Source organism: Streptomyces sp. NPDC058691 (assembly GCF_042714775.1).
Lineage (GTDB): Bacteria > Actinomycetota > Actinomycetes > Streptomycetales > Streptomycetaceae > Actinacidiphila.
Genome location: NZ_JBHXSO010000035.1, coordinates 1 through 56,203 on the forward strand (window position 1 = coordinate 1; position 56,203 = coordinate 56,203).

At 73.3% G+C, this 56,203-nt stretch carries 51 protein-coding genes and 4 tRNA genes (1 of these 55 cut by a window edge); 29 read left to right on the forward strand and 26 right to left on the reverse strand.

The features are described from left to right. Positions 1–50: 50 nt before the first annotated feature. Positions 51–1,517: an MFS transporter gene (locus ACFWVC_RS23925; RefSeq protein ID WP_384289596.1), complete on the reverse strand. Its 1,467-nt coding sequence runs from the start codon at positions 1,515–1,517 to the stop codon at positions 51–53. A 307-nt stretch (positions 1,518–1,824) separates the two neighbouring features. On the opposite strand from ACFWVC_RS23925, the gene ACFWVC_RS23930 reads away from it, so the two are divergent. After that, positions 1,825–2,403 carry a TetR/AcrR family transcriptional regulator gene (locus tag ACFWVC_RS23930; protein WP_384289599.1) on the forward strand — a complete coding sequence of 193 codons (579 nt, stop codon included), beginning with the start codon at positions 1,825–1,827 and terminating at the stop codon, positions 2,401–2,403. On the opposite strand, the gene ACFWVC_RS23935 is transcribed toward ACFWVC_RS23930, so the two are convergent. Next, complete coding sequence (locus ACFWVC_RS23935) at positions 2,331–2,630, reverse strand: hypothetical protein (RefSeq protein WP_384289601.1); 300 nt, start codon at positions 2,628–2,630, stop codon at positions 2,331–2,333. The two genes, ACFWVC_RS23930 and ACFWVC_RS23935, sit on opposite strands and share 73 nt — an antisense overlap. Before the next feature lie 995 nt (positions 2,631–3,625). On the opposite strand from ACFWVC_RS23935, the gene ACFWVC_RS23940 reads away from it, so the two are divergent. From ACFWVC_RS23940 to ACFWVC_RS23950, 3 genes are all read left to right on the forward strand, one after another. Next, the gene (locus tag ACFWVC_RS23940; protein ID WP_384289603.1) at positions 3,626–7,336 is read left to right on the forward strand and encodes a helix-turn-helix domain-containing protein; all 3,711 of its coding nucleotides are present in this window, start codon (positions 3,626–3,628) and stop codon (positions 7,334–7,336) included. Positions 7,337–7,783: 447 nt separating this feature from the next. Beyond that, positions 7,784–9,799, forward strand: coding sequence for an elongation factor G (gene fusA / locus ACFWVC_RS23945; RefSeq protein WP_384289607.1), 2,016 nt, complete (start codon positions 7,784–7,786; stop codon positions 9,797–9,799). A gap of 284 nt (positions 9,800–10,083) precedes the next feature. Next, positions 10,084–11,187, forward strand: a complete 1,104-nt coding sequence (locus tag ACFWVC_RS23950) for a mechanosensitive ion channel family protein (RefSeq protein WP_384289610.1) — start codon at positions 10,084–10,086, stop codon at positions 11,185–11,187. Here ACFWVC_RS23950 and ACFWVC_RS23955 read toward each other — a convergent pair. From ACFWVC_RS23955 to ACFWVC_RS23995, 9 genes are all read right to left on the reverse strand, one after another. Next, entirely contained in the window at positions 11,175–11,903 is a 729-nt protein-coding gene (locus ACFWVC_RS23955) for a TetR/AcrR family transcriptional regulator (RefSeq protein ID WP_384289616.1), read from the reverse strand. The two genes, ACFWVC_RS23950 and ACFWVC_RS23955, sit on opposite strands and share 13 nt — an antisense overlap. 69 nt (positions 11,904–11,972) lie before the next feature. Further along, entirely contained in the window at positions 11,973–13,295 is a 1,323-nt protein-coding gene (locus ACFWVC_RS23960; RefSeq protein WP_384289621.1) for an ABC transporter substrate-binding protein, read from the reverse strand. Positions 13,296–13,371: 76 nt separating this feature from the next. Beyond that, on the reverse strand, positions 13,372–14,460 hold the full coding sequence (locus ACFWVC_RS23965) for a branched-chain amino acid ABC transporter permease (protein ID WP_384289624.1): 1,089 nt from the start codon (positions 14,458–14,460) through the stop codon (positions 13,372–13,374). 5 nt (positions 14,461–14,465) lie between these two features. Continuing rightward, entirely contained in the window at positions 14,466–15,311 is an 846-nt protein-coding gene (locus ACFWVC_RS23970; protein WP_360899168.1) for a branched-chain amino acid ABC transporter permease, read from the reverse strand. 30 nt (positions 15,312–15,341) lie between these two features. Next, positions 15,342–16,058, reverse strand: coding sequence for an ABC transporter ATP-binding protein (locus ACFWVC_RS23975; RefSeq protein ID WP_384289632.1), 717 nt, complete (start codon positions 16,056–16,058; stop codon positions 15,342–15,344). Continuing rightward, complete coding sequence (locus tag ACFWVC_RS23980; protein ID WP_384289636.1) at positions 16,051–16,857, reverse strand: ABC transporter ATP-binding protein; 807 nt, start codon at positions 16,855–16,857, stop codon at positions 16,051–16,053. The genes ACFWVC_RS23975 and ACFWVC_RS23980 overlap by 8 nt, the downstream gene beginning before the upstream one ends. Positions 16,858–17,336: 479 nt before the next feature. Next, positions 17,337–19,847 carry a SpoIIE family protein phosphatase gene (locus ACFWVC_RS23985; RefSeq protein ID WP_384289641.1) on the reverse strand — a complete coding sequence of 837 codons (2,511 nt, stop codon included), beginning with the start codon at positions 19,845–19,847 and terminating at the stop codon, positions 17,337–17,339. Between the two features lie 53 nt (positions 19,848–19,900). Next, on the reverse strand, positions 19,901–20,716 hold the full coding sequence (locus tag ACFWVC_RS23990) for a tyrosine-protein phosphatase (RefSeq protein ID WP_384289645.1): 816 nt from the start codon (positions 20,714–20,716) through the stop codon (positions 19,901–19,903). Positions 20,717–20,752: 36 nt separating this feature from the next. Next, positions 20,753–21,781 (reverse strand): polysaccharide deacetylase family protein, encoded by a 1,029-nt coding sequence (locus ACFWVC_RS23995; protein WP_384289649.1) that lies wholly within the window; start codon positions 21,779–21,781, stop codon positions 20,753–20,755. Between the two features lie 315 nt (positions 21,782–22,096). On the opposite strand from ACFWVC_RS23995, the gene lpdA reads away from it, so the two are divergent. After that, entirely contained in the window at positions 22,097–23,500 is a 1,404-nt protein-coding gene (gene lpdA, locus ACFWVC_RS24000; RefSeq protein ID WP_384289653.1) for a dihydrolipoyl dehydrogenase, read from the forward strand. A gap of 15 nt (positions 23,501–23,515) precedes the next feature. Here the strand turns inward: lpdA and ACFWVC_RS24005 are convergent, their stop codons facing one another. Next, the gene (locus ACFWVC_RS24005) at positions 23,516–24,628 is read right to left on the reverse strand and encodes an XdhC family protein (protein ID WP_384289659.1); all 1,113 of its coding nucleotides are present in this window, start codon (positions 24,626–24,628) and stop codon (positions 23,516–23,518) included. A 173-nt stretch (positions 24,629–24,801) separates the two neighbouring features. Between ACFWVC_RS24005 and ACFWVC_RS24010 the strand changes: the two genes are divergently transcribed. The 4 genes from ACFWVC_RS24010 to ACFWVC_RS24025 all read left to right on the forward strand — a co-directional run bounded on the left by ACFWVC_RS24010 (position 24,802) and on the right by ACFWVC_RS24025 (position 27,989). Next, positions 24,802–25,326 (forward strand): hypothetical protein, encoded by a 525-nt coding sequence (locus ACFWVC_RS24010; protein WP_384289663.1) that lies wholly within the window; start codon positions 24,802–24,804, stop codon positions 25,324–25,326. A 423-nt stretch (positions 25,327–25,749) separates the two neighbouring features. Beyond that, positions 25,750–26,250 carry a hypothetical protein gene (locus tag ACFWVC_RS24015; RefSeq protein WP_384289668.1) on the forward strand — a complete coding sequence of 167 codons (501 nt, stop codon included), beginning with the start codon at positions 25,750–25,752 and terminating at the stop codon, positions 26,248–26,250. A gap of 498 nt (positions 26,251–26,748) precedes the next feature. Continuing rightward, entirely contained in the window at positions 26,749–27,480 is a 732-nt protein-coding gene (locus ACFWVC_RS24020) for a hypothetical protein (protein ID WP_384289671.1), read from the forward strand. Next, a complete protein-coding gene (locus ACFWVC_RS24025; RefSeq protein WP_384289673.1) occupies positions 27,477–27,989 on the forward strand; it encodes a SixA phosphatase family protein in 513 nt (170 codons plus the stop codon). Before ACFWVC_RS24020 ends, ACFWVC_RS24025 begins: the two co-directional genes overlap by 4 nt. 94 nt (positions 27,990–28,083) lie before the next feature. Here ACFWVC_RS24025 and ACFWVC_RS24030 read toward each other — a convergent pair whose 3' ends face one another. Next, on the reverse strand, positions 28,084–28,698 hold the full coding sequence (locus ACFWVC_RS24030) for a TetR/AcrR family transcriptional regulator (RefSeq protein ID WP_384289676.1): 615 nt from the start codon (positions 28,696–28,698) through the stop codon (positions 28,084–28,086). 158 nt (positions 28,699–28,856) lie between these two features. Between ACFWVC_RS24030 and ACFWVC_RS24035 the strand changes: the two genes are divergently transcribed. The 4 genes from ACFWVC_RS24035 to ACFWVC_RS24050 all read left to right on the forward strand — a co-directional run bounded on the left by ACFWVC_RS24035 (position 28,857) and on the right by ACFWVC_RS24050 (position 32,331). After that, complete coding sequence (locus tag ACFWVC_RS24035) at positions 28,857–29,774, forward strand: ABC transporter permease (RefSeq protein ID WP_384289678.1); 918 nt, start codon at positions 28,857–28,859, stop codon at positions 29,772–29,774. Beyond that, on the forward strand, positions 29,767–30,537 hold the full coding sequence (locus tag ACFWVC_RS24040; RefSeq protein ID WP_384289681.1) for an ABC transporter ATP-binding protein: 771 nt from the start codon (positions 29,767–29,769) through the stop codon (positions 30,535–30,537). Before ACFWVC_RS24035 ends, ACFWVC_RS24040 begins: the two co-directional genes overlap by 8 nt. A 93-nt stretch (positions 30,538–30,630) precedes the next feature. Further along, on the forward strand, positions 30,631–31,416 hold the full coding sequence (locus ACFWVC_RS24045; protein WP_384289683.1) for a VOC family protein: 786 nt from the start codon (positions 30,631–30,633) through the stop codon (positions 31,414–31,416). A gap of 120 nt (positions 31,417–31,536) precedes the next feature. Further along, positions 31,537–32,331 carry a VOC family protein gene (locus tag ACFWVC_RS24050; RefSeq protein WP_384289686.1) on the forward strand — a complete coding sequence of 265 codons (795 nt, stop codon included), beginning with the start codon at positions 31,537–31,539 and terminating at the stop codon, positions 32,329–32,331. Positions 32,332–32,344: 13 nt separating this feature from the next. On the opposite strand, the gene ACFWVC_RS24055 is transcribed toward ACFWVC_RS24050, so the two are convergent. Both ACFWVC_RS24055 and ACFWVC_RS24060 read right to left on the reverse strand, forming a co-directional pair. Beyond that, positions 32,345–33,259, reverse strand: coding sequence for a YceI family protein (locus ACFWVC_RS24055; protein ID WP_384289693.1), 915 nt, complete (start codon positions 33,257–33,259; stop codon positions 32,345–32,347). Positions 33,260–33,324: 65 nt separating this feature from the next. Next, positions 33,325–33,981 (reverse strand): TetR family transcriptional regulator, encoded by a 657-nt coding sequence (locus ACFWVC_RS24060; RefSeq protein WP_384289698.1) that lies wholly within the window; start codon positions 33,979–33,981, stop codon positions 33,325–33,327. 172 nt (positions 33,982–34,153) lie between these two features. Here ACFWVC_RS24060 and ACFWVC_RS24065 point away from each other — a divergent pair, with 172 nt between their 5' ends. Together ACFWVC_RS24065 and ACFWVC_RS24070 are read left to right on the forward strand one after the other, a co-directional pair. After that, positions 34,154–34,309: a hypothetical protein gene (locus tag ACFWVC_RS24065; RefSeq protein ID WP_384289706.1), complete on the forward strand. Its 156-nt coding sequence runs from the start codon at positions 34,154–34,156 to the stop codon at positions 34,307–34,309. Positions 34,310–34,338: 29 nt separating this feature from the next. Continuing rightward, positions 34,339–34,626: a DUF4190 domain-containing protein gene (locus ACFWVC_RS24070; RefSeq protein ID WP_384289711.1), complete on the forward strand. Its 288-nt coding sequence runs from the start codon at positions 34,339–34,341 to the stop codon at positions 34,624–34,626. Positions 34,627–34,690: 64 nt separating this feature from the next. Here the strand turns inward: ACFWVC_RS24070 and ACFWVC_RS24075 are convergent, their stop codons facing one another. Beyond that, on the reverse strand, positions 34,691–36,031 hold the full coding sequence (locus tag ACFWVC_RS24075) for a helix-turn-helix domain-containing protein (protein WP_384289716.1): 1,341 nt from the start codon (positions 36,029–36,031) through the stop codon (positions 34,691–34,693). Positions 36,032–36,251: 220 nt separating this feature from the next. Here ACFWVC_RS24075 and ACFWVC_RS24080 point away from each other — a divergent pair, with 220 nt between their 5' ends. The 3 genes from ACFWVC_RS24080 (at position 36,252) to ACFWVC_RS24090 (ending at position 38,773) form a co-directional block, all read left to right on the forward strand. Next, positions 36,252–36,872, forward strand: a complete 621-nt coding sequence (locus ACFWVC_RS24080; RefSeq protein ID WP_384289722.1) for a hypothetical protein — start codon at positions 36,252–36,254, stop codon at positions 36,870–36,872. Positions 36,873–37,217: 345 nt separating this feature from the next. Beyond that, positions 37,218–38,609 carry an FtsK/SpoIIIE domain-containing protein gene (locus tag ACFWVC_RS24085; protein WP_384289727.1) on the forward strand — a complete coding sequence of 464 codons (1,392 nt, stop codon included), beginning with the start codon at positions 37,218–37,220 and terminating at the stop codon, positions 38,607–38,609. A 90-nt stretch (positions 38,610–38,699) separates the two neighbouring features. Then, positions 38,700–38,773 (forward strand) — tRNA-Met (locus tag ACFWVC_RS24090). Positions 38,774–38,860: 87 nt separating this feature from the next. Here the strand turns inward: ACFWVC_RS24090 and ACFWVC_RS24095 are convergent. Next, on the reverse strand, positions 38,861–39,130 hold the full coding sequence (locus ACFWVC_RS24095) for a DUF6343 family protein (RefSeq protein WP_384289730.1): 270 nt from the start codon (positions 39,128–39,130) through the stop codon (positions 38,861–38,863). Positions 39,131–39,276: 146 nt separating this feature from the next. Here ACFWVC_RS24095 and ACFWVC_RS24100 point away from each other — a divergent pair, with 146 nt between their 5' ends. The 5 genes from ACFWVC_RS24100 (at position 39,277) to ACFWVC_RS24120 (ending at position 43,618) form a co-directional block, all read left to right on the forward strand. After that, the gene (locus tag ACFWVC_RS24100) at positions 39,277–40,377 is read left to right on the forward strand and encodes an MFS transporter (protein WP_384289735.1); all 1,101 of its coding nucleotides are present in this window, start codon (positions 39,277–39,279) and stop codon (positions 40,375–40,377) included. A gap of 201 nt (positions 40,378–40,578) precedes the next feature. Next, positions 40,579–42,048 carry an FAD-binding protein gene (locus ACFWVC_RS24105; RefSeq protein ID WP_384289740.1) on the forward strand — a complete coding sequence of 490 codons (1,470 nt, stop codon included), beginning with the start codon at positions 40,579–40,581 and terminating at the stop codon, positions 42,046–42,048. Between the two features lie 172 nt (positions 42,049–42,220). Further along, the gene (locus ACFWVC_RS24110; RefSeq protein WP_384289744.1) at positions 42,221–42,697 is read left to right on the forward strand and encodes an SRPBCC family protein; all 477 of its coding nucleotides are present in this window, start codon (positions 42,221–42,223) and stop codon (positions 42,695–42,697) included. Further along, positions 42,694–43,041, forward strand: coding sequence for an ArsR/SmtB family transcription factor (locus ACFWVC_RS24115; RefSeq protein WP_384289749.1), 348 nt, complete (start codon positions 42,694–42,696; stop codon positions 43,039–43,041). Before ACFWVC_RS24110 ends, ACFWVC_RS24115 begins: the two co-directional genes overlap by 4 nt. Before the next feature lie 10 nt (positions 43,042–43,051). Next, entirely contained in the window at positions 43,052–43,618 is a 567-nt protein-coding gene (locus ACFWVC_RS24120; protein ID WP_384289752.1) for a hypothetical protein, read from the forward strand. Between the two features lie 88 nt (positions 43,619–43,706). Here ACFWVC_RS24120 and ACFWVC_RS24125 read toward each other — a convergent pair whose 3' ends face one another. Together ACFWVC_RS24125 and ACFWVC_RS24130 are read right to left on the reverse strand one after the other, a co-directional pair. Further along, positions 43,707–43,955, reverse strand: a complete 249-nt coding sequence (locus ACFWVC_RS24125) for a hypothetical protein (protein WP_384289757.1) — start codon at positions 43,953–43,955, stop codon at positions 43,707–43,709. 17 nt (positions 43,956–43,972) lie between these two features. Beyond that, positions 43,973–45,112 (reverse strand): anion permease, encoded by a 1,140-nt coding sequence (locus ACFWVC_RS24130; protein WP_384289761.1) that lies wholly within the window; start codon positions 45,110–45,112, stop codon positions 43,973–43,975. 440 nt (positions 45,113–45,552) lie between these two features. Between ACFWVC_RS24130 and ACFWVC_RS24135 the strand changes: the two genes are divergently transcribed. Beyond that, entirely contained in the window at positions 45,553–45,837 is a 285-nt protein-coding gene (locus ACFWVC_RS24135) for a hypothetical protein (RefSeq protein WP_384289765.1), read from the forward strand. A gap of 19 nt (positions 45,838–45,856) precedes the next feature. Here ACFWVC_RS24135 and ACFWVC_RS24140 read toward each other — a convergent pair whose 3' ends face one another. Beyond that, positions 45,857–46,234: an MmcQ/YjbR family DNA-binding protein gene (locus tag ACFWVC_RS24140; protein WP_384289770.1), complete on the reverse strand. Its 378-nt coding sequence runs from the start codon at positions 46,232–46,234 to the stop codon at positions 45,857–45,859. Between the two features lie 92 nt (positions 46,235–46,326). On the opposite strand from ACFWVC_RS24140, the gene ACFWVC_RS24145 reads away from it, so the two are divergent. From ACFWVC_RS24145 to ACFWVC_RS24165, 5 genes are all read left to right on the forward strand, one after another. Next, a tRNA-Ala gene (locus ACFWVC_RS24145) sits at positions 46,327–46,396 on the forward strand. Positions 46,397–46,417: 21 nt separating this feature from the next. Next, positions 46,418–46,489 (forward strand) — tRNA-Gly (locus ACFWVC_RS24150). Between the two features lie 15 nt (positions 46,490–46,504). After that, positions 46,505–46,576: transfer RNA gene (locus ACFWVC_RS24155), tRNA-Glu, on the forward strand. A 29-nt stretch (positions 46,577–46,605) separates the two neighbouring features. Then, positions 46,606–47,982: an SDR family NAD(P)-dependent oxidoreductase gene (locus ACFWVC_RS24160; protein WP_384289773.1), complete on the forward strand. Its 1,377-nt coding sequence runs from the start codon at positions 46,606–46,608 to the stop codon at positions 47,980–47,982. 24 nt (positions 47,983–48,006) lie between these two features. Continuing rightward, positions 48,007–49,194 (forward strand): ribonuclease inhibitor, encoded by a 1,188-nt coding sequence (locus tag ACFWVC_RS24165; RefSeq protein ID WP_384289779.1) that lies wholly within the window; start codon positions 48,007–48,009, stop codon positions 49,192–49,194. A 15-nt stretch (positions 49,195–49,209) separates the two neighbouring features. On the opposite strand, the gene ACFWVC_RS24170 is transcribed toward ACFWVC_RS24165, so the two are convergent. The 6 genes from ACFWVC_RS24170 to ACFWVC_RS24195 form a co-directional block, all read right to left on the reverse strand. Further along, positions 49,210–51,066 (reverse strand): AAA family ATPase, encoded by a 1,857-nt coding sequence (locus tag ACFWVC_RS24170; RefSeq protein WP_384289783.1) that lies wholly within the window; start codon positions 51,064–51,066, stop codon positions 49,210–49,212. Beyond that, positions 51,063–52,472: a hypothetical protein gene (locus ACFWVC_RS24175; RefSeq protein ID WP_384289787.1), complete on the reverse strand. Its 1,410-nt coding sequence runs from the start codon at positions 52,470–52,472 to the stop codon at positions 51,063–51,065. The genes ACFWVC_RS24170 and ACFWVC_RS24175 overlap by 4 nt, the downstream gene beginning before the upstream one ends. Continuing rightward, positions 52,355–53,476, reverse strand: a complete 1,122-nt coding sequence (locus ACFWVC_RS24180; RefSeq protein WP_384289792.1) for a hypothetical protein — start codon at positions 53,474–53,476, stop codon at positions 52,355–52,357. The genes ACFWVC_RS24175 and ACFWVC_RS24180 overlap by 118 nt, the downstream gene beginning before the upstream one ends. A 63-nt stretch (positions 53,477–53,539) precedes the next feature. Next, positions 53,540–54,154, reverse strand: coding sequence for a TetR/AcrR family transcriptional regulator (locus ACFWVC_RS24185; RefSeq protein WP_384289797.1), 615 nt, complete (start codon positions 54,152–54,154; stop codon positions 53,540–53,542). Next, a complete protein-coding gene (locus ACFWVC_RS24190) occupies positions 54,142–54,888 on the reverse strand; it encodes an enoyl-CoA hydratase family protein (protein ID WP_384289800.1) in 747 nt (248 codons plus the stop codon). The genes ACFWVC_RS24185 and ACFWVC_RS24190 overlap by 13 nt, the downstream gene beginning before the upstream one ends. After that, positions 54,888–56,203, reverse strand: the 3' portion of a protein-coding gene (locus ACFWVC_RS24195) for a 4-coumarate--CoA ligase family protein (RefSeq protein WP_384289803.1). Its footprint extends 271 nt past the window's final position; 1,316 of the gene's 1,587 nt are visible here — the last part of the coding sequence; the start codon falls outside the window, past its right edge; the stop codon is at positions 54,888–54,890. The genes ACFWVC_RS24190 and ACFWVC_RS24195 overlap by 1 nt, the downstream gene beginning before the upstream one ends.

Here is a 56,203-nt window from a genome sequence, read left to right on the forward strand (position 1 = left end):
CCCGTGGCCGGCGGCCGCTTGCCGTGCGCGGCGGCGCGTGGTGCTTGGGGTCAGCCGCCCGCCACCGGGGCCGCCTCGGCCTCGGCCCTCGCCGCAGCCGGGGCCGGGGTGTCGGCGGCGCGGACGACGTTGCCCGTGGTGTGCCGGGCGCGGCGGTGGGCCGGAACCATGAGGGCGGCGAGGGACGCGCCGAGGAGCAGGACGGCGAGCAGCGCGAAGCCGTGCGTGTAGCCGGAGGCGTAGGGGAGGCCGGAGGGCTGCAGACGACTGGTGACGAGGACGCTGGTGACGGCGGCGCCGATGGAGCCGCCGATGGTGCGGATGTTGGCGTTCATGCCGCTGGCGGCACCGGTCTGCTCCGGCGGGACGCTGCGCACGATGAGGTTGGCCATCGAGGCGAACGCGAGGCCGATGCCCAGGCCGAAGATGCCGGCCGAGGTGGCGACCTGCCACTGCTGGTCGTGCCAGGCGGCGAGGAAACCGCAGGCCACCGCGCCGAGTGCGGCGCCGGCGACGAGGAGGCGCTTGGCGCCGACGACCGGTTCGAGGCGGCCGCTGAGCACGCCGGAGAAGAACATCGCGATCAGCATCGGCAGCATCAGCAGGCCGGCCGAGGTGACGCTCGCCCCGAAGCCGTAGCCCGCGGAGCGCGGGGTCTGGGCGAAGCCGGGGAGGAAGGACCAGATCGCGTACATGCCGGCGCCGAAGAGGAGGCCGGCGGCGTTGGTCGTCCACACCGCGCGCAGGCGCATGATGCGCAGGTCGATCAGCGGGTGGCGGGAGCGCGCCTCGGCGAGCAGCCAGAGGGCGAAGAGCACCACCGCGGCGACGAACAGGCCGATCACGCGGGCCGAGGTCCAGCCCCAGTTGCCGGCCTGGCTGAGCGGCAGGAGCAGCGCCACGAGCCAGGCGGAGAGGAGACCGGCGCCGAGCCAGTTCACGCGGCCTTCGGCGCGGCTGGGGGACTCGGGGACGTAGCGGAAGGCTATGAGCGCGGTGACGGCGACGATGCCGACCGGGATCCAGAACAGCCAGCGGTAGTCGAGCGCGGAGACGATGGGACCCGCCGCCACGATGCCGACGCCGCCGCCGGCGGCGATCACCGCGGACAGGTTGCTGATGCTGGGGCTGACCCGGCTCGGCGCGAACTCGTCCCGGATGATCCCGAAGGACAGCGGGAAGAGGGCGCCGCCGATGCCCTGGACGACGCGGGCGATGATCAGCACGCCGATGGTCGGGGCGAGCGCGGCGAGCAGGCAGCCGAGCGTCAGGACGACGAGGACGGCGACGAGCGTGCGCTTCTTGCCGACGAGGTCGCCGAGGCGGCCCAGGATCGGCGTGAAGATCGAGGCGGACAGCAGGTACGCCGTCATCACCCAGGTCGCGGTGGACTGGGACGTGTGCAGCGCGTGCTGGACCGTCGGCAGAGCCGGTGCGATCAGCGACTGCAGCATGGAGAAAACGCCCGCACCGGTCGCGAGGACCGCGAAGGTGAGGCGGGTGGAGCGTCGGGGCATGAAGGAGCCTCTCCGAATCCGGACAGGCCGCGGCCGGGTGCGCCGGCTGCGGTGTGATGAGCGGGCTGGTGGTTACGGGGTGGGCCGGCGGGGCGTGGGCCGCGTCGGGCGCGACGGCGTCCGCCGGAAGTCAGTTGAGGGCCGTTGCGCCGATGCAAGGGCCTGAAAGGGGCGAATCGGGGCGCGGCCGGCGCGTGCGGTGACACGTGTCGACGGAAGTGCGCCCCCGGCTGTTAAAGTGGAGGTACGCCTCCACTGTAGCGGAGGCTCACCTCCACTTCAAACTGTTCCGGCCGGGGAGGCAGAAGTGACGGCCCAGCCGTATCCCGTGGACGAGATCGTCGCGGCCCAACGTCCGCAACGCAGGGACGCCGCCCGCAACTACGACGCCCTGCTCACCGCCGCGCGTGAGGCCTTCGCGGAGAACGGCGCCGAGACCTCCCTGGAGGACATCGCCCGCCGCGCGGGTGTGGGCATCGCCACCCTCTACCGGAACTTCCCGACCCGCCGGCACCTCTTCGAGTCCGTCTACGCCGAGGAGGTCAACGAGCTGTGCCGGTACGCCCTGGACGTCGCCTCCCTTGAGCCCTGGGACGCGCTGGCCTCCTGGCTGCGTCGCTTCGTCGACTACACCGTGACCAAGCGGGCCGTCCGCGAGGCGCTCAGCCACGACTCCGACGTCTTCCTGGCGTGCCGCGACTCCATGTACCAGGCCGGCGGCCCGCTCTACGAACACGCCCAGAAGGCCGGCGAGGCCCGCACCGACTTCTCCTTCGACGACCTGCTCCGCATGGTCGCCGGCATCAGCTCCACCTACTTCTCCGACGAGATCCAGCGCGACCGGGTGCTGGGCGTCGCGCTGGACGGGGTCCGCATCGCCCGCTGACGCGGCACCGCCCGCACGCCGGTGCTGCCGGTCTGGCCGTTCTCCAGGTCGCCCTTGTCCGCGCCCATCGTCGCCGGGACCCTCGCGTGGGCGGTCGGGTCGCCGGACGCCTTCCGCTCGTTGCGGCCCCGGCCGATGGCCGTGCCGTCCGGGGACGGCATCACCGCGCCCACCGGCACGTCGCCGGTGCGCGGGGCGAGGGTCGCTTCGTGGAGGGTGAGCCGCATGGGCTGTGTCCAGGGGTCGCGGGGCGGGTCGGCCGGCAGACCGCCTCCAGGACGTTCGCGCAGCCCAGGGAGTCGGCGATCTCGCCGAGGGCCTCGCCCGTCAGCGCGCCGTCGCCGCTGAGTGCGAGCACCTCCTTGTCGTCCATCCCCCGAGCCGCCCCGCCCGGCGCGCAGGGGGCGGCCACGACCGTGTCGTGCACGCCGGCTCCACGGGACGTGGGTCCGCCGGTGCCGGTGTGCGCTGCCCGATCCGGGCCCCGCGGCCGAGGGGCGTCGGAGGCGGCGGGCCGCATTCACGGCGCCGCCCCGGAGCGGCGAGATCAAGACAAGTGCCGCCCGGAGCGCCGCGGGTGGCCGGTTCCGGCCGTCGTTCGTCGCACCCCGTGGCACGGCAGGCCGCGCTCACCAGGGATTTTCGGGCCGTGAGGGCAAGAGGAAACGGGAAACCCCTGTCCGTGGCGGGCGGTCGGAGGTCACCGTGAGGGTGGACGGGGGCGAGGCGGCGCGAGCCGTCTTCCGAGGGGGAAGACCGCAGGGGAGCACGACGCCGGGGAGGGGGGCCGGTCGCCGGGGGGCCGGCCGTCATGGTCCTCGCGCTCGTCCCCGCGGCCGCCGCCCACGCGGAGGGGACCGGGGGAGGGATCGTTCAACGGCGCGGCTGGATCACGTAGTTCCACTCGCGTGGTGTCGGCAGGGCAGGTGTCGGATACACGGACGCCGTCGAGCTTCCGTACACCCCCGCCCACCGGCCGCGATCCCGCACGGTCATCGCCGTGCGGCCGTCCGGACCGCCACGGGCGGCGTCGTCCCACCGCTCACGGGGGTGGTGGGGCGGCGCCGGCCCGTGGCCTGTTCTCGCCCGTGCGCCCCCGCGCCGCCACGACCCTGGGAACCGCGCCCCGCCCGCCGTACTCCTGATCTTGCGACGGGGCAGGCGGCGGAGGGGCCGGGAGACAGGGAACGGCGCTCACCGCGCCGTACGCGGCGGGGAGCGGATGGACCGGACACCAGGTGAGCCGACCAGGCCCGCCGAACCGACCCCGGCGACCGGGGCGGCCGGGGCGTTCGGTCCGGCGCTGCGCGAACTGCGCTTGGAGCGCGGCCTGTCGCTCGCCGCGCTGGCGCGCCGTACGCACTACAGCAAGGGATATCTGAGCAAGATCGAGACGGGCGGCAAGCCGGTCAACGCCGATCTCGCCCGGCTCTGCGACGAGGCACTGGAGGCCGGGGGCGCCCTGCTCGCCCTCCTGCCCCCCACGCCGCCGGACGTGGCCGCCGCCCCCTGCCCCTATCCCGGGCTGTCCGCCTACGGCACCGAGGACGCGACGCGGTTCTTCGGTCGCGAGCGGGCGGTCGAGGAACTTCTGCACCGCCTCGAACTGCGCGTCGGCAAGGGATCGCTGGCCGTCGTCGCGCCATCCGGGGCCGGGAAGTCCTCGCTGCTGCGGGCCGGGCTGGTCCCCGCCCTGGCGGGGACCGCGTACCGGGACTGGCGCGTCGAAGTGTGCACGCCGACCGCCCGGCCGTCTGCCGCCCTCGCCGCGGCCCTCGAACAGCGGACGGACGGAAGTGACACAACGTCAGGTACGCGGGATGCGGGCCTTGTCGTCGTGGTGGACCAGTTCGAGGAAACTTTCACCCTCTGCGACGACGAGGCCGAGCGGCGTGCCTTCATCGCCGCCCTCACCGGTCTCGCGGCGTCCGCCGACACCGCCGTCGTCCTCGGGATCCGCGCCGACGTGACGGGGCGCTGCCTGGAGCACCCCTCCCTTGTGCCGGTGTTCAGCGACGGCCTGTTCGCCCTGGGTGCCATGAGCCCCGCGGAACTGCGCGCGTGCATCGTGCGGCCCGCCGAGGAGGAGGGGACCGAGCTCGAACCCGGCCTGGTCGAAGTGCTGTTGCGGGACCTCGGGGCGGAGACGCCGGGCGGCGCCGGGGACGAGGGCGGCGGCTCCCCGGGCACCCTGCCGCTGCTGGCCCACGCCCTGATGGCCACCTGGCGGCAGCGTTCTGGCCGCACCATGACCGTCGCGGGATACCTTGCCGCGGGCGGCATCCACGGCTCCGTCGCGACCGCCGCCGAGGCCCTGTACACGGCGCTGTCGCCCGCCGAGCAGGAGGCCGCCCGGCGGCTGCTGCTGCGGCTGGTGCGGGTCGGCGAGGACAATGAGCACTCCCGGCGCCCCCGCGGCCCCGTGGACCTCCTGGACGGACTGCCGGACGTCGCGGCGGCGCGCGCCGCGCTGGACGCCTTCGTCGCCGCGCGGCTGCTGACCGTCGGCGCCGCCCATGTGGAGATCGTCCACGAGGCGCTGCTGCGCGCCTGGCCGCGGCTGCGCACCTGGGTGCACGCCGCCCGCGCCGACCTGCTGCTGCACCAGCAGCTCACCGGGGTCGCCCGCGAATGGGAACGCGAGGGCCGCGACCCCGGACTCCTCTACCGCGGCACCCGGCTGGCCGCCACCCGGGAGTGGGCGGCCGGTCCCGGCCGCCGCGCCGGGGAACTGAGCCCCGTGGAGGCCGACTTCCTCACCGCGTCCACCCGCGAGGAGGACCTGCGCCGACTGCTGGTGCGCCGCCGGGCCCGCCAGCAGCGGACCGGCGTGGTCGTGCTCGCCGTCATGCTGGTCCTCGCGGTGCTGGCCGGCGGTGTGGCCGTGGAGCAGCGGCTCGGCGCCGACCGGCAGCGCGCCACCGCGCTGTCGCAGGCCATGGCCGCGCGCTCGGCCCAACTGGCCGTGGGCCGCCCGGAGGCGGCGATGCTGCTGGCCGAGGCCGCCTACCGCACGGCGCCCACCACCGAGGCCCGCAGCGCGCTGCTCAGCACGCAGGCCGACGCCTTCGCCGGGCGGCTCACCGGGCACACGGGCGCCGTCAACGCGGTCGTGTTCTCACCCGACCAGAAGCTGCTGGCCTCGGCGGGCTCCGATCGCACGGTGCGGCTGTGGGACGTCGCCTCCCGTTCCGGCTCCGCGGTGCTGACCGGGCACCGGGGCCCCGTCCGGTCGGTGGTCTTCTCGCCCGACGGGCGGCTGCTGGCCTCCGGGAGCACCGACGGCACCGTCCGGCTGTGGTCCGTGCGGGACGGCCGCGCCGTCGCCGTTCTGACGCCTCATCAGGGAGCGGTGCGCGCCGTGGCGTTCGCGCCCGACGGACGCACGCTGGCATCGGCCGGCGGTGACGGCACGGTCTGGCTGTGGGACGTCGTCACCCGCCGCAGGACCGCCGTGCTCACCGGCCACACCGACGAGGTCCTCGCGCTGGCCTTCCACCCCCGGGGCCAGCTGCTCGCCTCGGCGGGGGCGGACCGCACCGTGCGGCTGTGGGACACCCGGACGGGGCGGCGCGTGGCCGTGGTGCGCGGCCACAGAGGCGACGTGCTCGCCCTCGCGTTCAGCCCCGACGGGCGCGCCCTCGCCAGCGGCGGCGCCGACCGCACCGTGCAGATACGGGACGTCGCCACCCTGCGCCGCACGGCGACGCTCACCGGGCACGACGACGACGTCAACGGCCTCGCTTTCGGGCCCGGCGGCCACACCGTCGTCTCGGCGGGCGGCGACGGCACCGTCATCCGCTGGGACGTCCGCACCCATCTGCCGGTCGGCACCCTCGCCGGCCACACCGACTACGTGCTCGCCGTCGCCGTGGCCGCCCGCGGCGATCTGGTCGCCAGCGCGGGCTTCGACAGGACCGTCGTCCTGTGGGACCTGCACCGCAGCACCCTGGCCGCCACCCCCGCCACCGAGGTGTGGAAGGCCGCCTTCAGCCCCGACGGGCGGTCCCTGGCCTCGGCCGGCGGCGACGGCACCGTACGGGTGTGGGACATGGCCCGCCACGCCCCCGCGTACACCCTCACCGGCCACAGCGGCCCGGTCTACGACGTCGCGTTCAGCCCGGACGGCCGGTGGCTCGCGTCGGCGGGCGCGGACCGCACCGTGCGCCTGTGGGACATCCGGACGCGCCGGAGCGCGACCGCCGGCGCGGCCGTCCTGCGCGGTCACAAGGGCGTGGTCTTCGCCCTCGCGTTCAGCCCCGACGGGCGGACCCTGGCGACCGGCTCCGCCGACCGCACGGTCCGCCTCTGGGACACCGCCACCCGACGCCAAGTCGCCGTCCTCGCCGGGCACACCGACTTCGTCAACTGCCTCGCCTACAGCCCGGACGGCCGCCGGCTGGCCAGCGGCAGCGACGACCTGACGCTGCGTCTGTGGGACACCCGCACCCGGCACACCACCGCCGTCCTGACGGGGCACACCGGCTCGGTGCGGGCTGTCGCCTTCGCGCCGGGCGGGCGGACGCTCGCCAGCAGCGGCAACGACGGCACCGTGCGGCTGTGGGACGTGCCGCACGCCCGGGCGGCGGGCGTCCTCACCAGCCACACCGGCTCCGTGCGCGGAGTCGCCTTCGCGCCGGACGGGCGGACCCTCGCCAGCAGCGGCAACGACCGCACCGTACGCCTGTGGGACCCCGCGACGCGGCGGCTCACCGCGACCCTCACCGGCCACACCCGGGCCGTGTGGAGCGTCGCCTTCGGCCCGGACGGGGCGACCGTGGCCAGTGCGGGCAACGACGGCACGATCCGGCTCTGGGACCCCGACGTCCGCCACCGCACCGCCCAGGTGTGCCGTCTGGCGGGCCCTTCCGACCGTCGGCGCTGGCAGCGCCTGCTGCCCGGCTACGCCTGGCCGGGAGCCTGCGGGAGCTGACGGTACGACGGCCGCGAAGGCGCCGCAAAGCCGCTACGACGGCCGCGCGGAAAACCCGGTGACCGGGACGGCCCCCGCTCGCTACGCTCGCAGTCGATCACGCGCCGCCGCACCGACACCGCGGCGCGTTCCGTGCCGAACGAGGGGGGCAGGGCCGTGCGTCACCGCACCGCAGCCGTCGTCCCCCCGTCACGCCACGAGGTGATCCTGGTGTCTTCCGCGGCCCGGTGCCGGCTGCGCGGCCCGCACCGGACGCCCGCGACGACTTTCTGATCCCCCGTACGACCGCAGGACCGCAGCCAGGGCTGCCGGCCGGGTACGCCCTGCCGCACCCCGTCTGACCCGGGTCAACGGGGAGGTCCCGACGCCCCCTTGCCGGGGCGTCCCGTCCGGGAATCGCGCCGCCCTCCTCCCGATCGCACCTGATCACCCGAAAGGCAACGGGCCATGCGCACCGTCCGACCCCTGACCGCCGTCCGCGCCGTCCGCAATCTGGGCATCCTCGCCCACGTCGACGCGGGCAAGACCACCGTCACCGAGCGGATCCTGTACCTCACCGGCGCCACCTACAAGCGCGGCGAGGTCCACGACGGCACCACCGTCACCGACTTCGACCCGCAGGAGCGCGACCGCGGCATCACCATCTTCGCCGCGGCGGTCAGCTGCGACTGGGACGGCCACCGGCTCAACCTCATCGACACCCCGGGCCACGTGGACTTCTCCGACGAGGTGGAACGCTCGCTGCGCGTGCTCGACGGCGCGATCGCGGTCTTCGACGCCGTCGCGGGCGTCGAGCCGCAGAGCGAGTCGGTGTGGCGGCAGGCCGACCGGCACGGCGTCCCGCGGATCGCGTTCGTCAACAAGCTGGACCGCGCCGGGGCCGACCTGGACACGGCCGTCGCGTCGATCAGGGAACGGCTGCACGTCCAACCGCTGGTCGTGCAGCTGCCGATCGGGCGCGAGGACGGCTTCACCGGCGTGGTGGACCTGCTGCGGATGCGCGCGCTGACCTGGCGGGCCGGTGGCGAGACGTACGAGGACGGCGAGGTGCCCGACCGTCTGCGCGAGGAGGCACGGCGCCGGCGCCGGCTGCTGGAGGAGGCGGTGGCCGAGCTGCACCCGGCCGCGCTGGAGGAGTTCTGCGCGGACGGGGAGGTGGCGGAGGCGACGCTGCGCGCGGCGCTGCGCGACCTGACCCGCACCGGGGAGGGCGTGGTCGTGCTGTGCGGATCGGCCTACCGCGACCGCGGTATCGAGCCGCTGCTGGACGCCGTGGTGGCGTACCTGCCGTCGCCGCTGGACGTACCGCCGGTGCGTACGGCGGCCGACCCGCGGCAGCCGTTCGCCGGGCTGGTGTTCAAGGTCGCGGCGACCGCGACGGGACGGCTGACCTATCTGCGGGTGTACGAGGGAACGATCCGGAAGGGGGACACGGTGCTGGACGCACGGGCCGGGCGCACCGAGCGCGTCGGCCGCATCCTGCGGGTCCAAGCGGACCGGCACGTTGACGTCGACCGCGCCGTGGCCGGGGACATCGTCGCGGTCGTCGGCGTGAAGGCGGCCGGCGCGGGCGCGACGCTGTGCGATCCGGCGGCGCCCCTGGTTCTCGAACCGCCCGGGACGGCCGAGCCGGTCGTCACCGTCGCGGTCGAGGCACGCCGCGGCGGCGACACCGACCGGCTGGCGGCGGCGCTGGCCCGGCTGACGGAGGAGGACCCGTCGCTGACGGTCCGCACCGACCCGGAGACCGGCCAGACCGTGCTGTCCGGCATGGGCGAACTGCACCTGGAGGTCGCGGTGGAGAAGGTCCGCCGTGCCCACGGGCTGGAGGTCGCCGTCGGCCGCCCGCAGGTCGCGCACCGGGAGACCGTCGTGCGCGGCGTGGCCGGGTGGGTGCACCGGCACGTCAAGCAGGACGGCGGCGCGGGCCAGTTCGCCCATGTGGTGATCGACGTGGAGCCCCACGAGGACGAGTTCGTGTTCGCCTCGGCGGTCACCGGCGGCCGGGTGCCCAAGGAGTACGTCCGGGCGGTCGAGGCCGGCTGCCGGGACGCCCTGGCCGAAGGGCCGCTCGGCGGCCACCGGGTCACGGGCCTGCGGGTCACGCTCACCGACGGGGCCACGCACGTGAAGGACTCCTCGGAGACGGCCTTCCGCGCTGCGGGCCGGTTCGCGCTCCGCGAGGCCCTGCGGGCGAGCGCCATGGCCCTGCTCGAGCCGGTGGCCGAGGTCACCGTCACCGTGCCGGGCGACGCCGTCGGCGGGGTGCTCGGGGACCTGGCCGCCCGGCGCGGCCGCGTCACGGGCCAGTCGGCCCGGGCGGGTACGGCCGTGCTGACCGCGACCGTCCCGCTGGCCGAGCTGTTCGGCTACGCGACCCGGCTGCGCACCGCACCCCCGCCCCGCGGCTTCTTCCCCGCGCGGGGCTCCGGCTCCGCGCGGGCTGCGGTGGGCGTCCGGTAGCCGGGGGTGGCCGGCCCCGCCCCCCGGTCCCGGGGCGGGACCGGCCGTCCCGCGCGCCGTCCCGGTGCGCGGGGCGCCGCCCAACCCGGTGGGCGATGCTTCCCGTTGTCCGGTCCGCGACATGCGCGCACGGTGACGACTGCGGCAGGATGGTGAAGATCGCGCCCGGACGAGGGATGTCCGGCGCGGTCCTTCGACGTCCCCGGAACGATAAGGCGACAAGTGACGACACAGCACGTCCCCCGTCCCCTGGCTGGATCCGTACACACGACGGGAGCGGGCCGGTGATCCGTGCGCTGACGATGCACGACCTGATAGTCGCCGGCGCCTGGGTGGCCGCGGGCGTGGTGGCGGCCCTGACGCTGCGACTGGGGCTGCGCTGGCTCGGGGAACGGGCCACGCGGACGAGGTGGGGCGGGGACGACATCGTCGTCACGGCCCTGCACACCGCGGTGCCCTGGGCGGTCCTGGCGGCCGGGGCGTGGGCGGGCGCCGCCGCGCTCCCGCTGCGGCACGCGGTGGACCACACGGTCAACCAGGTCCTGGTCGCCCTGCTGATCCTCGCCGCCTCGGTCGCCGCGGCGCGCATGGTGGCCGAGACGGTGCGGTCGGTCGCGCTGTCGCGGTCCGGTGTGGCGGCCTCGGCGACCATCTTCGTCAACATCACCCGCGTCGCGGTGCTGGCCATGGGCGGCCTGGTACTGCTCCAGACGCTCGGCATCTCCGTGGCGCCGCTGATAACGGCCCTGGGCGTCGGCGGTCTCGCCGTCGCCCTCGCGCTCCAGGACACCCTCGCCAACCTCTTCGCCGGCGTGCACATCCTCGCCTCCAAGACCGTGCAGCCCGGTGACTACATCCGGCTGAGCAGCGGCGAGGAGGGCTATGTCGTCGACATCAACTGGCGCAACACCGTGGTGCGGCAGCTCTCCGACAACCTGGTGATCATCCCCAACGCCAAGCTGGCCGGGGCGATCGCCACCAACTACCACCAGCCCGAGCAGCAGATGTCGCTCATCGTGCAGGCGGGCGTCGGCTACGGCAACGACCTGGAGCACGTGGAGCGGGTGACGATCGAGGTCGCCGGCGAGGTGATGGCCGGGGTCGAGGGCGGTATGCCGGATCACGAGCCGGCGGTGCGCTTCCACACCTTCGGCGAGTCCCGTATCGACTTCTCGGTGATCCTGCGGACCTCCGAGTACGGCGAGCAGTACCGGATCAAGCACGAGTTCCTCAAGCGCCTGCACCGCCGCTACCAGGATGAGGGCATCGAGATCTCCTACCCCACCCGCACGGTGATGCTCCGTCAGGAGGACGGCAAGGAAGGGGCGGCAGGGGTCGCCCTGCCGCGCCAGCGCGACACGACGCAGGCGCCGGGTCAGCGCATCTGAGGCTGCCGGACCGGGTAGCGCGCCCCTCCGGGGGCGAAGTCGCACAGCCCGTCGATGAGTCCGATGGCGCTGTCGGTGAGGGCGGCCGCCTCGCATGCGTTGTCGCAGGTCACCAGTTCGCGGCCGATCTCCGCGATGGTCGTGGTCAGGGCGATGAGCAGCGCGCGGTCGCCCGGCTCCTCCCGGCTCGCGCCGAGCAGGGTCGCGTTGTGGTGGATCCAGGTGCGCAGATTCCGGCGGCCCATCACGTCGAAGCCCGGCGGAGTGTCGCCGGTGTAGAAGAGCTTGGCCATCTCGCGCCGTGCCCAGGTGTGTTCGAGGTAGGCGCGGGTGCCGGTGAGGAAGAGTACGCGGGGGTCGGTCTCGCCGGCCGCGCGGCGCCGGGCGACGGCCTGCGCGGCGGCGTGGGCCTGCGCGGCCCGGAAGTCCTCCCAGAGCGCCAGGAAGAGGTCGGCCTTGCCGTCGAAGTGGTGGTAGAGACCGCCCACGCTGGCGTCGGCGCGGCGGACCACCTCGGCTATGCCGGCGGCGGTGTAGCCGGCCTCGCCGAAGACCTCCCGCGCGGCCTTGAGCAGGGCCTGGCGGGTGGTCTCGGCGCGGCTGGGTGTCCGGGCCGGCGCGGTCGCGGGTGCGGCCGCGGGCCCGGACCCCGGGTCCGCGGCCGGGGCGTCAGGGGAGTCGCCGACGAGCGGCTCGTCGCCCTGTGTGTCGCCCATCCCGGGACCTTTCGTCCGTCACTGCCTGGTGGGGCAGAACACTACCTTCGGTCTCCCGGGCCCCTTCGGTCAGGACGCCGGAATCCCGTCCGCGGGCGCCTCGGGCTGCGCGGTGGTGTACGCCGTGATCGGGCCGGTCCCGCTGTCGGTGACCAGCGGGGTGCCCTCCAGGCTGACCTCCGATCCCTTCAGCCTGCCGATCTGCACCCCGGTGTACCCGGCGTGGGAGTCGGCGCTGTAGCGGAACGGCACCAGGCCGGGACCGGTGAAGCCGCCCTTCTCCACGGCCTTGACCAGCGACTCGCGCGTGGGGTCCTTCCCCGCGGCCTTCAGAGCCTGCACAAAGGTGTAGGCCATGGACATCCCGAACTCCACGTTGCCCTCGAAGGGCGTCTTGGGGATGTACTTGTCGTGGATCGAACGGAAGAGCTTGATCCAGCTGTTGGAGGCGTCCGTGGTCGGCGGCATGTAGGTGTCGGTGATGATGCCGTCCATCAGCGCGGCGACGTCGGCGGTGCCGCCTGCCTTCTTCACGTACGCGTCCAGCAGCCCGCCCAGCGTGGTCGGGTCGGAGCCGACGTTGGTCACCACCAGCTGCGGGTTGTAGCGGAGTTTGACCGAGGTGAGCTTGAACAGCGCGGTGTAGCTGGGGATGGTGAACAGCACGACGACGTCGGCCTTCTTGGCGGCGATGGCCGCTACCTGCGGGCTGATGTCGGTGCCGCCGGGCTGGTAGCTCTGCCGGCTGACGACCTGGTCGGCCGGGATGAACTGGTCGAGCCCGGCCACGCCGTCCTTGCCGAAGTCGTCGCCCTGGTAGAAGTACGCGACCTTCTTGCCCGCGAAGTGCTCCTTGATGTACTGGCCGAGGATCTTGCCCTCGACGACGTAGTCGGGCTGCCAGCCGAAGGTCTGCGGGTGCTTCTTCGGCTCGTCCCAGCAGCGGCAGCCGGAGGAGACGAACAGGTCCGGCACGCGCTGGGCGTTGAGGAAGTCCACCACCTTGGTGTGCGTCGGGGTGCCGAGGCCGCCGAGCATCGCGAAGACCCGGTCCTGGAGGACGAGTTCCTTGGTGATCTTCACCGTCTCGGTCGGGTTGTACGCGTCGTCACGGTAACGGAAGTCGATTTTCCGGCCGTTGACGCCGCCGTGGGCGTTGACGTAGTCGAAGTACGCCTTCGCCCCCTGCGAGACGTTGCTGTAGCCCGGGGCCGCCGGGCCGGTGAGCGGCTGGTGGCTGCCGATGACGATGCTGTCCTTGGTGACGCCGGGTGCCGAGCCGCCGCCCGACCCGCCACCGCACGCGGTGAGGGCGAGCGCCAGGACGGCGAACGCGGCCGTGGCGCGCAGATGCAGGCGTGCGCGGAGTGTGGTGCGGAGACTTCTTCTCATGGCCCCTCCAGGAACCGAATCGGATTCGGTGGGTGATGGACGGATGTGCGGGGGTCGTGCCGTAAGGGGGGAGCGGTCAGGACGGCGTGCGGCGCGCCGCCCTCAGCCGCCGGGCGAGCCGGACCAGGGCGCCCTGGATGCCCTGCGGGAAGACGAGCATCGACAGGACGAGGACGAGGCCGAACAGGGCGAGCGGCAGGTTCGCGTAGAAGCCCCGCGACAGGTGGAGCGCGTCCGCGACGTCCCCGGTCCAGGTGGGGAGCAACACGAGCACGATCGACCCGTAGACGGCGCCCGCGAGGCTGCCCAGGCCGCCGAGCACCGCGCCCGTCAGCAGCGACAGCGACAGGGCCAGTGGGAACGCCCCCGGCGCGGCGAGCGAGCTGACCACCGCGAGCAGCCCGCCGCCCAGCCCCGCGCAGGCCGCGCTGACCACGAAGGCGAGCACCCGCAGCCGGGCCACGGGGATGCCGGCGAGCGCCGCCGCATCCTCGTCGTCCCGGATCGCCCGCCATGACCGGCCCACCCGGCTGCGGCCCAGGTCCGCGAGGAGGACGAGCACGAGCACCGCGCACAGCAGGCAGACCCACGCCTGCCAGCGCTCCAGGGGGAAGTACGGGCCGAGCGCGGCGGGCGGCGGGGGAGTGGCCACCACCAGGCCGTTCTCGCCGCCGAGCAGGTCCGACAGATGCCGGTAGTTGGCCAGCGCGGGCAGGCCGACCGCCAGCGTGAGCGTCGCGCCCGCCAGGTACGGGCCCTGCAGCCGGGCCGCCGCGGTGCCGACGAGGGCGCCGACCGCGGCGGTGACCGCCGTCCCGGCCGCCAGGGCCAGGGGCAGCGGCCAGCCGAGGTTGGTGAGGAACAGCCCGGTGCCGTAGGCGCCGACCGCCATCAGGGCGCCGTGCCCCAGGGAGATCTGGCCGTTGAGTCCGGTCAGCACCGTCAGCCCGGCGACCGCGCACACATAGGTCGCGATGTTGGCGATCTGGAGGTCCTGGAACGGCGGCAGGGCGGCGGTGACGGCGCAGAGCACGAGCAGGGCCAATGCGCCGGGCAGCAGGTGCCGGAGCAGGGTGCGGTCCATCGCCGGGCGCAGCCACGCCGGCGGGCCCGGGGCGGTGGACTTGTCGGCAGGAGGTGTCGTCGTGTCGGTCGTCTCGGTCATGGCGCTCACACCCGTCGCACGGAGGTACGGGAGAACAGCCCGTTGGGCCGCACCATGAGCACCGCCATCAGCACCACCAGCGCCCCCAGCAGGGCCACTTCGGAGCCCAGGTAGCCCGAGACGTAGCTCAGTGTCAGCCCGACCACGAGTCCGCCGACCACCGCGCCCGGCGGACTGTCCAGCCCGCCGACGACGGCCGCGGCGAAGCCGAAGACCAGCACCGCGTCGAACTGGTTGGGCCCGACGAAGGTCGTCGGCGCGATCAGTACGCCGGCGAGCGCGCCCACCGCGCCGGCCAATGCCCAGCCCAGCGTGAGCACCCGCCCGACGCGCACACCGAACATCCGCGCCACCTCCGGGGCGAAGGCCGCGGCGCGCATCCGCAGCCCCACCGGCGTGGCACGGAAGAGGACGACCAGCAGCCCCATGACGACCAGCACGGCGCCGATGGTGAACAGGTCCGACGGCGACAGCAGCAGTCGCGCGCCGCCGATGCCGAACCCCTGGATGCCCAGCAGCGGCGGGAAGGAGCGCGGCGACCCGCCCCACACCATCCCGGCGACCGCCTGGAGGAACAGCAGCAGGCCGAGGGTGACGATGACCGCGTTCATCGGCGGGGCGTTCTCCACCGGCCGCACCAGCAGCCGTTCCACCACCGCGCCCAGCAGGAAGCCCGCGGCCAGGGCCGCCAGCAGCCCGGCCCAGTAGGAACCCGTCGCGTGGATGACGCCGAGCGCCACGAAGGTCGTGATCATCAGCATGCCGCCCTGGGCGAAGTTGACGATCCGTGTCGCCCGCCAGATCAGCACCAGGGAGAGCGCGACCGCGGCGTAGACGATGCCGCTGCTCACCCCGCCGAGTGTCAGATTGATGAAATACATTCAGAACCCCAGGTAGGCGTGGCGGAGGTCGTCCGCGGTGGCGAGACGGGCGGCCGCGTCGGCGGCGACGACCCGTCCCAGGTTCAGCACGACGCCGTGGTCCGCGACGGACAGCGCGCTGCGCGCGTTCTGCTCCACGAGCAGCACGGTCAGTCCCTGTCGGTCCCGCAGGTCCCGCAGGACGGCGAGGATCTGGGCGGTGACGCGGGGCGCGAGCCCGAGCGACGGCTCGTCGAGCAGCAGCAGCCGCGGCCGGGTCATCAGGGCGCGCCCGATGGCGAGCATCTGCCGTTCGCCGCCGGAGAGCGTCTCGGCGGGCCGGGCCCGGCGTTCGGCCAGCGCGGGGAAGAGCCCGTACACCTCGTCGAGCCCCTCGGCGAGCCGGGCCCGGCGCTCGGCGCGGCCGCGCCAGAGGCCGCCCAGGCGCAGGTTGTCGTGGACGCTCAGCTCGGTGATCACCCCGCGTCCCTCGGGCACATGGGCCAGTCCGCGGCGTACGGCGTCCTCCACCGGGAGGCGGGTGATGTCGTCGCCGTCCAGCACGATCCGCCCGGCGCGCGGGCGGACCAGCCCGTGGACGGCGCGCAGCAAGGTGGTCTTCCCGGCGCCGTTGGCCCCGAGGACGGCGGTGATGGAACCCCGGTCCACCGTCAGGGAGACCTCGTCCAGCGCCCGGACCATGCCGTAGCGGACGGCGAGGCCGTCGATCTCAAGCACGGGAGGACTCCTCTCGCGTCGTGTCCGCCGTCGCCTCGGTGACCTCGTCGCCGAGGTAGGCCTCGGTGACGAGCGGGTCGTCGCGTACCTCGTCGGGTGTGCCCTGGGCGATGGCCCGGCCGAAGTCCAGGACCAGGACCCGGTCGCAGACGCTCATCACGAGGTCCATGTGGTGCTCGACGATGACCACCGCCATCCGCTCGCGCAGTCCGCCGATCACCTCGCCGAGCCGGCGCATCTCGGCCTCGGACAGCCCGGAGGCCGGTTCGTCGAGCAGCAGCAGGCGCGGCTCCCCGGCCAGCGCGCGGGCCAGCGTCACCTGTTTCTGCACGCCGTAGGGGAGTTCACCGGGCAGCCGGCCGGCGACGTCCTCCGCCCCGAGTTCGCGCAGCACCGCCAGGGAGCGGTGCCGCAGCAGGCGCTCGTCACGGTCGGAGCGGGGCAGCCCGAGCAGCGCCGAGGCGAAGCCCGCCCGGGCGTGCCGGGTGGCGCCCACCATCACGTTCTCCAGCACGGTCAGCCGGGGGAACAGCCCCAGCCCCTGGAGCGTGCGGGCGATGCCGAGCCGGGCCAGCTGATGCGGGCGGGGCCAGGACACCGGGCGGTCCTGCCAGTACAGCGTTCCGGCGGCGGGCCGCACGAAGCCGCAGACCGCGTTGAACAGGGTCGTCTTTCCGGCGCCGTTGGGCCCGATCACACCGAGCACTTCGCCGGGCCGGACGGACAGGGACACCGCGTCGAGTGCGGACAGACCACCGAAGGAGACTCCGAGGCCGTCGATCCGCAGGAGGCTTTCCACCAGTCACCCTTCCTAGGGGAGTTCGGCGGGGCGGGGGAAGAGGGGCAGGGGCCGGAGGGGCGGGGCCGGTGCTTCCGAATCCGGACCCGGAACCAGACTTCGCATCAGAATCAGAATCAGAATCGGATTCGGTCCGGCCCAGGCTCCGCCCCGGACCGCGGACCGCAACGGCCCGCGGCGTGACCCCTGTTCAGTCGGGCCGGGACGCGGTCGCACCCGGCGGCCGGCCGGGCAGGGCGCGGCAGCGTGCGGACAAGTGGTGCCGGGTGTCGCCGAAGTACGTCATCACGCGGTCTCCAAGCGGGCAGGGCCGGTACGCCCCCGGATGCCGGGGCGCTCCGGGGTGGCCGCACGATACCGACTGGTCGGCATGTCGGGAAGAGGTGCTGCAGGTCACGGTTTTGAAGCGGTCCCGGCTCAACTGCCGCAGGAGTGGGCGCGGTCGGGGCTCACGGCTGATCAGGCGGGGTCAGACGCCGTCAGACGGGCCGCGCCTGCACCGTCAGCTCGCTCCACACCTGCTTGCCGCCGCTGAGCGGCAGCGTGCCCCAGGCCGTGGACACCGCCTCGACGAGGAGGATGCCGCGGCCGCCGGTGTCCTGCCAGCTCACGAGGGCGGGCTTGACGGGAGTGCGCGGAGAGCCGTCGCTGACCGCGATGCGCAGGCGGTCGCCGATGAGGGTGAGGTCGAGCCGGACCTGCCCTTGGGTGTGGACCAGGGCGTTGGTGACGAGTTCGGAGACCACCAGGAGCGCGGTGTCCACCTCGTCGCGGGGCAGCCCCCACGACCGCAGCGTGCGGCCGGTGAAACGGCGGGCGTGCGAGGTGGCGTCGGGCAGCCGCCACACCGCCCAGCTCTCACGGAGGGGCTTGACCGCCATGCCGTCGTAGCGCATGAGCAGCAGGGCGATGTCGTCGCCGCGGGTGGCGCCGTCCAGCAGCGCGTCGGCCATGAGCCCCAGGTGGCCGGGGTCGGTGCCGGAGAGCGCCTCGGCCAGCCGCCGCATGCCGTCGTCGTAGTGGAGCTCGGCGGACTCCACCAGCCCGTCGGTGGTCAGCGCCAGGACGGTGCCCGGGCGCAGGCGCAGCGGGATCAGCGGGAAGTCGGCGTGCGCGATGACGCCGAGCGGCGGCCCGCCGTCGCCCTCCACCGTCTCCGTCCCGCCGTCGGGCAGCCGCAGCACCGGGGGCAGGTGCCCGGCGCGGACGCACCAGCCGCTGCCCTCCTCCATGTCGATGGACACGTAGCAGCACGTGGCGAACAGATCGGTCTCCATGCCCATGAGCAGCCGGTTGGCGTGCGAGACCACGACGTCGGGAGGATGCCCCTCCACCGCGTACGCGCGGATCGCCGTGCGCATCTGGCCCATGAGCGTGGCCGCGCCCGCGTTGTGCCCCTGCACGTCGCCGATGACCAGCGCGACGTGGTGGTCCTGCAGATGGATGACGTCGTACCAGTCGCCCCCGACCTCCAGGCCGCCGGTGGTCGGCAGATAGCGGGCGACGGCGATGCCGCCGGGCAGTTCGGGCAGGCGGCGGGGGAGCAGGGTGCGCTGAAGGGTGGCGACGAGTTCGTGCTCGGCGTCGAAGGCCCGCACCCGGACCAGCGCCTGGCCGGCCAGACCGGCGGCGGCGGTCAGCACGGCCCGTTCGTCGGGGGCGAATTCGTGCGGGGAGTCCCAGCCGATCAGGCAGCACCCGACCACCCGTCCCGCGGCGGGCAGCGGGAGCACGGCCAGCCCCCCGGGGCCAACCCCTGCCAGCGCGGGCTCCACCGGCGTTCCCGGCGGGCAGAAGGCGATCCTGCCCTCGCGCAGCGCGGTCGCCAGCGTCGGCATCGAGCGGGTGGGGGCGTCCGGCCACTCCGTGCGCCACTCGCTGCGCCACACCTCGGGCCAGGCGCCCTGGTCCGCGGGGTCGAGCACGGTCACGACCAGCCGGTCGGTCTCCACCTCTGCCAGCGCGATCCGGTCGGCGTTGAGCGGCCCGCGCAGGGCCACGGCCACGACTTCGCTGACCTCCTGGACCGTCGAGGCGTTGGACAGGTCCGTCGCCAACTGCTGGATCCGGCCCACGTCGTTGACGCCCGCGCGCAGCCGGGAGGTGTCGCCGACGGTGCCCACCAGCCGCGCCGGGCGGCCGTTCGCGGCGAACACCACGTGCCCGCGCAGCCGCAGCCAGCGCAGTTCACCCGAGGGCCGGCGGATGCGGAACTCCAACTCGCGTTCACCGGTGGCCATGTGGCCCGGTTCGACCACGGACATGACGGTCGGCAGGTCCTCCGGCACGGTCAGCGCCAGCAGCGTGTCCACCCGACCGTCGAAGTCCCCCGGGGCCAGGCCGAAGAGCGCCAGGACCTCGTCGCCCACCTCGATCCGCCCGGAGTCCATGGCGAGGCTGAAACCGCGGGCCCGGCGGTCGTGCTGTGCCTCGGCCGGTTCGGCCGGCGGCGGCTCCTGCCGGGGGCGGGTGACGGCCCCGGCGTACAGCTCCAGGCACTGCCGGTCCTCGGCGTCGAACCCCGCCGGGTCGTCCGTGACGGCGACCAGGCAGCCCACGCCGTCCTCGTCGGCCCGCACCGGCAGCGCCAGCAGCGGCGCGTCGAACGGGGCCGCCCCGTCCGGCGGTTCGCCCGCCGCCGAAGTGCCGGAGATATCCGAGGTGTCCGAGGTGTCAGAGGCGCCCGACGTGGCGCTGACCGGCCCGCCCCGCCGGGCCGCGGTGGCCACGGGCGAGTTCCCGTTCGCCGGATAACCGTCCCGCAGGCCGTACAGCGTGCGGGGAACACCGGCCGCCGCGGCCAGGCGCAGCTCCCCGCCGTCCTCGGTGGGGAGGTAGACGGCGACCAGCGTCGCGCCGGTGAAGACCAGCGCCTGTTCGATGACGGATCTCAGGCGTCCGGACTGCTCCTGGTCGGCTCGGAGCGTCTTGAGCGCGAGCTCGGCCGACAGCGCCCGAACTCTGCGTCCCTTCGCGCCCTCGCTGACCACGTCGTCATTACACCGTCTCCGGGGCGCCCGCGCAGCCCGTGTGCGCGGAATCGTCACGCTCGGGAGCCGGAATCGACCAGTCCTTCCCGGAGCCGTTGCACCGCGGCATCGGGCAGTCGCAGGCCGTGGCGCACATAGCCGGTCACGTCGCCCCAGTCCTCGGTCACCGTGCGCAGCGCCGCCTCCAGATAGCGCGGGCGCGCCTCGACGACGGCCTCCGCGATCTCCGGGTCGCCGCCGGCCGCCGCGAAGCGCCGAAGTTCCGGGCGGAAGGCCTCGCGCACCGCGGGATTGACGGACAGGAACTCCCGCTCCACGACCGCGGGGTCCGCGCCCAGCAGCGTCAGCAGGACCGTGCTCGCCCACCCGGTGCGGTCCTTGCCCGCCGTGCAGTGGAAGAGCACCGGCCGCGCCGCTGGGTCCGCCGCGGTCTCCAGCAGGACGCAGTACGCGGAGCATGCCCGCGGCGACCGCACCATCCGCTCGTACGCCCGCGTCATCAGCTCCTCGGCCCTGCCCCCGCCGAGCTCTCGGTGCGCCCCCGCGGGGTCGTCGAGGAGGGCCGGCAGCCGGGCGGCCGGCAGGTCGGGGCTGTCGCCCAGGACATCGGCGACGAACAGCCGGGCGCCCTCGGGGAGGACGTCGGGGGCGGTGGTCCGCTCCTCGTGGGTGCGCAGGTCGACCACCGTACGGATGCCGAGGCCCGCGACATCCGGGTCGGCGCCAGCGTCGTAGCGGTCGAGCGGGCCGGAGCGCAGCACCACACCGGGCCGCACCTTGCGGTCCGGGCCCGCGCCCGCCAGCGGGATCCCGCCGAGATCCCGCAGGTTGACCACGGTTCCGGCGTCGATGGAGCTCCCGGTAGCCATGTGCTCATGGTGCGACGGGCGGGCCGCCCGCGCGATTCAGCGCCCGGGGAAGGTGTAGGTGTAACCGGCCGCGTCGAGCCGGTCGAGCAGCGTCCCGAGGGCCTGGACGGTCTGCGACCGGTCGCCGCCGCCGTCGTGCATCAGGATGATCCCGCCGGGCTTGAGCTCGGTGTTCACGTTCTCGAGGATCGAGTCGACGCCGGGCCGGCGCCAGTCCTCGGAGTCGACGGTCCAGCCGAGCGGGCGCAGGCCGTGGCCGGCGGCTATCGCGCGGATGGCGGGCGAGAAGTCGCCGCCCGGGGCGCGGTAGTACCAGAGCCGGTCGCCGGGACCGGCGGCGCGCGCGATGTCCTCCTGCGCGTCGACGATCTCGTGGCGGTTGTACGTGGCGGACTTGCCGCTCTGCGCCTCGTCGTGGTGGACGGAGTGGTCGCAGAGCCGGTGGCCGGCCGCGGTGATCTGCTTGACGAGGTCCGGGTGGGCCGCCGCGTTGGGGCCTATCTCGCAGAAGGTGGCCTTGGCGTGGTGCGCCGCGAGCACCTGGAGGACCTTCGGGGTCCACGTCGGGTCCGGGCCGTCGTCGAAGGTCAGCGCGACCGACTTCCCGCCGGTGTCCGTGCCGTGCTGGATGGACTGGTCGACGCCGCCGGCGGCGGGCGCGTGGGCCGGGGTGCCCGAGGCGGTGCGGTGCGGTGCCGGCGGGGTGGCCGGCCGTGCCGGGGCGGCGGCGCGGTGGTGCGTGGGCCGGGCGGGGGCCGCGGCGGTGGGCGCGGTGGCGGTCCTGCCGGAGGACGCCGCCGGGGGCGCGGGCGCCGGGGTGGCCGCGGTGTGCGCGGGGGAAGGCGTGGCGGGAGAGGCAGTCGAGCCCGACGAGGCAGACGGGGACGAGGCAGGCGAGGTCGGGACCGACGGGGAGGCGGAGGCGGTGGCCACGGTGGGCGCGGTCGCCGGCGCGGCGGCCGCCGTATCGGCCATGTGCCGGCTGCCGCAGGCCACCACCGAGGCTCCGGCGATCGTCACCGCGAGAACGCCGAGCGTCCGGTTCGCGCGAGTCGTCAGTGCCACGGGGGTACCTCCTGGTGCCGTTCGGACGCATGCGCCGCATGCGTGGATCAGCCCTCCACCGTAGGGGCCGCTTCCACCGCCGACCGCGGGCTTTGGTCCGTCCCAAGGTCCTTCTCCGACGGGACGTAAGTCCCTTCAGCAGCTTTGGCCAGAGGTGCGGGCGGGCGTACCGGCGCACCCGCCATGGCGCGCGGCCGATGTGACGGGTCGGACACCGCGCACGTGTTGCGCGGCCCGACCGGGCGGGTGATCGTTGCAGACGGGGAAGTCCGGCCTGCACGAGCATCCGTCAGTGGTCCAGACAGGGGTCGCCGCATGACCAGCACACACTTCGACGTCGTCGTCCTGGGCGCGGGCCCCGGTGGGTACGTCGCGGCCATCAGGGCAGCCCAGCTGGGCCTGCGGACCGCGGTCGTCGAGGAGCGCTACTGGGGCGGCGTGTGCCTCAACGTCGGCTGCATCCCGTCCAAGGCGCTGCTGCGCAACGCGGAACTGGCCCACATCTTCACCAAGGAGGCCAAGACCTTCGGCATCCGGGTGAACGGCGAGGTCACCTTCGACTACGGCGAGGCCTTCGCGCGCAGCCGCAAGGTGGCGGACGGCCGGGTCAAGGGCGTCCACTACCTGATGAAGAAGAACGACATCACCAAGGTCGACGGGCACGGCACCTTCACCGACGACCACACCCTCCAAGTGGCCCTCAACGACGGAGGATCACAGACCGTCACCTTCGACCACTGCATCATCGCCACCGGGGCCACCACCCGGCTGCTGCCCGGCACGTCGCTCAGCGAGCGGGTCGTGACGTACGAGGAGCAGATCATGTCGGACACGCTCCCGCGGAGCATCCTGATCGCGGGGGCGGGGGCCATCGGCGTCGAATTCGCGTACGTCTTGCACAACTTCGGGGTCAAGGTGACCCTCGTGGAGTTCCTGGACCGCGTCGTCCCGCTGGAGGACGAGGAGGTCTCGGCCGAACTGGCCCGCCGCTACAAGCGGCTGGGCATCGACGTGCTGACCTCCACGCGGGTGGAGGCGATCAACGACTCCGGCGACCAGGTCAAGGTCATGGTCACCACGGGCGGCCAGCGGCAGACCCTCCAGGCCGACAAGGTCCTCCAGGCCATCGGCTTCCAGCCGCGCGTCTCGGGCTACGGCCTGGAGCAGACCGGCGTCCGGCTGACCGAGCGCGGCGCCATCGACATCGACGACCACTGCCGCACGAACGTGCCGCACATCTTCGCCATCGGCGACGTCACCGCCAAGCTGATGCTCGCGCACGCCGCCGAGGCGATGGGCATCGTCGCGGCCGAGACCATCGGCGACGCGGAGACCATGCCGCTGGACTACGTGATGATCCCGCGGGTGACCTTCTGCCAGCCGCAGATCGCCAGTTTCGGATGGACCGAGGCCCAGGCCCGCGAACGCGGCTTCGACGTCCGCGTCGCCAAGTTCCCCTTCTCCGCCAACGCCAAGGCCCATGGCGTCGGCGACTCCGGCGGCTTCGTCAAGCTCATCGCCGACGCCACCCACGGCGAACTCCTGGGCGGCCACCTCGTCGGGCCCGAAGTCACCGAGCTCCTCCCGGAACTGACGCTCGCTCAGAAATGGGACCTGACGGCCACCGAACTCGCCCGCAACGTCCACGGCCACCCCACCCTCGGCGAGGCGGTCCAGGAGGCGCTGCACGGCCTCGCGGGCCACATGATCAACATGTGAGCCCGGCCGCCGGGCTCACGCGGGGCGGAGCGCCGGCGGGTGGATGGCCCCCGCGGTGGCCGAGAGCGGCATGCCGGTGCCGCCCCAGCGCAGCGCGACGATCTCGGCGCCGACGGACACCGCGACCTCCTCGGGCGTGCGCGCGCCGAGGTCCAGGCCGATCGGGGAGCGCAGGCGGGCGAGCGCCGCGGGGGGGACCGAGGTGTCGCGCAGGCGCTTGAGACGGTCCTCGTGCGTGCGGCGGCTGCCCATGACGCCGATGTACGCGGCGGGGCGCGTCAGCGCCTCCTCCAGCAGCGGCACGTCGAACTTGGGGTCGTGGGTGAGGACGCAGATGACCGTGCGGTCGTCGGTCTCGGTGCCGCCGAGATAGCGGTGCGGCCAGTCGACCACGACCTCCACCCCCTCCGGGAACCGCCGGGGCGTCGCGAAGACCTCTCGCGCGTCGCACACCGTCACGCGGTAGCCGAGGAAGAGCCCCATCCGCGCCACCGCGGCGGCGAAGTCGATCGCGCCGAAGACCAGCATGCGCGGCGGCGGGGCGAAGGACTGCAGGAAGACGGTCACGGCATCCTCGCGCCGCTCGCCGTGCGGGCCGTAGTGCCGCAGCCCGGTGACGCCCTGGGCCAGTCCGCCGCGGGCGTCGTCGGCGACCGCCGCGTCCAGACCCTCGCTGCCGAGGCTGCCGGCGACCGCGTCGGGCCACACGGCGAGCGCGGCGCCGCGCGGGGCGGGGCCGTCGAGCACGGTCGCGGTCACCACGGACCGGTGGGCCGCCACGGACGCGGCGACCTCGCCGAAGGCCGGATCGGTGGCGGGGGACACCGGCCGGACGAGAAGAGTGAGCTCGCCGCCGCAGGTCAGCCCGACCTCGAAGGCGTCCGCGTCGCTGTAGCCGAAGGTCTGCAGCCGGGCCTCGCCGGACTCCACGACCTCCTTGGCGAGTTCGAAGACCGCGCCCTCCACGCATCCGCCGGACACGCTGCCCACGACCTCGTCCCCCGGACCGACCGCCATCGCGGCGCCCGGGCCGCGCGGCGCGCTGCGGCTGACGTCGACGACCGTCGCCAGGCCGAAGGGGGTTCCCGTGGAGTACCAGCGGCCCAGCGCCGGGAGGATCTCACGCACCGACGGCTCCTCTCACACCCCCGCGCCGCAGGTCCTGCGGGACCGCGGCGCGACATGTGGTCCGTTACATCCGATACGCGCAACTGTAGGTCGCGCCCCGGACGGGTGCACGGCGTCGGAACCGCCGCTCCGGGCCCCTTGTGCCCTGCCATAGTCGGCGTAATGTTGATTACATGATTACGACTGAGCAGATGGAGGCGCTGCGCGGCTGGCTCGCCGGGCGGCTGCCGGAGGGACTGTTCGCCGAGCTCCTGGACGTGACCGTGGACCGCGAGGAGATCACGGTCGTCGGCCGCATCCCGGAGCCCGAGCTCGACGCGAAGGCGTCACAGGTGGAGCGCGAGGCCGCCCTGGACGGGCGCATCGCGGAGTTCAGGGAGCGCACGCGCGACGACCGCGTCGGCGTCGCCCGCGAGGCCGAGCAGCGTTTCGGCCGCAAGGTCTCCTGGGGCGTGGAGTGCGGCGGCCGCCGGGCGATGTACACCACGGTCTCCGCCCCCGTCATGACCCGGCTGCGCCAGCCGGAGCGGCAGGTGCTCGACACGCTCGTCGCGGCCGGCGTCGCCCGCAGCCGCAGCGACGCACTGGCGTGGTGCGTGCGCCTGGTCCAGCGCAACGCCGACACGTGGCTCGGTGACCTGCGTGACTCCCTGGAGCACGTTCAGCGCGTCCGTGCGCAGGGCCCTGACCAGGCCTGACACCCGGGCAGGTTTTGTTCCCCGCCCGCCCGCCCGTGTGCTCTGTGAAGTCACGCACCCCGGCGCGCGTTTCGGTGGGGTGCCGGGGTCGGGGCCTCCGGGGCTGGCCATTCTGGACAGCACATTTTGGTGCCTCGGGCACTCTGCGTTGGTTACTCCGGGTTGTGCACCCAAATATGCTCCACAGTCCAGAACGCCCACCCCTCCACCCCCGCCCCCTCCGTTTCGTCATGCGCCTGATCCCCAGTGGGGGTATGGAGGCGGCCGTGGCGCGGGCCCCCATTGGCGCAGCGCGGGCCGGGCAGACCCCGGAACTCAGATTTAGCTCAGAGGAATGGCGAACCTTGGGCAACCGCTCCGAGGGGTACGTAGGTTCCACCTGACAGCGCCTGAACGGGCGTTGGAAGACGGGGGGACCTTCACGTGGTGATGACATCGGTGCTGCGCGGGCTCGGACTCGGCGCTTTTGTGCTGTCCGTGGGGCTGCTTGCCGGATGTACCAGTGATTCCGGAGTGGCGGGCGAACCGCCTGCGAGCAAGCCGAAGCAGAAGAGCTCGGCGGCCGGATCGACTCTTGATGAAGAGCGATACAGCAAGCAACTGGCAGAGGTCCTCGGGACAGGGATCGCTCAACTCGACGATTCTTTCGTCGAATCCGGTAGTGAGCGTGTCAGCGACGGAATCCACACCTATTCGACACTGTCGCCCGGTAAGTCGTATTCCTTGGTGGTCGTCTGCGCCGGGAAGGGGAAGGTCGACCTCTCTGCGGGTGTGAAACCCCCGATCCGTCAGACCCTGCCTTGTGACGGCGTTCCTTTCACCCGACGCATCAAGAACGCGCCGGGGACCGTTGAGATCGACGCCACTGGAATGGCCGGCTCCGCTGGGATGGTGGCCTGGCGCGTCAGCACGCTCGACGGCTGATCTTTTCCCCTACCCGGCCCGCGCTGCGCCAACGGGGGCCCGCGCCACGGCCGCCTCCCTACCCCCCACCGGGGATCAGGCGCATGACGAAACCGGAGGGGGCGGGGTCGTAGGGGTGGGTGTTCTGGACTGTGGAGCATATTTGTGTGCGGTATCCGGGCAGGGATGGGATGAGCAGGTGCTGGAAACGCACGTAAATGTGCTGTCCAGAATGGCCAGCCCCGGAGGCCCCGAACCCGGCCCACCCCGCAACGCGCGCCGGGGTCACTGACTTCACAGGGCTGGGGGCACCCCCGGCCGAAGGTTGGGGGAGGGAGGGTCGGCGGGGAAAAAACCTACCCGGACCGCAAGCGCAATGCCGCGAACGCCCCCGCGGCAGCGGCCCGTTGCGACGCCCGACGCACCGGGCACGCCCCCAAGGACCGCAGGGCGCAGCCCCTGAGCGCCCCCGCCGCAAGCGCAGCGCACCCCGCCCGCGTACGGCGTAGATTCAGAGGCGTGTTGCGCATCGAGGACGGCCGGACGGGCGGAACGGTGGAACTGGAACCGGGACGCCGGGCACCGCTGAGAGTCGTGGCCTGCCTGCCCCCCGGGGGCGGTCCGCAGGCCGCGCGGGTGATCGTGACGGCCGACGCGCTCGCGCGCACGGTCGAGACCACAGGAGGCCAGGTGCTGCTCGCCGTAGTCGATGCAGCCGGCGCCTCCGGCGCCTCCGCCGCGCTCGGAGCCGCCCCCGCGGCGATCCGGGCGGCGAGCGTGGCCGAGGCCCAGGAAGCCCTGGCGGGCCGGGTGGCGGTGCGGGTCGTCGCCGCCGGTGGCGCGGACGACCCCGGCGACGAGGGGGAGGGCGTGCGTATGGACGTCGGCCCCGTCACCGGGCAGGCGGCCGCGGGACTGGAACTCCGGCTCGCACTGCTCGGCCTGGACCGCCGCGTGCCGGTGGAACTCACGCCGGCCACGCTCGAGGCCGCCGCCGCGCGGCTCGCCCGCTGGCGCCGGGCCGTCGCCCTGTGGGCGGAGGAGCCCTCCAAACCGATGTGCGCGCCGCACGTCGAGCGGATACGGGCGGCGCTGTCGTCCGACCTCGACACCCCGGCCGTGCTCGACGCCCTCGACGTCGTCGCGGCCCAGGCGGAACTGCCGCCCGGCTCGCGATTCGAGACCTTCGCGCACGTGGACCGCGTCCTGGGCCTGGAGCTCACCCGCGAGGTCGGCGGGGTGCGGCCGTGACCAGGCATCTCATCCTGCTCCGGCACGCCAAGTCCGCGTGGCCCCCGGACGTACCCGACCACGACCGCCCGCTCGGCGCCCGCGGCCGCCGTGACGCGCCGGCGGCCGGGCGCTGGCTGCGCGAGAACAAGCACGTCCCGGACCTGGTCGTCTGCTCCACCGCCGTGCGCACCCGGGAGACCTGGGAGCTGGCCGCCGACGCCCTCGCCACCCGCGCGGATCCGCCGGTCGCGTACGACGAGCGCCTCTACGCCGCCACCGCCCGCGCCATGCTCGACGTCCTGCGCGAGACGCCCGAGAGCGTCCGCACCGTCCTGCTGGTCGGCCACAACCCCGGCGTCCAGGACCTCGCCCTGCGGCTCGCGGGCGGTGCCGCCTCGGACGCCCTGCTCCGCGCCGCCGACAAGTTCCCCACCTCCGCGGTCGCGGTCCTGACCTCTCCCGCCCCGTGGTCCGCACTCACCCCCGACCAGGCCCACCTCGACGAGTTCGCCATCCCCCGCGGCTGATTCGCGCCGGGAAGGGTGTGTGCATGATCACATCGCCGGGGACGCCGGCCGGTGTGGGACTTGTCACGCCGGGCCGCCGGGCCCGCCCCGTCGCTCAGCCGGCCGTCGCGGCGAGAGCCGCCGCCGTGGCGGCGGAGAGGCGGTCGAGGTAGCGGGGGGAGAGCGGCGCGCGCAGGACGGCGAGACGCCAGTAAAGGGGACCCGCGATGAGGTCGAGGGCGAGGTCGGCGTCGGTGTCCTGCGGCAACTCGCCGCGGGCGATCGCGCTGTCGATGATGACGGAGGCGATGCCCCGCTGGGTGTCCCGGAGCGCGGCCTGGAGGGCCGCGGCGATCTCGGGGTTGCGGGAGGCCTCCGCGAGCAGGTCGGGGACGATCTGGGAGGCGACGGGGTGCCGCAGCGCCCGCGCGGTGATCTCCAGCAGCATGCGGATGTCGCCCAGGAGGGAGCCCGTGGCGGGGGCGGGGACACCGAGCGCGGCGACGGCGGAGACGACGTCGAGGACGAGCGGGAGCTTGGACCGCCAGCGGCGGTATACGGCCGCCTTCCCCACTCCGGCGCGGCGGGCGATGCCCTCGATGGACATACGGCCGTAGCCGACCGCCGCCAGTTCCTCGAAGACCGCGGCACGGATGGCCTCCGTGACGTCGTCACGGAGCACGGCAGCCCCGGCAGGGGCGCGACGAGAGGGGGCTGTGTCCGATGCCATGTGCGGCAGCCTACGCGACGTCGGGACGGAACGGTTGCGTTCCAGCGCTCGTGTGGTCTAACGTCTCGGTTACGACGGTACGGTGTCGTTCCGCTTAAGCGTAAACCCCCCTCGCACACCCCCTCCCTCGAACCCCCTCGAAAGAAAGCGCCGCCCCCGTGAGCCTTGACATCGAGTCCTCCTCCGCGGCCACCGCGCCGCCAGGCGCGCTGACGCCTGCCCCCGGCGAGCTGGCGGCCAAGTACGGCCTCTCGGTCAGCGGAGCCAGGCCCGGCCTGGGTGAGTACGTACGGCAGCTTTGGGGGCGCCGTCACTTCATCACCTCGTACGCCACGGCCCGCGTGCAGGCCCAGTACACCCGCGCCCGGCTGGGCCAGCTGTGGCAGGTGCTGACGCCGCTGCTCAACGTGGCCGTCTACTTCCTGATCTTCGGCCTCCTCCTGAAGGTCGACCGCGGCATCGACAACTACATCGCGTTCCTGGTGACCGGTGTCTTCGTCTACAACTTCACCTCCTCCTCGGTGATGGCGGGCGTCCGTGCGGTCGCCGGCAACCTGGGCCTGGTGCGCGCCCTGCACTTCCCCCGCGCCAGCCTGCCGATCGCCCAGACGATCATGCAGTTGCAGCAGTTGCTGATGTCGATGCTGGTCCTGATCGCCATCGTGCTGATGACCGGCGAGGTACCGCGCCCGTCGTGGCTGCTGGTGATTCCCGCGCTGTTGCTGCAGTTCGTGTTCAACGCGGGGCTCGCGATGGTCCTGGCGCGGCTCGGCAGCAAGATGACCGACCTGGCGCAGCTGATGCCCTTCGTCCTGCGTACGTGGATGTACACCTCTGGTGTCATGTACAGCATCAGCCGCTTCACGGAGCACGCTCCGGACGCCATCCGGCTGGTGCTGCAGGTGAATCCGACCGCCGTCTACATCGACCTGATCCGCTTCGCGCTGATCGACAGCTTCACCGCGGACCAGCTCCCGCCGCACGTGTGGGCGGTCGCACTGGGCTGGGCCGTCCTGACGGGTGTCGGCGGTTTCGTGTACTTCTGGAAGGCAGAGGAGCAGTACGGCCGTGGCTGACGAGCGCATCCCCACCGTGATTGTGGACGACCTGCACATCGTGTACCGGGTGCACGGCGCCGGCTCCGGGCGCGGCTCCGCCGTGAACGCGCTGTCGCGGATACTGCGGCGCAAGGCCAACCCGAACGTGCGCGAGGTGCACGCCGTGCGCGGCGTCAGCTTCACCGCGTACCGCGGCGAGTCCATCGGGCTGATCGGCTCCAACGGCTCGGGCAAGTCCACCCTGCTGAAGGCCGTGGCCGGCCTGCTGCCCGCCGAGAGCGGCAAGGTCTACACGCAGGGCCAGCCGTCGCTGCTCGGCGTCAACGCCGCGCTGATGAACGACCTGACCGGCGAGCGCAACGTGATGCTCGGCGGCCTGGCCATGGGCATGACCCAGGACGAGGTCAAGGAGCGGTACGAGGAGATCGTCGAGTTCTCCGGCATCAACGAGAAGGGCGATTTCATCTCCCTCCCGATGCGGACGTACTCCTCGGGCATGGCGGCCCGTCTGCGGTTCTCCATCGCCGCGGCCAAGACGCACGACGTGCTGATGATCGACGAGGCGCTGGCCACCGGTGACAACCGGTTCCGCAAGCGTTCCGAGGCGCGCATCCGCGCGCTGCGCGAGGAAGCCGGAACGGTTTTTCTCGTCAGTCACAACAACAAGACGATCCGGGACACCTGCAACCGCGCCATCTGGCTGGAGCACGGCACGCTGCGCATGGACGGTGCGACCGAGGACGTGCTGGCGGCGTACGACGAGTTCACCAAGGCCAAGTGACGCCGTCCGGCGAGAGCCGGACGGCGGTGCCAGACTGAGGGGCGGAACCGGGAAGACGGCACAGGGCAGCACGCCGTAGCGAAGGAGCCCGTCATGCTCACGACTCATTACGCCCACGGGGCCCCGAGCTGGCTCGACCTCGGATGCCGCCATCCCGGCGCGTCGGCCGCGTTCTACACCGGGCTCTTCGACTGGGACGTGCGGCCCCTGGGGCCGGAAGCGGGCGGCTACGGGTTCTTCCAGCTGGACGGGAGGACCGTGGCCGCCCTCGGTCCGTCAGCGGGCGAGGGCTCGTCCTCGGCCTGGACGCTGTATTTCCATGCGGACGACGCGGACGCCACCGCCAAGGCCGTGGAACAGGCGGGCGGCACGGTCCGCTTCGGGCCCTTCGACGTGTTCAGCAACGGGCGGACGGCGGGCTTCACCGATCCCGGCGGGGCGGAGTTCTCCGTCTGGCAGCCGCGCGACACCCGGGGCCTGGACGTGGTCACCGAACCCGGCAGCCTGTGCTGGGCCGAACTGTTCGTGCCGGACCCCGCGGACGCGATCGCCTTCTACGGTTCCGTCCTCGACTGGCAGGCGCAGGACATTCCCTTCGGCGACTCCGGCTACACGTTGCTGTCCACCTCCGACGGGGGCTCCACCCTGGGCGCCGTCGTGCGGATCACCGACGAGATGGGGGCGGCCGGGGTCGTGCCGCGCTGGCTGCCGTACTTCGAGGTCACCGACTGCGACGCGGTGGTCCGCGCGGCGGACCGGCTCGGCGGCACCGTGGTCATGGCCCCGCAGCACACCGAGGGCGTCGGCCGCTTCGCGCACCTGGCGGACCCGGCGGGCGCGGTGTTCGCCGTCATCGCCAGCCAGCCTCCGCAGACCTGACGGCCGGGCGGGCGGTACTCGGGGCGGTCCGCGGCGGAAACCGCTGGTCGGGGGCGTTGTCAGTGGCGCCTGCAAGACTCTGTGCGACCAGGGAAACACCCTCCGTCGAAGGAGCACCCCATGCTCAGCACAGACTTCCTCCCCGGCGCGCCCAACTGGCTCGATCTGGGAGCGCCGGACAGCAAGGCCGCCGCCGTGTACTACGGCGAGGTGTTCGGCTGGGAGTACGTCTCGGCCGGACCGGAAGCGGGCGGCTACGGCATGTTCAAGATCGGCGACAGGACCGTCGCCGGGATCGGCCCCGGCGACCCGAGCGCCGGCTCCGCCGCCTGGGAGCCGTTCTTCCGGACCCAGGACGCCGAGGCGACGGCCAAGCTGGTCGAGCAGGCCGGCGGCACCGTGCGCTACCCGGCCATGGACGTCTTCGACAAGGGCCGCATGGCGGGCTTCGCCGACTCGGCCGGCGCGAACTTCTGCGTCTGGCAGCCCGGCGCCACCAAGGGCGTCGACCTCGTCAACGAGCCCGGCAGCCTGTACTGGACGGAGCTGTACACCACGGACCTGCCCGCGGCGCTCGGCTTCTACCGCAGCGTCCTCGGCTGGAAGACCGACGACATGAGCGCCCCGGGCTTCACCTACGTGGTGGTCTCCCCGGGCGCCGGCGACGACAACGCGGGCCACGGCGGCATCGCGCCGCTGGAGGAGGCGCAGCTCGCCGCGGGCACCACCTCGCACTGGCTGCCGTACTTCACGGCGGCCGACGTCGACGCGACCGTGGCCAAGGCACTGGCGGCGGGCGGCAGTGCGCGGGTGCCCGCGACGGACATGCCCGGTGTCGGCCGCTTCGCCCAGGTCGTCGACCCGCAGGGCGCGGTGTTCGCGATCATCACGCCCGCGGACGACAGCGCGTTCTGAGGCCCGGTCCCGGCTACTCCGGCGGCGTCGGGGTGTCGTGGGCGGAGAACATGGCCTGGATGTCGAGCTCCAGCTTGATGGTCGGGCCGACCACCGCGATGCCCCGCGCCAGCATGTTCTGCCAGTTGAGGGTGTAGTCCTCACGGTGCAGTTCGGCCGTGGCGAGGGCTGCGCAGCGCAGTTCCTCGCCGTAGCCGCCGGTCGCCAGGCCCAGGTAGTTGGTGTCCAGGGAGACCGAGCGGCTGGTGCCGTGCATCGTCAGATGGCCCTGGACGGTCCACTTGTTGCCGGTGCGGCGCAGGAAGCGGTCGCTGGCGAAGTGGATGAAGGGGTAGGCGGCGACGTCCAGGAAGTCCGCCGAGCGCAGGTGGTTGTCCCGGGTGCGGTTGCCGGTGTTGATGCTCGCGGCGTCGATGCTGATCTCGACCTGCGAGTCCTCCATGCGCTCGGCGACCCGGATGCCGCCCTCGAAGCGGTCGAAGCGGCCGTGGACGTGCGCCATGCCGACGTGCTTGGCGATGAAGCGGATCGCGGTGTGCGGCGGGTCGAACAGCCAGGTGCCGGGGGGCGGCAGTTCCAGCCCGGGGGAGGAGGCCAACTGAATGGCGCCGATGGGGGATTGCAGCCCCTCGGCTATCTCCACGGTCCCGCGGTAGGGCTGCAGGCTCTCCGCGGAGACGACCACGGTGTACTGCCCGGGCGGCAGCGTCGCGAGGAATGTGCCGTAGGGGTCGCTGGTCGCCTTCACCCGGACGCGTCCGCTGCCCAGTTCGGACACCGTGATCTCGGCGCCGTTCATCGGGTGGCCCAGGGGGTCCAGCACTTGGCAGCTGATCAGTCCCGCGCCTCTGGCGATCGGCGGTGCGAGCACCGCCGCCTCCGTACCGTTGCGTGCCGAACGATTGCGCCGAAAGAGTGCGATGGCCATGCGATCACCTTAGATGGCCGCTCCACACAAGTGCGAATCGGCATTCCGGATCGCGGAGCGCCCCGTCAGTCGCGGGGTGCGGTGCCGTCCTCCTGGGCGGCGAGCCAGTGCCGGCGGCCCAGGTGGATGAGGAAGAGCTCCTTGCGGGCGGTGCGTTCGATGCGCTCCTCGGCCGCGGGATCGTCCGCAGGTGCCTCCATGAAGGCGATCGCGGTCATCAGCATGCGGTCCACATAGAGTTCGGCCAGCATGCGCACGTCCTCGCCGCGCCAGCCCGCCGAAATGGGCTGTGAGGCAAGGGCGGTGGCCACCTCCTCGGCGAACTGGTCCATCTCGGCGGCTATGGCCTCGCGTACCGCGGTGACGCCGCCGTGGCGCTCGCGCGCGATGAACCGGATGTGCGGCCGGTGTGCGCGCACATGGAGGGTGATCAGGCGCACGGTGCGGGCGATGACCTCTTCTGCGTCGTCCTGTTCGGCCATGATCGCCTGGATCATCGTGTGCAGACTGCTCAGCGACTCGCCGACCAGGGCCACCCCGAGATCGCTCATGTCCCGGAAGTGGCGGTAGAAGCCCGCGGGCGCGACGCCCACTTCGCGCGTGACGGCGCGCAGTCCCAGGCTGCTCAGGCTCTGGTTCTCCAGCAGCCGCAGGCCCGCGTCCAGAAGGGCCTGCCGGGTCTGCTGCTTCTGGGCCTCGCGGACCCCGAGGGTGTGACTCATGTCATCCAGTAAACAGCTGTTCGCCGAGTTTGGCGACACTAGACTACGGACTCAGTGAACAACTGTTATTCCAAGTGTTCACTCAAGCGTCTCTGCTCCGCTCCGCCCGTGCCACGCTCCGCCTCGGCCATCGCAGTCGTCGAGAGCGGTAGTTCGAGAAAGGCAGCGCCTCATGACGTTCCTCGTAGCCCTGGTCGCCATGGGGATCCTCCTGGGCACCGTCTCCTGCACCTCGTTCCCCGTCTTCCTCGTCGCCGCGGGCGTGATCGCCGCCTGGCTTCTCGTCTTCTCGGTCCGCGAGCGCCTCGGACACCACCGCCACCGCTGATTCCACGTCTCCCAGGGGGGATTCGACCCATGGACTCCTACATACCCGCGCGTGAGCGCGACGCCCGCTCCAAGGACGGCTCGGACGGCGCCGACGGCATGGCCGTCGCCTCGTTCATCCTCGGACTGGTCGGCCTGCTCGCCTTCAACATCGTGCTCGGCCCGTTCGCCCTCGTGCTCGGCGGTGTCGCCCTGGTGCGCGGCACCCGGCGTCCCGTGCGGGCCATCCTCGGCCTCGTCCTCGGCGCGGCCGATCTGATGGTGCTGGTCGTGCTGCTCACCATGAACAAGGGCCTTCTCCTGCCGTTCGGCTCCTGACGCCCCGCCGTCCCACCGCACCGCGCGGTGACCGGAACAGCGGGCCCGGGGTCCGGCAGCCGGCCTAGTTCCGGGTCCAGCCGGTGGCGGGCCAGTAGCCGTATTCCGGGCGGCCCTTGACGCCGCTGGTGCGGAACGGCCGTCCGCCGTCGGTGATGCGGAGGGTGCCCTTGTGCCCGCCGGAGGTCCAGTCGGCCTCCAGGTACCAGTCGCAGTCGCAGCCCTGCGTACGGGCGTCGACCCGCAGCACCAGCGGGTCCTTGTCGGTCACCTGGTACGGCAGGCGGACCGCCGGGACGGTGTTCTCGCCGTCGAAGCCGTCCCGGGGACGGGCGAGGGGGCGTGGGACGTCGAGGTCGACCGCGTACGTGGCGGGAGTGAGTGCCCCTCCGCACCCGTTGTCCATCGCGTACGAGGACCAGCGCAACGGGCCGCGGCGCTCCACCACCCGCACATGCAGCGCCTGCACGACCACCGGGGCCGTCGTGCGGCCGCGCACGGTGGCCTCGACGATCGTGGTGCCGCCGTGCACGGCGTCGAGAGCGGTCGCCCAGGCAGGGGCGTCCTGCGCGACGGGCGGCGGCGGGACGTCGGAGGACGGACGGTCGATCAGATAGCGGTGGTCGCAGCCGTTCTCCCACACATGCGACCGGACGCTCCACGTCAGCGGTTTGGCCGCTGCGGCCGGGGTGGAACCCGTTCCCGATCCCTTGCCCGAAGGAGAGCGCGAGGGCCCGCCGGACGACGGGGACACCGACGGCGCCGCCGGGGTGCCCGACGTGGAGGGCCGTGCCGTCGGGCTGCCGCTCCGCTGCTCCTCGGGCGTGGCGGCGGGGGCGGAGGCACTGCCGGTGCCGCCGGTCGCCGAAGGCGCGATGCGGGCCGCCTTGGCACCGCCGTCGCCGGTCGCATCGGTCATCGCCAGCGCCGCTCCCGTGAGGACGAGCGCCGCCACGGGAATCGCGAGCGCCGGGCGGGACAACCGCCCGCGCCAGGAACCGCGCCGCGCCGTCGCCCCGGTGACGGGCGGCGGGCCTTCCACCACGGGTTCCGGAACGGCCTCCGCTGCCTCCGTTGCCCCTGAGACCTCCCCGGGCGCTTCGCGCACTTCGGCGGCCGCCGGCTCCGTGCCGCCACCCCGGTTGCCGGCCCGCCGCGCCGCATCCGCCAGCACCCACCGGCGGTGCAGCTCGACCAGTTCCTCCGGGCCCGCGCCGCACAGCCGGGCCAGGCGTTCCACGACCGCGTAGTCCGCCGGCACGGCGTCCCCGTGGCAATAGCGGTGCAGAGTGGACGTGCTGACATGCAGCCGGTTCGCCAACTGCCCGTAGCTCAGTCCCGAGCGCTCCTTGAGGGCACACAGTTTCTCCGCGAACTGCCCGCTGCCCGCCGCCGTACCGGCCATCCCCGTGCCCCTGCCGTCGTCCCGCGTTCCCGGCACCCGTTCCAGGGCGCTCCCTTCTCCCCAGGCCAGGGTACGCGGAACCGTTCCGGCGTCCCGGATGACGCCGCATCCGTTGCCCTGCCGCGACCGTCCCGCGCAGGCTGGTGCACATCGACGCCGGGGCCCCGGCGCCGGCCTCACCACGACCGAAGACAACGACCACAGACAACGGGGACGCACCATGTACCAGCGCACACTGACCCGCCGGGCCGTCGTGACGGCCGTCGCCGCGACCGCCCTGCTGGGCCTCGGGGCCGCCGAGGCGGAGGCCACCGCACCCGCCGCCGCACCGAAGTTCCTGGCGGCCAAGGAGCTTCCGCCGCACCCCAGTTCACCCTGGTACGCGGGCCGGGTCACCCAGGGCCTGCCCGACTACCCGGTCTTCTGCCTGGAGCGCGGACTGCCGTCCCGCGGCGCCGCGTACCGGGAGTTCGGCACCGAGTACGACACCGGCGCCGTCCAGCTCACCTTCAAGGCGAAGAACTCCGTTGCCGCCCGCGACCTGGCCACCCGGCTCCGGGCGTCCGTCCGCGGCTGCGCCGCCCGCTTCGAGCGCCAGAACCCGAAAGGCGAGGCCGACTGGAAGGACTACGGCTCGATCGGCGTCGAGAACGGTGCCCACGTCTACGGCGTGCACACCGCGCACCCCGACTCCGAGCACGGCGTCGCGCTCTACGGCATCGGCCGCGACGGCCGGACCGTGACCGTCGTGAAGTGGAGCCAGATGGGCACGCTCAAGCAGGCCCCGGTCAAGGCCTTCAAGAAGACCACCAAGAGGGCCGTCGCCAAGCTCTACGGCTGACCTGGCCGGAGGAGCGCGGCACGACGGCACGCGGAACGCGGCGGCGGGGCACCGGGGGGAGCCCCGCCGTCGGCGCGTCCGCGTGTTCGTGCGTCCACGCGTCCGTCCGTTCATACGTCCGTACGCCCAAGCCCCGGCCCCCGACGGGCCGTCAGCGTCCATCCGCAGTAGCGGCGTCACCGATCCGGGCTGCGTCCGGCGCCCATCTGTGTCGGATCCCGGCCCGAAGGCCCCGAGCTGCGAGGATGCGGTCAACGGCCGTACCCGGCACGGGATCCCGATCTGCGCCGTGGCGGTCACCGCACCGGTTCGAGCCGCCGCGTCGAATGGCAGGGGCTGATCACCATGAGGGTCGTCGTGCTCCTGGGCCTGGTGCTGACACTGGCCGGTGGCCTGGACTACGCGCGGCGCCGGTACCCGGTGGCGTTCTGGCTGCTGGTCGGACTGCCGCTGACCTGGGGCCGGTTCCTGGCCACCTACGGCTCCACGATGGTCGCCTGCGGGCTGGCGCTGCCCCCGTCCCGGCTGCGGGCGTTCGCGGTGTGGATCACGGGCCGCCGGGAGGCCCAGCCGGTGCCGCCGAAGATCCGCAGGGTCAGCGGCTCGCTCATCGGGATGCGGGTGCGGCTGCGGCTTCCGGCGGGGCTCGAACCGGCCGATGTGGCCGCCGCCGCCGGCCGGCTCCGGCACGCCTGGGGCGTGCACGCGCTGAGCGTGGTCCAGATCAAGCCGGGCGTGGTGGAACTGCGCATGACCGGCTACGACGTGCTCCGCGACGTGCGCATGCCCCGCCGTCTCCCGTCCGGCCCGATGCTGGTCCCGGTCGCGCTGCGCGAGGACGGGACGACCTTCGTGCGCGACTACCGGCAGATCCCGCACACGCTCACCCTGGGCGCGAACCAGTCGGGCAAGACGATGTACCAGCGCAACCTGATCATCAACCTGGCCAGGCTTCCGGTGGCCCTGGTCGGCATCGACTGCAAGAGCGGCGTGGAACAGGCCCCGTACGCCTCCCGTCTGTCGGCCCTGGCCACCGACCGCGAGCAGGCGGCGAAGCTGCTGGACGCGCTGGTGGGGGAGATGGAGGACCGCTTCGACCTGCTCAAGAGCCACCAGGGCGCGGCGCTCGAGGAGCCCGAGGAGGAGGTCGCGGCGGACATCTGGGGGCTTCCCGCGTATGTGCGGCCGTTCCCGATCGTGGTGCTCGTGGACGACGTCGCCGAGCTGTTCCCGAACGCCACGACGAGCGACGAGGAAACCCGGGACCGCATGGTGGCGAACCTGATCCGGCTCGCGCAACGGGCCCGCCCGGTCGGCATCTACCTGGAGATCTGCGGGCAGCGGTTCGGGCCTGAGCTCGGCAAGGGCGCGGGCATGCTCCGCGCCCAGCTCACGGGCCGGGTGGTGCACCGGGTCAACAAGCAGACCGCGGAGATCGGCCTGGCCGACATCGCGCCCGAGGCGATGAAGGCCGCGACGTCGATCGCCCCGGACCGGGCCGGCCTCGCGGTGGCGGGAGACGCCTCCGGCGGCTGGTCCCACATCCGTACCCCGCTGGTGTCGATCGCCGAGACCGCCGCGGTCTGCCGTGCCCACGCCCATCTGGTCCCCGACCTCCCGGCCCTGGACCCGTTCCGGCCCTACGCCCCGGAGGCCGCCCAAGACGCCGCCCTGGACGCCGACTCGGACCCGGCCGACCCCCCGTCACTGCCCCGGCCCCGGCCGGGGACGGAGTGACACCGCGCCCAGGTGCGGACCCGGGCCCGAACGGCCGCGGGAAATGGATTTGGTGCTGGGGCCGGCACCCCGTAGGGTGGTGTTCACCGACGCGGGGTGGAGCAGCTCGGTAGCTCGCTGGGCTCATAACCCAGAGGTCGCAGGTTCAAATCCTGTCCCCGCTACTGAAGCGGAGGGCCCGGTGCGAAAGCACCGGGCCCTCCGTCTTTCCTGCCTCTCGTCGGGGTGCGCGTGCGGGGATGCACGCGGTGTCACCGCCTGCGCACGGGATGGTACGGCGGTACGTCCCGCCCGGGCTGGTAGTGCGGGCCCTGCCGGATGTGGTGCACGACCACCACCAGGTCGATCGCGGCGGCCAGTGCCAGCACCCCGAAGAAGATCGCCCAGCCCATCTGCCCGAGGACCGAGAAGATCACCGTCCCGGCGATCGCCCAGACCAGGCCGAAGGCGGCCAGTCCCAGTCTCATCCGCAGGGCGCTGCGGGCCTGCAGAGGTTCGCTTCCGGTACGTCCCAGATGCATGGAAACCACTCCTCACCGGAGACCTACCCGCGTACTCTCGTGCCATGACGTGGCGACATTGATCCGCACGGAAGTCCCCGGAATCCATCCTCGCGCGCAGGCTGTACGCGTACGCCTTCCTTGAGGACCTCATCCCGCTCTACCCGGTGTACGCGGTGCTCTTCGCCGACTCCGGGCTGTCCGAGGCCGGGATCTCCTCGCTCTTCGCCCTCTGGTCGCTCACGGCGTTCGCGCTGGAAGTGCCGTCCGGGGTGTGGGCCGACCGCTTCTCGCGGCGCGCGCTGCTCTTCGCCGCCCCACTGCTCGCCGGGGCGGGCTTCGCGCTGTGGACGTATCAGCCCGGCTACGCCTCCTTCGCGGCCGGATTCGTGCTGTGGGGCGCCGGCACAGCGCTGCGTTCGGGGGCGCTTCAGGCCCTGGTCCACGAGGGGCTGACCGCGGCCGGTGCGGGGGGTGCGTACGCGCGTCTCATCGGCCGTTCGCAGGCTGTCGGGACGACGGCCGCGCTGGCGGCGACCGCCCTGGCCGGACCGTTGCTGGGGGCGGGCGGGTACCGGGCGGTCGGGCTGGCCAGCATCGCCGTGACGGTGCTCACGGCGCTCGCCGCCCTCCGCCTGCCCGAGCGGCGCGGCGGGCACGGCGGGCCGGCGCAGGACGAACCCGGTGATGGCGGGCTGCTGCGCGAAGCGCTGGCGGAGGCCCGGCACACGCCGGGGGTGGCGTGGATGCTCGCGGTGGTCTCGCTGCTGGCGGGTGCGGCCGCGCTGGACGAGTACGTGCCGCTGCTGGCGCGGGCCACCGGCGTGGGCGCGTCGCTGGTTCCGCTGCTCGTGCTCCTGGTCACCGCCGGCGCCACCGCCGGCGGCTGGCTCGCCGGACGCGGCATGCGCTGGGCCCCGGCGGCCCCCGCGGCGGCCGCGCTGTGCCTGGCCGCCGGCGCGGGCACGGCGAGCGGTCATCCGGCGGGTCTGGTGGCCGTCGCGGTGGCGTTCGGCGTCTTCGACTGGGCGGGTGCCGCCGCCGACGCCCGCCTCCAGGAACTGCTCGGGGACCGCACCCGCGCCACCGTGACCTCCTTGGCGGGCCTGGGTTCCGAGGCCGCCGCGCTGCTGCTGTTCGGCTTCTGGGCGCTGGGCTCACGCTGGGCCGGCCCCGCCCCGCTGTTCGCCCTGGCAGGGCTGCCGTTCCTGGTCGCGGCCCTGTTCCTGTGGTGGCGCAACATTCCCCGGGGCCCACGTCGTCAGTGAGGTGAAGGCGCGCCGGAAGACGATCACGACCAGCGGACGGGACGGATCACCGGGAGCGGCCTGCCCCCCCCGGCGGGCCGCGCGGGGCGGACAGCTTCTGCGCGGCGGTCGCCGGCTGGGACGACTCACCTCCCGTGCGGGCCGGACCGGCCTACACTCCCGCACTGTTGATCCGTCGTCCGACCCGTTCAGGGGGAGCGCATGTCCCAACTTCCGTCCCGGCGCGCCGCGTTGCGCGCAGTGGCCACGACCGCCGGTGCCGTCGTCATCGGCTTCGACCCGGCAGGCCGCAACTGGGCCGTGGCGGCGCCCGGCGCGGAGCGCGGGGACGCGCTGGTGGGGCTGCCGCCCCTGGACGGGTCGCTGCTGACCGACGACGCCTCGCTCACCGCGGCCGCGGACGACTTCGGGCACGTCGTGCACCGCAGGCCGGTCGCGGTGCTGCGTCCGGGGTCGGTGGACGACGTCGTGGCGATGGTGCGGTTCTGCAACCGGCACGGCCTCAAGGTCGCCCCGCGCGGCCAGGGCCACGGCACGAACGGCCAGGCGCAGGCCGACGGCGGGCTCGTCATAGAGACCGCGCCGCTGGCGGGGATCGGCCCGGTCGGCCCGCACAGCCGTACCGTCACGGTGGGCGCGGGCGCCAAGTGGAGCGATCTCACCAAGGCGACGCTCGCACACGGCCTGACGCCGCCCGTCTTCACCGACTACCTCGAACTGTCCATCGGCGGCACCCTATCGGTGGGCGGCCTCGGCGGTCAGAGTCACCACCACGGCGCACAGGCCGACAACGTCACCGAGTTGCGCGTCGTCACCGGAGCGGGCGAGCTGGTGCGCTGCTCGCCGACCCGGCACCCCGACCTCTTCGACGCCGTGCTGGCGGGGCTCGGCCAGTGCGCGGTGATCGTCTCGGCCACCGTCCGGCTGCACAAGGCGCCGACGACGGTCCGGCACTATCTGCTGCCCTATGGCGACCTGGAGACCTTCCTCGCCGACCAGCGCCTGCTGGCCACCGACGGCCGCTTCGGCTACGTCGAGGGCCAGGTCGTGCCGGACGCGAACGGCGCCTTCAACGGCTACGTCCTGGAGGCCGTGTCCTACGACGCACACCCGGACGACGCCGTGCTCCTGGCGGGCCTGCGCCACGACCCCGCCGGCGTCCAGGCGGAGAACCTGGACTACTACGCGTTCCTCGACCGGCTGGCCGCCTCCGTCGAGGCGCTCAAGGCGGCCGGCCTGTGGGCGTGGGCGCACCCGTGGCTCAACCTGCTCATCCCCGGGGCGCGGGCCGCCGCCGTCGCCGGGGACATCCTCGGCGCGCTGACCCCGGCCGACCTCGGTCCCGGCGTCGTGCTGCTCTACCCCCTACTGCGCGAGCGGCTGCACCGGCCGCTGCTGCGCATGCCGGACGACCCGGTCCCGTACCTGCTGGCGGTGCTGCGCACCACGCCGCCGGAGGACACCGCCACCGTCGACCGCCTTCTGGCCGCCAATCGCGCCGCCTACGAGACCACCCGTGCCGCGGGCGGTACCCAGTACCCCGTCGGTTCCGTCCCGTTCGGCCGGGCCGACTGGCGGGCGCACTTCGGTCCGGCCTGGCCCGCCCTGGCGGAGGCGAAGCGGCGCTTCGACCCGCGGGACGTGCTGGTCCCGGGGCAGGGGATCTTCTGACGGGGCAGAGGTGACCCCGTGACTCGGGCGGCCGCCCGGTCCTCGCGACCGGCGCGGCCGCCCTTCGCATGCCTGGACTTCGACTCAATGTGCAACCGATTGGTTGCGGATTGGGTCAATGTCGTGCAACCATGGAGTTGCACGTAAGGTTGTCGTCGATGGAGGTACGGCCATGAGCAGCGAGACCCAGGACCGGATCGAACGCGAGATCAGCATCGGAGCGCCCGTCGAGCGCGTGTGGGAGGTGCTGACCCGCCCCGAGCACATCGGCCGCTGGTTCGGGCAGGACGTGGGCGGCAGCGGCGAGCCCAAGTCCATGGACCTGCGCCCGGGGGGCATCATGCGCCTGGACCACGGCGCGGGCGTCTACCCGACGCGGATCGTGAGCGTCGAACCGCCGCGCTACTTCGCCTATCGCTGGGCCGGCGCCTTCCCGGGCGTGGAGGCGGCGGAGGACAACTCCACGCTGGTCGAGTTCACCCTCACCCCCGAGGGGGAGGGGACGCTCCTGCGGGTGGTCGAGAGCGGCTTCGCGGCCCTCGACATCCCCGAGGAGCGCATCCCGGACGCCGGGTACGAGAGCCACTCTCAGGGGTGGACGCAGGTCCTGGCCGGCATCGGCACGTACACGGAGAAGCTGCCCGTATGACCGACCGTCAGGCGGGCGGCGAGGAGGACGTCTTCGCCGCGCTGGCCGATCCGATGCGACGGCGCATCCTGGACGCCATTGCCGGGCACGGTGACGCCACCGCCACCGTGCTCGCCGCCGAACTGCCCGTCACACGGCAGGCGATCGTCAAGCACCTGGCCGTCCTGGATCAGGCGGGGCTGGTCGCCGGACGCCGTGCGGGGCGCGAAATGCGCTACGTCGTACGGCCGGAACGGCTCATCGCGGCGGCCCGGTGGATGGACCGGGTCGCCGCGCAGTGGGACGCCCGGCTCGACGCGATCAAACGTCTCGCAGAGGAAACCGGCGCCGCGCCCCCGGTGTAGCCTGAGCGCCGTGAACGGGGAGAGACCGCCTGACATGTTCTCCGGCCGCAAAGACGACGGCCGGATCAACTGGCGAGTGGGCTCGCTGCTGGTCGTCGTGAACGTTGCTCTGCTCGCGCTGGGCGTGGGCTCCACCTTCTGGTTCTTCGGCCAGGACATCGGCATCGCGGGGCTGTCGGTGGCGCTGCCTGCGATGAGCCTGTGCACCTTCCTGGTGCTGTTCACCGACTCGCGCGACGTCCGCACCGCCGTGATGTCCGCCTTCACCGTCCTCTACTTCGGCTTCGTCGCGGCCTCGTTCAACAGCGACGTCGCGCGGGCGATGGCGGACAAGACGGGCTTCCTGGACGACGTCTACGACAGCTTCAACACCTTCATGATCGTGATGGTGGGCTTCTACTTCGGCGGCAAGGCCGCGGAGAAGGTCGTGGAGAAGAAGGCGGCCGCCGCCCTGACACCCGAGCAGCCGGTTCCCGGCCCGGCCCTCGTGTCCGCCTCCGGGCCGGGCAAGGACGACGGCGGTACCGTCACCCCGCTTACGCCCCCTGCGGCCGCGATGGACGGCACCAGGGCCTGAGCGCGTACCTCCGGGCCCGCAGCGCCCGGGAACCGGCCGCGTACGCCCGCGAGTTCGCGGGCACGCCGCTTCGGCGGGCGGCCGGACGTCATCCCGGGATGATCAACTCGATGCCGTAGGCCGCGACCGCCAGGCACGCCGCGAAGCACAGCGCCGCCGAGCCGAGGGCGACCTTGCGGTGGACGCCGTGCGTCTCCTCCGCCCGCGTCGTGTCCTCGGAACCGCCGCCGGCGCGGCCCCAGGCGGCGATGCCGAGCGAGAACATCACGACCACCACGATCGTGATGCCCAGACTGGCGCCGAACACCGAACCGAGACTGCCCCACTTGATGTGCACCCGTCGCTCCTTGCCGCTCAGACGGCCGACCGCTGCGCGGCCTCCGGCACCCGGGGGCGCTCCTCGTTCACGTTCTCAGGGGTGACCGGCCGCCGGCGGGACAGGAGGTAGAAGCCGGTGGCGGCGGCCAGGGCGGTGCCCGCGACCAGCCCGACTCCCACGTCCCCGTGGCCTGCGACCCAGGCGGCGACACCGCCCACGGCGGCCGCCGCGGGCAGGGTCAGCACCCAGGAGACGGCGATCCGCCCGGCCACGCCCCAGCGCACCTCGGCGAGCCTGCGGCCGAGCCCCGCGCCGAGGATGCTGCCCGTGCAGACCTGGGTGGTCGACAGCGCGAAGCCCATGTGCGACGACGCGAGGATGACGGCCGTCGCGCTGGTCTCGGCCGCGAAGCCCTGCGGGGCCTGGATGTCGGTGAGCCCCTTGCCCATGGTCCGGATGATCCGCCAGCCGCCCACGTACGTGCCCAGTGAGATCGCCAGCCCCGCGCTCAGTACCACCCACCACGGCGGCCCCGCGCCGTGCGTGAGCACCCCGGCGGAGATGAGGGACAGCGTGATGACGCCCATCGTCTTCTGCGCGTCGTTGGTGCCGTGGGCCAGCGCCACGAGCGAGGCCGACCCGATCTGGCCCCCACGGAAGCCGCGGCCGACCTCGCGCTCGGGTGTCCGCCGCGTGATCACATAGGCGAGGTACGTCGCCAGCAAGGACACCACACCGGCCACGACGGGCGAGGCCACCGCAGGGACGACGATCTTCTCGACCACCTCGCCGACGCGGACGGCGGAGCCCCCGGCGCCCACCCAGACCGCCCCGATCAGCCCGCCGAACAGGGCGTGCGAGGAACTGGAGGGCAGCCCCACGAGCCACGTGAGCAGATTCCACAGGATCGCCCCCACCAGCCCGGCGAAGATCATCACCAGGGACACCTTGCCGTCGTCGACGATGCCGTTGGAGATGGTCTTGGCGACCTCCGTGGACAGGAACGCGCCGAGCAGGTTCAGCACCCCGGCGATCGAGACGGCGACCCGCGGCGCGAGCGCGCCCGTGGCGATCGAGGTCGCCATGGAGTTGGCGGTGTCGTGGAATCCGTTGGTGAAGTCGAATGCGAGCGCCGTGACGATGACCACCACGAGCAGGAACGTCACTGAGCCCACCGGGGACCTCCCGCCCGGCCGCGGGGAGGCGGACCGGACCCTTCGTGCAGATGTCGCGTCGGGATTTCACGCTAAGCGGCGGGCCGGCGGCGCGCACCGCCCGCGCCGCCATACGGGGACGGCTCGCGCGTCGTCCCCCGAAACCGATGGCGCCCGCCAGGGCCGCGGGGGCTCGACGCCCGCATCCCGGAGAAGCCGGCCGGCGCAGACCGAGGACACCGTGACGGTGGATCAGGCGTACCCCCGCAGCCCCACTCACGTGGGCGCGCTGCCTCACGGCAGACGTGCGCGGGGCCGTGTGTCCGGGTCGGCGGCCGCCGTTCGGATCACCCGAGGCGGCCCTTCAGGTGATTGCCGGACGCTTCATGAGCCGGGCGGCCGTCGCAGGGTACGACGTCTCGGCAGAGGGACAGACCCGGAACGCCGTGAGGAGCTTGGCGATGTACGCAGCAGTCCGGCGGTACGAAGGGGTGACGGATTCGGCCGAGGCCGCACGACTCGTGAACGAGGGATTCGTGCCGCTCATGCGCGAGGTCCCCGGCTTTGTGGCCTACTTCTGGATCGACACCGGAGACGGAGCGATGGTCTCGACCAGTGTCTTCCAGGACCGGGCCGGTGCCGACGAATCGATCGCGAGGGCAGCGGACTTCGTGCGGGAGCACCTCGCGTCACTGCTGCCCAACCCTCCCCGGGTCATGGCCGGCGAGGTGGTGGCTTCCGCATGACGTGCGCGCCGTCCGGGGTTCAGCGCGCGTCCAGCTCCGCGATGAGCCGTTTCGGCGCGATGACGCGGTAGCTCTCCTCCACCCACTCGCACAGCACCTCCGCGGCCGGGGTGCCCTCGGCGAGCGGGACACGAACCCACCCGGCCTTGCCGAGCCCGTAGCCGGCGGGCTCGGCGCCGGGTACGGACATGGCGTGCTCGTGGATCTCCGCGTCCTTGAGCTTCACATTGATGCCGGGCGGGTGGCTGCCGTCGTCGACGCCGAGGAAGACGAAGACCTTCTTGTTGACCTTGACGACGCTCTCGCCCCAGGGGAACTCCTCCTCGGCCCCCGGCAGGGCGAGGGCGAACGCCCGGACCTTCTCCCGGACGGCGAGCGGATCGCGGGCGACGGTCACGGGGGCCTCCTTATGAGGGGCGGTCAGGCGGCGTCAGCCCGATCGTAGGCGCAGGGACGGACGGGGCGTGGACAGGATCACCGGCCATGCGCGGACGTAGTGCAGGGGCAGTCGCCCCGCCTCGGCAAGGCGGAAATGCCGGTTCGAATCCGGCCGGGTCCCCGATAGGATCATCGGCAATGCCCGGACGTAGCGCAGCGGCAGGCGCACCGCCTTGCCAGGGCGGAGACGCCGGTTCGAATCCGGCCGTCCGGGCAGTGCGGGGTACTCGGGTCCGTAGCGCAGAGGCAGGCGCGCCGCCCTCTCAAGGCGGGTACGCCGGTTCGAATCCGGCCGGACCCACATCACGGTGGCACGAGCGGGCGGGAGCAGTGGGGGAGACCGGCGGGGAGACGGACGTCATCGGCGAGGCCGAACTCGCGGCATTCGACGCGGTGGTCGGCAAGCTGCGCGCGCTGCCGGTCGACGATCCGGTACGGCTGCGGGCCGAGCAGGTCGCCGGGTCGTTCGTGCGGGACGGGCGGCTGCGCCGCCGCAAAACCCGGCGCGATGAGCGGAGTGCCGCGGACGCCGAGGTCGTCGCGGCGACCGCCACCGGCGCCCTGGCCCGGCGCGAGGACGCGCCCCTGGACACGGACGGCGGCGCCGCCGAGACCGTGGGGGAGTTCGCCCGGCCGCGGCGCTGCTACGTATGCAAGGCGCACTACCGACAGGCCGACGCCTTCTACCACTTGCTCTGCCCGGACTGCGCCGTCGACAACTCCGCCCACCGCCGGGCGCGCGCGGACCTGACCGGGCGCCGGGCACTCCTCACCGGCGGGCGGGTCAAGATCGGCTTCCAACTGGCCCTGATGATGCTGCGCGACGGGGCCGAACTCTTGGTCACCAGCCGCTTCCCGCAGGACACCGTGCGCAGGTTCCGTGCCGCGCCCGGCAGCGAGAACTGGCTGCACCGCCTGACCGTCGTCGCCGTCGACCTGCGCGACCCGCGCCAGGTCGTCGGCCTGTGCGAGCGCCTGCGGGAGACGGGCGAGCCACTGGACATCCTGGTCAACAACGCGGCGCAGACGGTGCGCAGGCCTCCCGAGGCCTACGCCGCCCTCACGGCGGGGGAGCGGCTGCCGCTGCCGGCGGGGCCGCGGCCCAGGGCGATGCTGACCGCCCCCGGTTTCGGGGCGGCCCTCGCCCTGCCCGCCGTGAGCGGCCCGGCGGCCGAACTGGTGCTGGCCGAGACCGACGAGGCCGGGCTGCTGCCGGACACGGCGCCGCGGAACTCCTGGTCGGCGGAGCTCGGCGGGCTCGACCCGGCCGAGGTCCTGGAGACCCAGCTCGTCAACTCCCTTGCTCCCGCGCTGCTGTGCGACCGGTTGCTGCCGCTGCTGCTCGCCTCGCCGCGGCCACGCCGCTACATCGTCAACGTCACCGCCGTCGAGGGCCGCTTCGCGGTGCGCAACAAGACGCCCGGCCATCCGCACACCAACATGGCCAAGGCCGCGCTCAACATGCTCACCCGCACGAGCGGGCCGGCCTTGGCCGGGCACGGTGTCCACATGTGCAGCGTCGACACCGGGTGGATCACCGACGAGAACCCGCACCCTAAGAAGCACCGGCTCGCCGGCGCGGGCTTCCGCACCCCGCTGGACATCGTGGACGGCGCGGCGCGCGTCTACGACCCGATCGTGCGCGGCGAGGCCGGGCACCCGGTGTCCGGCGTCTTCCTCAAGGACTACCGCGAAGCCGAGTGGTGACATGACGGATGGGCGACATGACGGATGAGCGACATGACGGGTGAGCAGCGGCCCCACGCGGGCGTCCCGGAGGTCGTGCCGCGCCCGCGTACCGACCTGGAACCCCTGCTCGGCTGGCTGCGCGGCGGCGAAGGCGTGACGCGGCGGACGGACTTCCCCGCCGGGACCGCCCTACCCGACGGCCGCCTCGACCTGTGCAAGCAGGCGCTCGGCGCCGAGGGAGCCGCGGCCGTCGCCGAGGCGCTGCGGCAGGCCCCGGCCACCGGCGCCGTCCGCCATCTGCTGCTCGGGACCGACGGCCTCGGCGACGCGGGCGCCGCCGCCGTCGCCGAACGCACCGTGGGCACCGCGGTGGAGACGCTCTACCTCGGCTGCAACGGCATCACCGCCGGCGGCGCCTGCACCATCGCCGACAGCCTGCGGGCCTCGCCGCAGGCCGTCACCGGAGTGTGGCTCAAGCGCAACCCGCTCGGGCCGGGCGGCGGCGAGGCCGCGGCCGGGCTCGTGGAGGCGGCACGCTCGCTGCGCACCTTGGATCTGGTGCAGACCGGCCTGGACATCGCGGGACTGGTGCTTCTGGTCGACGCGTTGCTCGTCGCGGCCCGCGAAGGGCGGGGCGTCGAACGGCTCTTCGTCGGCGGCAACGCGCTGGGAGCGGCCGGGGCGGCCGTTCTCGCCGGCCTGGTCACGGACGGCGCGGTCGGCGAGCTGTATGTCTCCGCCGCCCGCCTGGGCGACGAGGGCGGGCTGATCCTCGCCGAGGCCCTGCGCCGGGCACCGCACGGCCGGCTCACCCGGCTGTCCGTGGCGAGCAACGGCATCGGCCCGCGGGCCTGTGCGGCACTGGTCGCCGCCGCGGCCGCCTCCGGCGTCGAACTGCTCGACCTGGGCCGGGTGCGTGCCGCCGCTGTCCTCGGCGCCGCGGACAACCGCGTCGACACCCCGGCCGCCGAGGCCGTCGCCGCTGCCCTGGCCGCCGCCCCGCACCGGCTCGGCCACTTGGTGCTGGCCGGCACCGGCGTGCGCAGCCGCGAGGCCCACCGCCTCCTCGACGCGGCACCCGGCGCGGCCACGCCCACCCGCTTCGTGCTCGGCAAGGGCGTCGCGACCAGCGTCCGGCAGCGCCTCGACGCCCTCAGCGCGCACATCCCGTACCCCGCGGTGCCCGACGCCGTGGCCGCCGTCCGCAGCGTCCATCGCACGCCCCGCTGACCGGCGGCCGACCCGTCAGCGGGGTATGCGCGCGAACGTCTCGATCCAGAAGCGCTGCGCCTCCTCCGAGGCGCCGACGAGATACGTCGAGCGCAGCTTCGGGGGCAGCAGGGCGACCAGCCGGGTCACCACCTTGCGGTAGCGCTTCAGCTGCGACAACTCGGCGTTGGCGATGATCTGGTGGACGATGTCGCTGTCGTTGTTGCCCTCGGTGGACTCCTCGCGGGCACCGCGCAGTCGCGCCTCCCACCCCGCGACGTCCCCGGCCAGTTCGCGCAGCCCGGTCACCGACCGCCGGGCGAGCCGGTCCATCAGGGCGGTGAGCGGCACCGGGGCGTACTCGCCGTCGCCGAGGTAGACGGTCGCCATCTCCAGGGGCAGGCAGCGCTGGTGGAGCTTGATCAGCCGCTCGATGGTGCGCTTGGTGATCCACGCGCGCCCGTCCTCGTCGATGTCGTGCTTCCACCACTCCAGCACGGTCTCCGCGACCGCGCCGTAGCGGGCGATCAGCCACTCGTTGGCGGGGATGTCGCCCGGCTCCACCGTCAGGGACGCGGTGAAGCGGGTGGCCTGGGCGATGTTGTTCCGCGAGACGAGCAGCTTGCGGCCCAGGTGGTAGGGCGGGTTCTGCACGGCGATCTGGGCCCGGAGGTTCTCGATCGGGCGACCCGCCAGCGACCACTCCTGCGTGATCTCCATGAGTTTGGCGAAGGCCGCCTTGTCCTTGGGCCGGTTGTACTCGTCCCAGACGACGGCCTTCGGCGCGGCGCCGGTGAAGACCGCCGCCAGCAGGTTCTCCAGCGAGCCGTCGGGGCCCGGGATGGGGGCGCAGAGGTCCTCGACGTTGGTGACCGGCAGGGAGAAGTACAGCGGGTCGCGGCCCAGGCCCTCGCGCAGGGTCTCGCGCACCAGCTCGGTCTTGCCGCAGCCGGGCGGGCCCTGCAGCAGCACCGTCCACCGGTTGCGCAGCGCCGCGCGCACCACGGAGCGCACCGGGTCCGGGACCGTCGCCGGGTTGGGGACGCCCAGCGCCTTGGCGATCCGGTCCAGGATCTCGGCCGTGCGGTCCGGGCCGGGCGTGCCGTCGCTCCGCGGCTCGGCCAGCCGCAGCCGCTCGCCGTTGAGCAGCGGCAGGCCCCACCGCAACGGGAAGCCCTCCCGCGCGTTGGCCAGGATGTGGTCGAGCGTGCGGGGCGACAGCAGCTCGCGGACCGCCGGGCCGAGCGAGGCCCAGACGCCGAAGACCCCGGACAGGTCCAAGTCGCGGTACGTCGCGGCCAGCTTCAGGCGCCAGGACGTGTCGTTGGCGGTGACGCGGACGGTGACCATGCGGTCCAGGACGGCCAGGTCGCCGCGCCGGCTCGCCGTCTCCGCCAGGGACTCGTTGTCGCTGAGGAACACCCCGACGCAGCCCAGCTCACGCAGGTCGTACTCACCGAGGGTCCAGTTGCAGGCGATCTGCATCAGCTGCGACTGGATCGTCTCGCCCGCCTGCAGCGAGTCGTCGATGAGCAGCACGAACGGCCGCCCCGGCTTCAGCTGGCTCATCACCAGCTGACGCAGCACCAGGGCCCCGGTCTCCGGGTCGCGGACGGGCGCGTTCGCCAGCAGGTCGTCCGGAGTGAGGTTGGCGGCCGGCACGAAGACCAGCTCGGTGTCCGGGTGGGCCTCGGCGATGTGCGAGAAGAACGTGGAGGTCTTGCCGATGCCGTGCTCGCCGAAGACCTGCCCGGTCTGCTGCATGTCGATCATCGCGTCGATGAAGGACTCCAGCCGGGACAGGCCGGTCCAGCCCTCGGGAGGCTTCGGGTACGTGGCACTGGCCCGCCAGGGCCGGGGGCCGGCCGTGGCGGTCGCCGCGGTGGTGGTCATCTCGCTCCTGTCGTGACGCGGTGGCAGGCCATGGGCGGGGTGTGGCTGTCGGGCCAGTCGTCGCCGCCCTCGGTGATCAGCCATATCCACTTGTCCGGCTCCGCCGGAGTGATGTGCGGGGCCCAGCCGTCGGTCAGCACGATCACGGCGTCCGGGCGCTCCTCGAAGCGGCGGCCCCGGACCTCGACGCGCCCCTCCACGTAGTCGGCGACGGCCTGGAAGCTCGTGCCCCCGCCGCCGTATACCCGCTCGCCCGGTGCGAAGGGCATCACGACACCGTCGAAGGACAGCCAGTGCGCCTCCACGCCTTCGATCCGGCCGACGAGTTCGGTCAGCCACGTGACGACGGAGGACGGCATGGACCCCGAGGTGTCGTAGGCCACGACGAGTACCTTGTCGCGCACCGGACCGCGCCGCGACAGCATCGGGTCGTGGCCGAGCGCGGCCAGCAGCGCGCCGCGCTTCTTCGGGTACACCAGCCGCTCGCCCTCGCGCAGCTTCGAGGCGACCACGTCGATGAGCCACCGCTGCCACCAGTCGACCTGCCGGGTCCGCACGGTCTCGCCGCGCAGCGCTCCGGCCCCCAGCCGCCCCCACATCCGGGAGGTGCGCTCGGAGGCGTCCTGGGTGCGGTCCATGAGGTCGAGCAGTTCGCGCTCCGCGCCGGAGTGGCCCCGGCGCGCCGCCAGCAGGGAGTTGAGCAGTGCCGAGGACACCATCCGGTCGACGGTGTCCTGATCGGCGGGCACCCCGCCGCCGTCCATGTGCACACACCGCGCGACGGCCACCGGCACCGGCGGGTGTGCCATCCGCTTGAGCTCGGTGTAGACGCTCATGTCGGTCGCGGTGAAGTCCTCGTAGGACAGCGGCGTCAGCCCCTGCTGCCGCAGGTCGCTCGCGTAGTCGCGGTGGACCGCGCGCGGGTCGACACCGGTCGGCTCGCCGTCCAGCAGCGGCAGGGCGTCACGCTCCAGCCGGACCATCGCGACGTGGTTGATCGCCACCTCGGCGGCCACGGTGAAGACCGGGTCCTCGCGCAGCTCCGGCTCGGTGAACAGATGCCGGTGCACCACGTGCCGGGACTCGTGGAAGAGGACGAACTTGACCCCCTCCAGACCGAGGCCCACGAAGAACTCCGGGTTGAACAGCAGCAGGATCGTGCCGTCCTCGGAGGCGACCACGGCCGCGGTGTCCACCGCCGTCGTCGGGATCTGGTGCCGGCACTTGGCGTACAGCCAGGACGCGACGGCGGACTGGGTCAGACCGAAGTCCAGAAGCGCGGCCTCCTTCAGCCGCCGGGCCTCCGCCACGACGTCCGGATCCGCCGGACGCCAGCGCTCAAGCGCCCGCCGGTCGTCGAGCCCGACGGCAGGCCGCCGTCCCACAGTGTCTGCCCCGTATCCCATGACGGCCCCCCGTACACGACCTCCGCATCCCCCTGATGCCCCGGTGGATCAGTGGTACCAGAGCCCACCGACAACGGGCCATCGACTTCCTCGGCGCCGTCGCCTTCGCCTTCGCCTTCGCTGTCCCTGTCCCTGTCCCTGTCCCTGTCCCTGTCGCCGTCGCCCGCGATCGCCCGCGCCGTCGTCACCAGCTCGGGCAGCGTTCCGGTGAACGTCGGCAGCAACTGCGTGAGCACCGCCCACGCCTCGGTGTTCCCGCCCAGCTCCGTGCGCACGAGCGGCTCCAGCGCCGCGCCGGCTTCGGCGAGGCGGTCCGGGAAGGCCCAGCGCCCCATCGCCAGCACGGACAGGGTCTCCCGGGCCGGCCGCGTCGTCGTCGCGTACACCGCCGGGCCGTCCACGATGCCCGCGTCCTCGAGCCGGTGCGTGAACTTGCGGTGCGTGCCGAACTGCGTCCGCAACTCCGGCGGGCAGTCGGGCCGTACGGACAGCGCCCAGCGGGCGTAGCCCGGCAGCGGCTGCTTCCGATCGGCCTCGGCCACCACGGCCCAGTCCTCGCGCCCCACCATCAGGGCGGCGGCGCGCCCTTGCGCCATGGACCCCACCTCGCGCAGTGCGGAGGTCAGTTCCGCGGGACCGGCGGCCCGGGGCACCTCCGGCGCGGGGTACCGGGCCAGTTCCTTGTGAACTTGGACCCGCCGGGTGCGGCCAGGCCCGTGGGGGACGCCGCTCAGGATGTCGTGCCGCACGCGGTTGTCGATGTCGCAGTGGCGGTACACCAGGGCGTTGACCCGCGGATCGTCCTGCTGCAGCATCCACCACACCACCGAGGCGGGCAGGTGGTGCAGGCCCAGGCCCCATGCCGGCCCGCGCGGCGGCTCCGTGACCGTCGCGGCGCTCTCCTTCCGCAGACCCGTTCGGCGCCGCACCCGCGCGGCCTCGTCGGGGTCCACCAGGGCCAGCAGGAAGCCCAGTTCGCCGGCCTGCTCCACCTCGTTCGCCATGCCGCGATCTTCCCATCGGGCACCGACAACGGGCCACGCAAAAAACCGCCTAGCGCGGGCGGCTCAAGAACCGCCGCGCAGCGCTCCGTCCAGGACCGTCGACCACTCGCGGACGATGCCCGCGCGGCGGGCGCTGTCGTCGCTGAGCAGATTGGCCAGCCCCAGCCCGCGGGCCATGTCCAAGGTGGCCTGGACGGTCTCGCGGACCCCTGGCACGGACTCGTCGGCCCCCAGCATCTCCACCGCCAGGCGGTGCGCCTCGCGGCCGATGCGGGCCTCCAGGGCGGTGACGCGCGGCCGCAGCTGCTCCTCGTTGGCCGCCGCGATCCAAAGGTGCAGCGCGGCGCGGAAGATCGGGCCGGTGTAGAGGTCGACGATCAGCTCGACGACGGCGCGGGTGCGGGGGACGCCGTCGCCCGGCAGGTCGAGGGTCCGCTCGCGCAGCGCGACCAGCCACTGCTCGGAGACGAATTCGATCGCCCCGGTGAACAGGTCCTCCCGGGTGGGGAAGTGGTGCTGTGCCGCCCCCCGGGAGACCCCGGCGTGCTCGGCGACGACGGCGACCGTGCTGCCCGCCCAGCCGCGCTCGGCCAGGCAGGCGACGGCACCTTGCAGCAGCCGCTGCCGGGTGGCGCGGCTGCGGTCCTGCTTGGGCACGCGGGCGCTCACAACGCCCATGGAGCCGCCCGCCGTTCGAGGAAGGCCCGCATCCCCTCCGCGGCCTCGGGCGAGCCGAACAGCCGCGCCGACCGCTCCGTCAGCGCGTCCGCGTCCCGGTCGAACGCCCGCAGCACCTCCGCGGTGGTCAGCGTCTTGGACTCCGCGAGGCCCTGGGGCGAGCCGGCGCGCAGACCCGCGAGGATGCCGTCCAGCGCCTCCTCGGTGGCGGTGACCAGGCCGGTACGGATCGCCTCCGAGGCGTCGAAGACCTCTCCGGTGAGGTAGTAGCGGGCCGCCGCCGTGCCGTCGAGCCGCGGCAGCACCGTCAGCGAGATCACGGCGGGCGCGAGGCCGAGCCGCGCCTCGGTGAAGGCGAAGCTCGCCCCCGGCCCCGCCACCGAGACGTCGCAGGCCGCCAGCAGGCCGAGCCCGCCCGCGCGCACGTGCCCGGTCACGCGGGCCACCACCGGCTTGGGCAGCTCCACGACCTGCCGCAGCAGCGCGACCATCCGGCGCGGGCCCTCGGGGGACGTCGCTTCCTTCAGGTCCGCCCCGGCGCAGAAAGTGCCGCCGGTGTGCGTCAGCAGCACCGCCCGGGTCGCCGGGTCCTTGCCGGCCCGCGCGAGGGCGTCGGACAGTTCGTCCACCATGCGCGCGGAGAGCGCGTTGCGGTTGGCGGGGGAGTCCAGGGTGAGCGTGGTGATGCCCCGCTCGTACGCGGCGCGCACCACCGGTGCCGTCTCGTCGCCCATCAACTGCCGCCCCTCTCGCGGGCGCGGAGTTCGCGCCGCAGGATCTTTCCGCTCGCGGCACGCGGTATCACGTCGGTGAACTCCACCCGCCGCACCTTCTTGTACGGGGCGACCTGCGCCGCCACGTGCGCCATCACGTCGTCCTCGGTGAGCGGGCCGCCCTGCTGCGGCACGACGAACGCCTTGGGGATCTCGTTGCCGTCCTCGTCCAGGACGCCGATGACGGCCGCGTCGGCGACCCGCGGATCGGTGAGGAGCACCGCCTCCAGCTCGGCCGGCGGCACCTGGTAGCCCTTGTACTTGATCAGTTCCTTGACCCGGTCGACCACGTGCAGCCAGCCGCCCTCGTCGACCCGCCCGACGTCACCGGTGTGCAGCCAGCCGTCCTCGTCGACGATGGCGGCCGTCTCGTCGGGCCGCCCCAGGTAGCCCTTCATGACCTGCGGGCCCCGGATGTGGATCTCCCCGGTGCCGTCCGCGCCGGTGTCCGTCTCGCCCTCCAGCGGGACGATGCGCATCTCGGTGCTGGGGATGAGCTTGCCGACCGTCCCCGCGGGCGCGTCCCGCACGTCCAGCGGCACCACATGGGTGCCCGGCGACAGCTCCGTCATCCCGTACGCCTGCAGGAGGGGCGGCAGGCCGAGCCGCTGCGAACAGGCCCGCGCCAGATCCGCGTCCAGGGGCGCGGCCGAGCACAGCACGTACTCCAGGGAGCTGAGGTCGTGCCCCGCCACGGCAGGGTGCTTGGCCAGCGCCAGCACAATGGGCGGGGCCACGTACAGGCCCTGCACCTTGTGCGTCTCGATGGCGGTGAGGAACTGCTCCAGGTCGAAGCGCGGCAGCACCACGACGGTCGCGCCCTTGCGCAGCGGGGCGTTCATCAGCGCGGTCAGGCCGTAGATGTGGAAGAACGGCAGCACGGCCAGGATGCGGTGACCGGGCTCGGTGGCCAGCATCGGGTCGAGCTGCGCGAGGTTGGTCGCGATGTTGCGGTGGGTCAGCATCACACCCTTCGGGACGCCTGTGGTGCCCGAGGAGTACGGCAGCGCGGCCAGGTCCGCGGCCGGGTCGAAGACGACATCGGGCTCGGGCGCTGCCGAGGCGAGGAAGTCCAGTACCGAGCGGTGCCCCTCGGCGGTGTCGCAGACGAAGACCTCCCGGACGCCGCCCGCCTGTTCCGCCGCTTTGCGGGCGGTCTCCAGGAGCGGCGAGACGGTCACGATCCACGAGGCGCCGCTGTCGCGCAGCTGCCGGGCGAACTCCTCCGCCGTGGCCAGCGGATGCACAGTGGTGACGGCCGCCCCGGCACGGGTGG

Excerpts from the sequence above, each read along its gene's own strand:
- ACFWVC_RS23925 (WP_384289596.1), bottom strand. The coding sequence starts at position 1,517 with ATGCCCCGACGCTCCACCCGCCTCACCTTCGCGGTCCTCGCGACCGGT.
- ACFWVC_RS23935 (WP_384289601.1), bottom strand. The coding sequence starts at position 2,630 with ATGCGGCTCACCCTCCACGAAGCGACCCTCGCCCCGCGCACCGGCGAC.
- ACFWVC_RS23940 (WP_384289603.1), top strand. The coding sequence starts at position 3,626 with ATGGACCGGACACCAGGTGAGCCGACCAGGCCCGCCGAACCGACCCCG.
- fusA (WP_384289607.1), top strand. The coding sequence starts at position 7,784 with ATGCGCACCGTCCGACCCCTGACCGCCGTCCGCGCCGTCCGCAATCTG.
- ACFWVC_RS23955 (WP_384289616.1), bottom strand. The coding sequence starts at position 11,903 with ATGGGCGACACACAGGGCGACGAGCCGCTCGTCGGCGACTCCCCTGAC.
- ACFWVC_RS23960 (WP_384289621.1), bottom strand. The coding sequence starts at position 13,295 with ATGAGAAGAAGTCTCCGCACCACACTCCGCGCACGCCTGCATCTGCGC.
- ACFWVC_RS23965 (WP_384289624.1), bottom strand. The coding sequence starts at position 14,460 with ATGACCGAGACGACCGACACGACGACACCTCCTGCCGACAAGTCCACC.
- ACFWVC_RS23990 (WP_384289645.1), bottom strand. The coding sequence starts at position 20,716 with ATGGCTACCGGGAGCTCCATCGACGCCGGAACCGTGGTCAACCTGCGG.
- lpdA (WP_384289653.1), top strand. The coding sequence starts at position 22,097 with ATGACCAGCACACACTTCGACGTCGTCGTCCTGGGCGCGGGCCCCGGT.
- ACFWVC_RS24010 (WP_384289663.1), top strand. The coding sequence starts at position 24,802 with ATGATTACGACTGAGCAGATGGAGGCGCTGCGCGGCTGGCTCGCCGGG.
- ACFWVC_RS24030 (WP_384289676.1), bottom strand. The coding sequence starts at position 28,698 with ATGGCATCGGACACAGCCCCCTCTCGTCGCGCCCCTGCCGGGGCTGCC.
- ACFWVC_RS24045 (WP_384289683.1), top strand. The coding sequence starts at position 30,631 with ATGCTCACGACTCATTACGCCCACGGGGCCCCGAGCTGGCTCGACCTC.
- ACFWVC_RS24050 (WP_384289686.1), top strand. The coding sequence starts at position 31,537 with ATGCTCAGCACAGACTTCCTCCCCGGCGCGCCCAACTGGCTCGATCTG.
- ACFWVC_RS24055 (WP_384289693.1), bottom strand. The coding sequence starts at position 33,259 with ATGGCCATCGCACTCTTTCGGCGCAATCGTTCGGCACGCAACGGTACG.
- ACFWVC_RS24060 (WP_384289698.1), bottom strand. The coding sequence starts at position 33,981 with ATGAGTCACACCCTCGGGGTCCGCGAGGCCCAGAAGCAGCAGACCCGG.
- ACFWVC_RS24065 (WP_384289706.1), top strand. The coding sequence starts at position 34,154 with ATGACGTTCCTCGTAGCCCTGGTCGCCATGGGGATCCTCCTGGGCACC.
- ACFWVC_RS24070 (WP_384289711.1), top strand. The coding sequence starts at position 34,339 with ATGGACTCCTACATACCCGCGCGTGAGCGCGACGCCCGCTCCAAGGAC.
- ACFWVC_RS24075 (WP_384289716.1), bottom strand. The coding sequence starts at position 36,031 with ATGGCCGGTACGGCGGCGGGCAGCGGGCAGTTCGCGGAGAAACTGTGT.
- ACFWVC_RS24080 (WP_384289722.1), top strand. The coding sequence starts at position 36,252 with ATGTACCAGCGCACACTGACCCGCCGGGCCGTCGTGACGGCCGTCGCC.
- ACFWVC_RS24085 (WP_384289727.1), top strand. The coding sequence starts at position 37,218 with ATGAGGGTCGTCGTGCTCCTGGGCCTGGTGCTGACACTGGCCGGTGGC.
- ACFWVC_RS24095 (WP_384289730.1), bottom strand. The coding sequence starts at position 39,130 with ATGCATCTGGGACGTACCGGAAGCGAACCTCTGCAGGCCCGCAGCGCC.
- ACFWVC_RS24105 (WP_384289740.1), top strand. The coding sequence starts at position 40,579 with ATGTCCCAACTTCCGTCCCGGCGCGCCGCGTTGCGCGCAGTGGCCACG.
- ACFWVC_RS24110 (WP_384289744.1), top strand. The coding sequence starts at position 42,221 with ATGAGCAGCGAGACCCAGGACCGGATCGAACGCGAGATCAGCATCGGA.
- ACFWVC_RS24115 (WP_384289749.1), top strand. The coding sequence starts at position 42,694 with ATGACCGACCGTCAGGCGGGCGGCGAGGAGGACGTCTTCGCCGCGCTG.
- ACFWVC_RS24135 (WP_384289765.1), top strand. The coding sequence starts at position 45,553 with ATGTACGCAGCAGTCCGGCGGTACGAAGGGGTGACGGATTCGGCCGAG.
- ACFWVC_RS24165 (WP_384289779.1), top strand. The coding sequence starts at position 48,007 with ATGAGCGACATGACGGGTGAGCAGCGGCCCCACGCGGGCGTCCCGGAG.
- ACFWVC_RS24170 (WP_384289783.1), bottom strand. The coding sequence starts at position 51,066 with ATGACCACCACCGCGGCGACCGCCACGGCCGGCCCCCGGCCCTGGCGG.
- ACFWVC_RS24175 (WP_384289787.1), bottom strand. The coding sequence starts at position 52,472 with ATGGGATACGGGGCAGACACTGTGGGACGGCGGCCTGCCGTCGGGCTC.
- ACFWVC_RS24180 (WP_384289792.1), bottom strand. The coding sequence starts at position 53,476 with ATGGCGAACGAGGTGGAGCAGGCCGGCGAACTGGGCTTCCTGCTGGCC.
- ACFWVC_RS24185 (WP_384289797.1), bottom strand. The coding sequence starts at position 54,154 with ATGGGCGTTGTGAGCGCCCGCGTGCCCAAGCAGGACCGCAGCCGCGCC.
- ACFWVC_RS24190 (WP_384289800.1), bottom strand. The coding sequence starts at position 54,888 with ATGGGCGACGAGACGGCACCGGTGGTGCGCGCCGCGTACGAGCGGGGC.